59 protein-coding genes (2 of these 59 running past the window's edge) are annotated in these 55,070 nt (G+C 70.1%); 32 read left to right on the forward strand and 27 right to left on the reverse strand.

Annotation, left to right across the window (positions count from 1 at the left end):
- Positions 1-139: the 5' end (the start) of a VOC family protein gene (locus ACIRQH_RS11500; protein ID WP_404225378.1), read on the reverse strand. It extends 215 nt beyond the left edge of the window; 139 of the gene's 354 nt are visible here — the first part of the coding sequence; it begins with the start codon at positions 137-139; its stop codon lies beyond the left edge, outside the window.
- 269 nt (positions 140-408) lie between these two features.
- Between ACIRQH_RS11500 and ACIRQH_RS11505 the strand changes: the two genes are divergently transcribed.
- A complete protein-coding gene (locus ACIRQH_RS11505) occupies positions 409-1,014 on the forward strand; it encodes a dihydrofolate reductase family protein (RefSeq protein ID WP_388873298.1) in 606 nt (201 codons plus the stop codon).
- Between the two features lie 109 nt (positions 1,015-1,123).
- Here the strand turns inward: ACIRQH_RS11505 and ACIRQH_RS11510 are convergent, their stop codons facing one another.
- Complete coding sequence (locus ACIRQH_RS11510; protein ID WP_358816110.1) at positions 1,124-1,705, reverse strand: GNAT family N-acetyltransferase; 582 nt, start codon at positions 1,703-1,705, stop codon at positions 1,124-1,126.
- A 258-nt stretch (positions 1,706-1,963) separates the two neighbouring features.
- On the opposite strand from ACIRQH_RS11510, the gene ACIRQH_RS11515 reads away from it, so the two are divergent.
- On the forward strand, positions 1,964-2,503 hold the full coding sequence (locus ACIRQH_RS11515) for a TerD family protein (RefSeq protein ID WP_358816111.1): 540 nt from the start codon (positions 1,964-1,966) through the stop codon (positions 2,501-2,503).
- Between the two features lie 9 nt (positions 2,504-2,512).
- Here ACIRQH_RS11515 and ACIRQH_RS11520 read toward each other — a convergent pair whose 3' ends face one another.
- The gene (locus tag ACIRQH_RS11520) at positions 2,513-3,571 is read right to left on the reverse strand and encodes a PucR family transcriptional regulator (RefSeq protein WP_388873290.1); all 1,059 of its coding nucleotides are present in this window, start codon (positions 3,569-3,571) and stop codon (positions 2,513-2,515) included.
- Positions 3,572-3,809: 238 nt separating this feature from the next.
- On the opposite strand from ACIRQH_RS11520, the gene ACIRQH_RS11525 reads away from it, so the two are divergent.
- Positions 3,810-4,244, forward strand: coding sequence for a hypothetical protein (locus ACIRQH_RS11525; protein ID WP_404225381.1), 435 nt, complete (start codon positions 3,810-3,812; stop codon positions 4,242-4,244).
- Positions 4,241-4,366, forward strand: a complete 126-nt coding sequence (locus ACIRQH_RS11530; RefSeq protein WP_404225383.1) for a hypothetical protein — start codon at positions 4,241-4,243, stop codon at positions 4,364-4,366. Before ACIRQH_RS11525 ends, ACIRQH_RS11530 begins: the two co-directional genes overlap by 4 nt.
- A gap of 9 nt (positions 4,367-4,375) precedes the next feature.
- On the opposite strand, the gene ACIRQH_RS11535 is transcribed toward ACIRQH_RS11530, so the two are convergent.
- Both ACIRQH_RS11535 and ACIRQH_RS11540 read right to left on the reverse strand, forming a co-directional pair.
- Positions 4,376-4,774, reverse strand: a complete 399-nt coding sequence (locus ACIRQH_RS11535; protein WP_404225385.1) for a hypothetical protein — start codon at positions 4,772-4,774, stop codon at positions 4,376-4,378.
- Between the two features lie 43 nt (positions 4,775-4,817).
- Positions 4,818-5,258 (reverse strand): helix-turn-helix domain-containing protein, encoded by a 441-nt coding sequence (locus ACIRQH_RS11540; protein ID WP_404225387.1) that lies wholly within the window; start codon positions 5,256-5,258, stop codon positions 4,818-4,820.
- Between the two features lie 169 nt (positions 5,259-5,427).
- Here ACIRQH_RS11540 and ACIRQH_RS11545 point away from each other — a divergent pair, with 169 nt between their 5' ends.
- From ACIRQH_RS11545 to ACIRQH_RS11555, 3 genes are all read left to right on the forward strand, one after another.
- A complete protein-coding gene (locus tag ACIRQH_RS11545; RefSeq protein ID WP_404225389.1) occupies positions 5,428-6,192 on the forward strand; it encodes an SAM-dependent methyltransferase in 765 nt (254 codons plus the stop codon).
- A gap of 163 nt (positions 6,193-6,355) precedes the next feature.
- Entirely contained in the window at positions 6,356-6,889 is a 534-nt protein-coding gene (locus ACIRQH_RS11550; protein ID WP_404225391.1) for an AAA family ATPase, read from the forward strand.
- Between the two features lie 389 nt (positions 6,890-7,278).
- Positions 7,279-9,255, forward strand: a complete 1,977-nt coding sequence (locus tag ACIRQH_RS11555) for a glycosyl hydrolase family 28-related protein (RefSeq protein ID WP_404225717.1) — start codon at positions 7,279-7,281, stop codon at positions 9,253-9,255.
- A gap of 140 nt (positions 9,256-9,395) precedes the next feature.
- Here ACIRQH_RS11555 and ACIRQH_RS11560 read toward each other — a convergent pair whose 3' ends face one another.
- Both ACIRQH_RS11560 and ACIRQH_RS11565 read right to left on the reverse strand, forming a co-directional pair.
- Entirely contained in the window at positions 9,396-10,472 is a 1,077-nt protein-coding gene (locus tag ACIRQH_RS11560) for a LacI family DNA-binding transcriptional regulator (RefSeq protein ID WP_404225393.1), read from the reverse strand.
- A 190-nt stretch (positions 10,473-10,662) separates the two neighbouring features.
- On the reverse strand, positions 10,663-11,208 hold the full coding sequence (locus ACIRQH_RS11565; protein ID WP_404225395.1) for a hypothetical protein: 546 nt from the start codon (positions 11,206-11,208) through the stop codon (positions 10,663-10,665).
- A 254-nt stretch (positions 11,209-11,462) separates the two neighbouring features.
- Here ACIRQH_RS11565 and ACIRQH_RS11570 point away from each other — a divergent pair, with 254 nt between their 5' ends.
- Positions 11,463-11,816: a hypothetical protein gene (locus ACIRQH_RS11570; RefSeq protein ID WP_404225397.1), complete on the forward strand. Its 354-nt coding sequence runs from the start codon at positions 11,463-11,465 to the stop codon at positions 11,814-11,816.
- A gap of 26 nt (positions 11,817-11,842) precedes the next feature.
- On the opposite strand, the gene ACIRQH_RS11575 is transcribed toward ACIRQH_RS11570, so the two are convergent.
- Together ACIRQH_RS11575 and ACIRQH_RS11580 are read right to left on the reverse strand one after the other, a co-directional pair.
- Positions 11,843-12,652, reverse strand: coding sequence for a DUF6461 domain-containing protein (locus ACIRQH_RS11575; RefSeq protein WP_404225399.1), 810 nt, complete (start codon positions 12,650-12,652; stop codon positions 11,843-11,845).
- 164 nt (positions 12,653-12,816) lie between these two features.
- Positions 12,817-13,464, reverse strand: coding sequence for a TetR/AcrR family transcriptional regulator (locus ACIRQH_RS11580; protein ID WP_358816122.1), 648 nt, complete (start codon positions 13,462-13,464; stop codon positions 12,817-12,819).
- Between the two features lie 89 nt (positions 13,465-13,553).
- Between ACIRQH_RS11580 and ACIRQH_RS11585 the strand changes: the two genes are divergently transcribed.
- A complete protein-coding gene (locus tag ACIRQH_RS11585) occupies positions 13,554-14,216 on the forward strand; it encodes a class I SAM-dependent methyltransferase (RefSeq protein WP_388873257.1) in 663 nt (220 codons plus the stop codon).
- Positions 14,217-14,839: 623 nt separating this feature from the next.
- Complete coding sequence (locus ACIRQH_RS11590; protein WP_404225401.1) at positions 14,840-18,067, forward strand: GH92 family glycosyl hydrolase; 3,228 nt, start codon at positions 14,840-14,842, stop codon at positions 18,065-18,067.
- Between the two features lie 57 nt (positions 18,068-18,124).
- Here ACIRQH_RS11590 and ACIRQH_RS11595 read toward each other — a convergent pair whose 3' ends face one another.
- Positions 18,125-20,392: an FUSC family protein gene (locus tag ACIRQH_RS11595; RefSeq protein ID WP_404225403.1), complete on the reverse strand. Its 2,268-nt coding sequence runs from the start codon at positions 20,390-20,392 to the stop codon at positions 18,125-18,127.
- Between the two features lie 331 nt (positions 20,393-20,723).
- Between ACIRQH_RS11595 and ACIRQH_RS11600 the strand changes: the two genes are divergently transcribed.
- From ACIRQH_RS11600 to ACIRQH_RS11610, 3 genes are all read left to right on the forward strand, one after another.
- Positions 20,724-22,148, forward strand: coding sequence for an FG-GAP repeat protein (locus ACIRQH_RS11600; protein WP_388873248.1), 1,425 nt, complete (start codon positions 20,724-20,726; stop codon positions 22,146-22,148).
- A gap of 93 nt (positions 22,149-22,241) precedes the next feature.
- On the forward strand, positions 22,242-23,180 hold the full coding sequence (locus tag ACIRQH_RS11605) for a sigma-70 family RNA polymerase sigma factor (RefSeq protein ID WP_388873245.1): 939 nt from the start codon (positions 22,242-22,244) through the stop codon (positions 23,178-23,180).
- Between the two features lie 56 nt (positions 23,181-23,236).
- Positions 23,237-23,794: a dihydrofolate reductase family protein gene (locus ACIRQH_RS11610; RefSeq protein ID WP_404225405.1), complete on the forward strand. Its 558-nt coding sequence runs from the start codon at positions 23,237-23,239 to the stop codon at positions 23,792-23,794.
- A gap of 19 nt (positions 23,795-23,813) precedes the next feature.
- On the opposite strand, the gene ACIRQH_RS11615 is transcribed toward ACIRQH_RS11610, so the two are convergent.
- Positions 23,814-24,419, reverse strand: coding sequence for a TetR/AcrR family transcriptional regulator (locus ACIRQH_RS11615; protein ID WP_358816129.1), 606 nt, complete (start codon positions 24,417-24,419; stop codon positions 23,814-23,816).
- A gap of 69 nt (positions 24,420-24,488) precedes the next feature.
- Here ACIRQH_RS11615 and ACIRQH_RS11620 point away from each other — a divergent pair, with 69 nt between their 5' ends.
- Positions 24,489-25,016 carry a GNAT family N-acetyltransferase gene (locus ACIRQH_RS11620; RefSeq protein WP_358816130.1) on the forward strand — a complete coding sequence of 176 codons (528 nt, stop codon included), beginning with the start codon at positions 24,489-24,491 and terminating at the stop codon, positions 25,014-25,016.
- Positions 25,017-25,127: 111 nt separating this feature from the next.
- Complete coding sequence (locus ACIRQH_RS11625; RefSeq protein WP_358816131.1) at positions 25,128-25,793, forward strand: GntR family transcriptional regulator; 666 nt, start codon at positions 25,128-25,130, stop codon at positions 25,791-25,793.
- A gap of 173 nt (positions 25,794-25,966) precedes the next feature.
- Here ACIRQH_RS11625 and ACIRQH_RS11630 read toward each other — a convergent pair whose 3' ends face one another.
- The gene (locus ACIRQH_RS11630; RefSeq protein ID WP_404225408.1) at positions 25,967-28,096 is read right to left on the reverse strand and encodes a glycoside hydrolase family 6 protein; all 2,130 of its coding nucleotides are present in this window, start codon (positions 28,094-28,096) and stop codon (positions 25,967-25,969) included.
- Between the two features lie 759 nt (positions 28,097-28,855).
- Between ACIRQH_RS11630 and ACIRQH_RS11635 the strand changes: the two genes are divergently transcribed.
- The 3 genes from ACIRQH_RS11635 to ACIRQH_RS11645 all read left to right on the forward strand — a co-directional run bounded on the left by ACIRQH_RS11635 (position 28,856) and on the right by ACIRQH_RS11645 (position 32,889).
- Positions 28,856-30,685: a cellulase family glycosylhydrolase gene (locus ACIRQH_RS11635; RefSeq protein ID WP_404225410.1), complete on the forward strand. Its 1,830-nt coding sequence runs from the start codon at positions 28,856-28,858 to the stop codon at positions 30,683-30,685.
- Between the two features lie 172 nt (positions 30,686-30,857).
- Positions 30,858-32,063 carry an RICIN domain-containing protein gene (locus ACIRQH_RS11640; RefSeq protein WP_404225412.1) on the forward strand — a complete coding sequence of 402 codons (1,206 nt, stop codon included), beginning with the start codon at positions 30,858-30,860 and terminating at the stop codon, positions 32,061-32,063.
- Positions 32,064-32,124: 61 nt separating this feature from the next.
- Positions 32,125-32,889 (forward strand): SAM-dependent methyltransferase, encoded by a 765-nt coding sequence (locus ACIRQH_RS11645; protein WP_404225414.1) that lies wholly within the window; start codon positions 32,125-32,127, stop codon positions 32,887-32,889.
- A gap of 181 nt (positions 32,890-33,070) precedes the next feature.
- Here the strand turns inward: ACIRQH_RS11645 and ACIRQH_RS11650 are convergent, their stop codons facing one another.
- From ACIRQH_RS11650 to ACIRQH_RS11695, 10 genes are all read right to left on the reverse strand, one after another.
- Positions 33,071-33,688 carry a class F sortase gene (locus tag ACIRQH_RS11650; RefSeq protein ID WP_388873226.1) on the reverse strand — a complete coding sequence of 206 codons (618 nt, stop codon included), beginning with the start codon at positions 33,686-33,688 and terminating at the stop codon, positions 33,071-33,073.
- Between the two features lie 55 nt (positions 33,689-33,743).
- Positions 33,744-34,424, reverse strand: coding sequence for a hypothetical protein (locus ACIRQH_RS11655; protein ID WP_388873223.1), 681 nt, complete (start codon positions 34,422-34,424; stop codon positions 33,744-33,746).
- Between the two features lie 352 nt (positions 34,425-34,776).
- Positions 34,777-35,184, reverse strand: a complete 408-nt coding sequence (locus tag ACIRQH_RS11660; RefSeq protein WP_388873220.1) for a gas vesicle protein K — start codon at positions 35,182-35,184, stop codon at positions 34,777-34,779.
- Positions 35,174-35,419: a gas vesicle protein gene (locus ACIRQH_RS11665; RefSeq protein ID WP_358816139.1), complete on the reverse strand. Its 246-nt coding sequence runs from the start codon at positions 35,417-35,419 to the stop codon at positions 35,174-35,176. Before ACIRQH_RS11665 ends, ACIRQH_RS11660 begins: the two co-directional genes overlap by 11 nt.
- On the reverse strand, positions 35,416-36,228 hold the full coding sequence (locus tag ACIRQH_RS11670) for a GvpL/GvpF family gas vesicle protein (protein WP_388873217.1): 813 nt from the start codon (positions 36,226-36,228) through the stop codon (positions 35,416-35,418). Before ACIRQH_RS11670 ends, ACIRQH_RS11665 begins: the two co-directional genes overlap by 4 nt.
- The gene (locus ACIRQH_RS11675) at positions 36,221-36,742 is read right to left on the reverse strand and encodes a gas vesicle protein (RefSeq protein ID WP_388873214.1); all 522 of its coding nucleotides are present in this window, start codon (positions 36,740-36,742) and stop codon (positions 36,221-36,223) included. The genes ACIRQH_RS11670 and ACIRQH_RS11675 overlap by 8 nt, the downstream gene beginning before the upstream one ends.
- Before the next feature lie 69 nt (positions 36,743-36,811).
- Entirely contained in the window at positions 36,812-37,063 is a 252-nt protein-coding gene (locus ACIRQH_RS11680; protein ID WP_388873211.1) for a gas vesicle protein GvpG, read from the reverse strand.
- A 9-nt stretch (positions 37,064-37,072) separates the two neighbouring features.
- Complete coding sequence (locus ACIRQH_RS11685; protein ID WP_388873208.1) at positions 37,073-37,786, reverse strand: GvpL/GvpF family gas vesicle protein; 714 nt, start codon at positions 37,784-37,786, stop codon at positions 37,073-37,075.
- Positions 37,787-37,789: 3 nt separating this feature from the next.
- Positions 37,790-38,266: a gas vesicle structural protein GvpA gene (locus ACIRQH_RS11690; protein WP_404225719.1), complete on the reverse strand. Its 477-nt coding sequence runs from the start codon at positions 38,264-38,266 to the stop codon at positions 37,790-37,792.
- Between the two features lie 33 nt (positions 38,267-38,299).
- A complete protein-coding gene (locus ACIRQH_RS11695; RefSeq protein WP_388873206.1) occupies positions 38,300-38,641 on the reverse strand; it encodes a gas vesicle protein in 342 nt (113 codons plus the stop codon).
- A 164-nt stretch (positions 38,642-38,805) separates the two neighbouring features.
- On the opposite strand from ACIRQH_RS11695, the gene ACIRQH_RS11700 reads away from it, so the two are divergent.
- From ACIRQH_RS11700 to ACIRQH_RS11710, 3 genes are all read left to right on the forward strand, one after another.
- Complete coding sequence (locus tag ACIRQH_RS11700) at positions 38,806-39,585, forward strand: histone protein (RefSeq protein ID WP_404225418.1); 780 nt, start codon at positions 38,806-38,808, stop codon at positions 39,583-39,585.
- Positions 39,586-39,589: 4 nt separating this feature from the next.
- Positions 39,590-40,531: an SRPBCC family protein gene (locus tag ACIRQH_RS11705; RefSeq protein WP_404225420.1), complete on the forward strand. Its 942-nt coding sequence runs from the start codon at positions 39,590-39,592 to the stop codon at positions 40,529-40,531.
- A 216-nt stretch (positions 40,532-40,747) separates the two neighbouring features.
- Complete coding sequence (locus ACIRQH_RS11710; RefSeq protein ID WP_404225422.1) at positions 40,748-41,470, forward strand: hypothetical protein; 723 nt, start codon at positions 40,748-40,750, stop codon at positions 41,468-41,470.
- Between the two features lie 188 nt (positions 41,471-41,658).
- On the opposite strand, the gene ACIRQH_RS11715 is transcribed toward ACIRQH_RS11710, so the two are convergent.
- Both ACIRQH_RS11715 and ACIRQH_RS11720 read right to left on the reverse strand, forming a co-directional pair.
- Positions 41,659-42,591, reverse strand: coding sequence for a Ku protein (locus ACIRQH_RS11715; RefSeq protein ID WP_388873194.1), 933 nt, complete (start codon positions 42,589-42,591; stop codon positions 41,659-41,661).
- Between the two features lie 115 nt (positions 42,592-42,706).
- Positions 42,707-43,045, reverse strand: a complete 339-nt coding sequence (locus tag ACIRQH_RS11720) for a DUF6233 domain-containing protein (protein ID WP_404225424.1) — start codon at positions 43,043-43,045, stop codon at positions 42,707-42,709.
- Between the two features lie 129 nt (positions 43,046-43,174).
- On the opposite strand from ACIRQH_RS11720, the gene ACIRQH_RS11725 reads away from it, so the two are divergent.
- From ACIRQH_RS11725 to ACIRQH_RS11745, 5 genes are all read left to right on the forward strand, one after another.
- A complete protein-coding gene (locus tag ACIRQH_RS11725) occupies positions 43,175-44,143 on the forward strand; it encodes a hypothetical protein (protein ID WP_388932900.1) in 969 nt (322 codons plus the stop codon).
- Positions 44,144-44,305: 162 nt separating this feature from the next.
- On the forward strand, positions 44,306-44,650 hold the full coding sequence (locus ACIRQH_RS11730; RefSeq protein ID WP_388873188.1) for an STAS domain-containing protein: 345 nt from the start codon (positions 44,306-44,308) through the stop codon (positions 44,648-44,650).
- A 108-nt stretch (positions 44,651-44,758) separates the two neighbouring features.
- Positions 44,759-45,508 carry a hypothetical protein gene (locus ACIRQH_RS11735; protein ID WP_404225427.1) on the forward strand — a complete coding sequence of 250 codons (750 nt, stop codon included), beginning with the start codon at positions 44,759-44,761 and terminating at the stop codon, positions 45,506-45,508.
- Positions 45,509-45,638: 130 nt separating this feature from the next.
- Positions 45,639-46,127 (forward strand): SRPBCC family protein, encoded by a 489-nt coding sequence (locus ACIRQH_RS11740; RefSeq protein ID WP_358816152.1) that lies wholly within the window; start codon positions 45,639-45,641, stop codon positions 46,125-46,127.
- 9 nt (positions 46,128-46,136) lie between these two features.
- Entirely contained in the window at positions 46,137-47,765 is a 1,629-nt protein-coding gene (locus ACIRQH_RS11745; protein ID WP_404225430.1) for a phytoene desaturase family protein, read from the forward strand.
- A gap of 82 nt (positions 47,766-47,847) precedes the next feature.
- Here ACIRQH_RS11745 and ACIRQH_RS11750 read toward each other — a convergent pair whose 3' ends face one another.
- Positions 47,848-48,726 carry an alpha/beta fold hydrolase gene (locus tag ACIRQH_RS11750; RefSeq protein WP_404225432.1) on the reverse strand — a complete coding sequence of 293 codons (879 nt, stop codon included), beginning with the start codon at positions 48,724-48,726 and terminating at the stop codon, positions 47,848-47,850.
- Positions 48,727-49,060: 334 nt separating this feature from the next.
- Here ACIRQH_RS11750 and ACIRQH_RS11755 point away from each other — a divergent pair, with 334 nt between their 5' ends.
- Positions 49,061-49,387, forward strand: a complete 327-nt coding sequence (locus ACIRQH_RS11755) for a plasmid stabilization protein (protein WP_388873174.1) — start codon at positions 49,061-49,063, stop codon at positions 49,385-49,387.
- 68 nt (positions 49,388-49,455) lie between these two features.
- On the opposite strand, the gene ACIRQH_RS11760 is transcribed toward ACIRQH_RS11755, so the two are convergent.
- Both ACIRQH_RS11760 and ACIRQH_RS11765 read right to left on the reverse strand, forming a co-directional pair.
- The gene (locus tag ACIRQH_RS11760; RefSeq protein WP_404225433.1) at positions 49,456-49,758 is read right to left on the reverse strand and encodes an ANTAR domain-containing protein; all 303 of its coding nucleotides are present in this window, start codon (positions 49,756-49,758) and stop codon (positions 49,456-49,458) included.
- A 242-nt stretch (positions 49,759-50,000) separates the two neighbouring features.
- Positions 50,001-51,143, reverse strand: a complete 1,143-nt coding sequence (locus tag ACIRQH_RS11765) for an aromatic acid exporter family protein (protein WP_404225435.1) — start codon at positions 51,141-51,143, stop codon at positions 50,001-50,003.
- Positions 51,144-51,724: 581 nt separating this feature from the next.
- Here ACIRQH_RS11765 and ACIRQH_RS11770 point away from each other — a divergent pair.
- The 5 genes from ACIRQH_RS11770 to dps all read left to right on the forward strand — a co-directional run.
- Entirely contained in the window at positions 51,725-52,726 is a 1,002-nt protein-coding gene (locus ACIRQH_RS11770) for an acyl-CoA dehydrogenase family protein (protein WP_404225437.1), read from the forward strand.
- Entirely contained in the window at positions 52,723-53,496 is a 774-nt protein-coding gene (locus ACIRQH_RS11775) for a PIG-L deacetylase family protein (protein WP_404225439.1), read from the forward strand. Before ACIRQH_RS11770 ends, ACIRQH_RS11775 begins: the two co-directional genes overlap by 4 nt.
- On the forward strand, positions 53,493-54,107 hold the full coding sequence (locus tag ACIRQH_RS11780; protein ID WP_404225441.1) for a class I SAM-dependent methyltransferase: 615 nt from the start codon (positions 53,493-53,495) through the stop codon (positions 54,105-54,107). Before ACIRQH_RS11775 ends, ACIRQH_RS11780 begins: the two co-directional genes overlap by 4 nt.
- Entirely contained in the window at positions 54,104-54,877 is a 774-nt protein-coding gene (locus tag ACIRQH_RS11785) for a glycosyltransferase (protein ID WP_404225443.1), read from the forward strand. The genes ACIRQH_RS11780 and ACIRQH_RS11785 overlap by 4 nt, the downstream gene beginning before the upstream one ends.
- 140 nt (positions 54,878-55,017) lie before the next feature.
- On the forward strand, positions 55,018-55,070 hold the 5' end (the start) of the coding sequence (gene dps, locus ACIRQH_RS11790; RefSeq protein WP_388873153.1) for a DNA starvation/stationary phase protection protein Dps. 508 nt of this gene lie beyond the right edge of the window; 53 of the gene's 561 nt are visible here — the first part of the coding sequence; its start codon is at positions 55,018-55,020; its stop codon lies off the right edge, out of view.

Below are 55,070 nucleotides of genomic sequence, written 5' to 3' on the forward strand. Positions count from 1 at the left end.
ACACCGTCGGCCCGGCCTCCTGCTGCCACAGGCCGTTCTCCTTGGTGTTGAGTCCCAGACAGTCGCGGTACCAGGCGCTCAGAGACGCCGGGTCGGCGGCGCGCATGAAGTACCCACCGATTCCAAGCACATGTTCCATGACGCAATCCTGCCAGGACACGGCGATCGGGCGGGCCGGCACCACGCGTCGAACGCCGCTCGCCTGTCGTGTCGCGGGAGGGACGCGGCCCCACAGGGGTGAATACTCCAGCCGCGCCGACCACCTGGCGGCCTTCCGGAGAGTGGCCGGGGCGATCGCTATGTTGGCGGGGCTCGGCCCTCCCGGCCGGCAGCAGCCGACGACATCCCCCTTCACCACCCGGCACCAGCGTGATCCCCCACGATCCCCAGCAACAGCGCAGGAGCAGCATGAGCAAGGTCTTCAGCGCCCACGCCGTCTCGGTCGACGGCTACATCAGTGGCCGCATTCCCGAAGGTCAGGAGGAGTTCGGCAGCGGACTCGGTGACGCGTCGATGCTCTTCGACTGGTACTTCGGCGGTGACACGTCGAGCGAGTCCTTCGACGGGTTCCGTCTCAGCGAACCCAGCGCCCGGTTCTTCGACGCCGTCGCGGGACGCGTGGGGGCGACGGTCGCTGGGCGCACCACCTACGAGCACTCCCGTCATTTCGGCGGCGGCGGACCGCACCCGACAGCGCCGCTCTTCGTCCTCAGCCACCGCCCGGCGCCCGAGATCACCGGGTCACAGACGCTCGTGACCACCGGCGTCGAGGACGCGGTGGCGGCGGCACGCGAGGCCGCGCAGGGCAAAGACGTCGCCCTCATGGGAGGCGGCGTGCTGTCGTCCGCGCTGGAGGCGGGCCTCGTGGACGAGGTGATCCTCCACCAGGTGCCGGTCCTCCTGGGAGGCGGTCGCCCCTTCTTCCACGAGCTCCCGAGCCATGTGGACCTGCGTCTCCTGCAGACGATCCCGGCACCCGGCGTGACGCACCTCCACTACGAGGTGATCCGGTAGTCCTCGTCACCCGCGCCGTGAAGGGGCCGCACGGATGCGGGTCGGGGCGGCCGACGGAGCCACTGCCGTAGAGGCCCCGGCCCCCGGCGGAGTCCGCGCTCCATCGGGTTCACCGGAGGGGTTCGCGCCGGTCTCGATCGCCCTTCCACTCGTGGGCGAGTGTCGCGTAGACGTACTCGCCGGCCCAGCGCTCGCCGTCGAGGTCGTTCTCGACGAAGTGCGCTTCGCGGCGCATACCGAGCCGCTCGCACACCCGCACCGAACCGCTGTTGAGCACGTCGAGGCGCGCGAAGAGCCGGTGAACCTTCAGCTCCGTGAAGGCGAGTGAGGCAGCCGCCCGTGCGGCCTCGGTGGCGTAACCCCGGCCGCCGTACGCGGGATGGAAGACCCAGCCGATCTCTGCCTGGCGGGCCCGCGCGCTCGCCAGTTTGAGAACGATCTCGCCGACGACCGTCGTCCCGCCCGTCTCGCACACGGCCACCACCAGGTCGTCGCCGTCCTCGGCCCACGCCGTCCCGGCCGCGCGCCGCGTGAGACTCCGGGCGCACTGGTCGCGGGTGAGCGGCGCGCGGAAGAGGTAGCGGGCGACGCCGGGCAGGCTCTGATACGCGTGCAGGGCGTCGAGGTCGTCCGGCGTGAACCGGCGCAGAGTGAGCCGTTCGGTCACAACGGGCAGTGAGAGCCGGAACATCGGCCTGGTCTCCTCGTCCTCGGCAGCCCCGCCAGCGTAAAGGACCCTTCGTCGAGCGATGCCGGCCACCCGGCGGCGGGCACGACCGGCTCCGGAGCAACGGGACGGGGCGGCGGGACCGTCCGGTGAGGGGCGGCCGGGGACCCGTCCCGGCGTCCTGAAAGCCGCCTACCGATCGACCTGCACGAACAGCCGTGCGCGGAGGGATACTTGACGGCGTGGATACGCGTTCCATACAGGTTCGGTTCAGGGGAGGCGATGTCCGTGAGCGGTGTCGGCAATGGGCTCGCGAAGGTCCAGGTGAAGCTCCGCTGGGATCCCAGTCCCTGGGGGGAGCCGCCCCGTCACCTCGACATCATGGCGGCGACCTATTCCGCCGGGCAGCCGCACGGGCGGCCGGTGTACGTCGTCCACACCGAGAGCCGGTCGCCGGACGGCACCATCAACATGAGCCGCCACAGTGAGACCGGCCAGGGGCTCGGCTTCGTCGAGGTGATGGTCCTGGAACTCGACCGGCTGGCGTCGTCGTACGCGCGCGTCGTGGTGGGTGTGGCCATCCACCAGGACCAGGGCGCCCTGACGTTCGGCGACATCAAGAACGCGGGGGTGCTGGTCGCCGAGGACTACAGGGAACTGATGACGGACGACCTCGCCCGGGTCGCGGCATCGAACGCCACGACCATCGCGGAGTTCACCAGGGACGGCTCCGGGCCCTGGTCGCTTCAGGAGACGGTCCGTGGTTTCGACGGCTCGCCGACGGCGTTCGCCGCGGAGATGGGCAACGTCTGGCAGACATGAACCGGACGGTCAGAGGGCCTCTGCCGGCCAGTCCAGCAGGCGCGCCCCGATCACGGCCGTCTGGAGCATGTAGCGATCGGCGGGGTCGGCCGGGTTGGCGCCGGTGAGCTTGTGGATGCGCTCCAGGCGGTACGTCAGGGCGCGCACGCTCAGGGTCAGGCGGCGGGCCGCCTCGGCGGCGACGCAGCCGCAGTCGAAGTACGCGGTAAGGGTGTCGAGGAGAGGCCGGGCGCCGCCGCGTGCCGTGGTGAGGGGGGCGAGGGCGTCCAGCACGAGGTCGGCCATGGCCTGGCGGTCCCGGGTCAGGACGGGGTAGACGAGTAGGTCGGCGGCCCGCAGCACCGGTTCGTCGAGGCCCAGACGCTCCCCCAGTTCCAGGGCGTTGAGCGCTTCCTCGTAGGAATGGACGACGCCACCGGGGCCCGGCTGAGGCCGGCCGATTCCGATCCGCCCGCCGTCGATGGCGGCGTACGCCAGTTTCGCGAAGTAGGCGAGCACGTCGTCCTGATGGCCGGGGGCGACGCACACCAGCCGCCCGTCCTTGGTGGTGGTGAGGATGTCGCGGGCGCCGAACCGGCCCATGAGCGCGTGCTCGACCTTCCGGGGTGCGGGATCGCCCTCCTCGTAGGCCGAGGGGCCCTCCGCGACGGCGACGGCGTGGTCGTGGGACAGCCGCAGGCCGAACCGTTCGGAGCGCTCGGCGAGGCGGCCCAGGTCGCTGCGTCCGTAGAGCAGGTCGTCGATGAACTCGCGGCGGGCCGCCTCTTCCTGGCGAACGGCCTGGCGCTGAGCGCGCTCGAAGCCCTCGGCGAAGGCGTCTATCACCTGCTGCACGGCGAAGAGTGCCATGTCGGCGGAACCGGCGGAGTGCGGCCAGGCGGAACGTGCCGCCGTGAGGTGTTCGCTGACGAGGCTGCGCAGCCTGTGGCCGGCCTCGGCGGCCTGCTCGCCCAGGGCGCGCCGGGACTCGATCTCCTCCCGGGTCAGGCGGCGGCCCGTGGACGAGATGTCGGCCAGGATCTCCGTATAGCCGTGCAGATAGTGCACGGGATTGTCCCGGCCGGTCACGTCGCCCCCGAATTCTTGACGCGCCGGTGACGAGTTCTTAGCGGCTCACCGGCATGGAGACCCTAGTGAACACTGCCGGGATTCGGCAATGCGCGTCCGTGGGCGGGGCGGGCACCATGACGTCCGGGGAGCACTGCGAAGGGTTCTGGTGCCGGACACCGGCAGGTGGTGTCCGGCACGGAACCCGGAGGGGAGCGGTGCGCCCCCCGGTCACGGCCGGCGAGGGAGGGGGGCGGAGATGCGGATGTTCGTCGAGGCGGCCACGGGTCTGCCCGGCGTTCTGTTCACCGCCGCCCTCGTCGTGGCCGCGTGCTTCTGGCTGTCGGCCGCGTTCGGGGTCGTCGCCGTGAACAGCTTCGACACGGACGTCGACCTCGACGCGTGGGGCATGGGCGGAGTGCCGGTGGCGGTCGCCGTGTCCCTGCTGGCGGCGCTCGCCTGGCTCCTCGACACCGGCCTCGCTCTTCTCATCATCCTCGCGGCGACTCCGGGAGCCACCGCGGGTGTTCTGCGCCTGGTGGCATCCGTGGGTGCGCCGCTCGTCGCCTGGTGGCTGACTTGCCTGTCCGTACGACCCCTGCGCGCGGCCGCCGGCAGTCCCGCGGCCGACCCCCGCCACGTTCTCGCCCCTCCTGGCCCGCAGCGCGCGGCCGGGCGACAGGAGCCGTCATGACGTACTTCATCGCACCGCTCGCCACCGCTCTCTTCTTCGTCGCGATCAGCACGGCCGTCCTGGTCCGCCGGGACCGGAGACAGATGGCCCATCAGTGGTCGCTCCCGCGCGGGAGCGAGTGACGAGTGGTCTCAGCCGGACAGGTACCGACTCAGTACGTCGGCCTCGCGTCGGAGCCGAAGGGCCGCGTCGCGCTGACCGTAGGTGTCGTATCGATCGGCTTCGCCGGCGCGGTCGTCGATCTGTGACTGCAGGAGGTTGCGAACGTCGTCGACGGACAGGACGCGGCGTTCCGCTTCCGTTGAACCGACCCCGTTCCGGGCGCCGGCGACGTGTTCGCTCACCGCGTGAGATGCGGACCGCGTGGGTGCCTCCACGGCCTCGGCGTTGTCGATGACCCCGATGGCGGTGCGCAACGCGGTGACCGCCTCGGTCCGGCGCGCCTTCATCGCGGCGACGAGATCGGCACGCAGCAGCGACCGGAGCGCCTTGGCGTCTTCGGGGGCGGGCTTGTCCGGGTTTCCGGTCATTCCTGGTCTCCGTCCGTCGAGGACTGCTGGATCGAGAGGACGTTCACAGTTCCGATTCCGTGAACGATCCGATGAGGCCGACCAGCGTGGCCGTGTCGTCGGCGCTGCCGATGGCGACGAACTTCGCGGAGTTCCGCTGCTCGTCGTAGAGGGTCTCCAGGTGCAGGCGTGCCCCGCGCCCCGGACGGGTCGCCGCCGCGCTCGTCACGAGCGTGCTCAGCCGGGACATCGCCACCCTGTCGATCCCGTCGACCTGCACGACGGCTGTCACCTCGACGCGCGGTGGCCCGCTCACCGTGGCGGCCGGCGGCGCCGGCGTGCGGCCCTCGGTGAGGGAGTCCACGTCCGCTGCGGCGATCCGGTACTGCTTGCCGATCCGCACGGCGGGCAAGCGGCCGTCCCGCACGTAACCGCGAACCGTGCGGACGTGGAGGCCGAGCATCTCGGCGACCTCTTCCGTCGAGTACAACGCTGAATCCGTCATGACTCCGCAAACGTCCTCAACAATCCGTATCTTGCCTCAAGAGGTGAGCCTATACGGAAGTATAGGGTTGTCGCGGCGATGTGCCGGTTGCCTACCGTGATCCCCCGCGGACCTTGGGCCAGGGGGAAACGGGTTGTGCCTGTCTCGGTGACCGGCTTGGTTCGTGCTCGTGACCGACCTGAGTGCTCTCGTACGTCCGGACCGGTATCCGCGCTCGTCCCGCTACGACCCCGCCTGGCTGCTCGACCTCGACATGGGGCCCAACCCGTTGTGGCTGCTGGAGGACCTGGCCGGGACACTCGATCTGCGCCCCGGGATGCGGATTCTCGACCTCGGCTCGGGCAAGGGGGCCACGTCGGTGTTCCTGGCCCGCGAGTTCGGCGCCGAGGTGGCCGCGGCCGACTGGTGGATCGCCTCCGAGGACGCGGCAGCCGTCTTCGCCGCCGCGGGGGTCGGTGACCGGGTGACGGCCGTGCGGGCCGAAGCGCACGCGCTGCCGTTCGAGGAGGAGAGCTTCGACGCCATCGTGAGCGTGGACGCGTTCGAGTACTTCGGTACGGCGGACAGCTATCTGCCCTACCTGTCGCGGTTCCTCCGGCGCGGCGGCCAACTGGGCATGGCCACCCCGGCCATGACGCGCGAGGTCCGTGAACTCGGGGCCGTCCCGCCCCACATCAAGAAGGTGGTCGGCTGGGAGGCGATCGCCTGGCACACGGCGGAGTGGTGGCGTTTCCAGTGGGAGATCACCGGGTTGGTGGAGGTCACTTCGGCGCGTTTGCAGGCAGACGCCTGGGAGGACTGGCTGCTGTGGGCCCGGGCCGGCGCGGCGCGTGGTCCCGATGGCGCGAGCGCGAACGCGCCCGTCATCGAGATGCTCACCGCGGACGCCGGAGAGTTCCTCTCCTTCGCGCTGATCACCGCGCGGAAGCACTGACGGAGTCCGCGCCCGCCGCCGGTTGGTCATTTCGGCCGGGATCGGACAGGCCGCCTCCGAGGCCCGTGCTCGGTCACTCGGGTGGCCGGCCTGAGGCCGTCGCGTCACGGGCATGCTGACCTGGAACTGCCGTGCCGATGCGGGGGATTGGTGGTCAGTGGTGATGGTGGGCAGCGTGGAGTCCCGGCTGGTGCTCCTGCGGGGGAACAGTGCCTCGGGAAAGTCGTCCGTGGCCGCCGGCCTTCGTGACCGCTTCGGCCGGGGGCTGGCTCTCGTAGGACAGGACAACCTGCGGCGCCTCGTGCTGCGCGAACGGGACCGGCCGGGTGCGGCGAACATCGGTCTGATCGATCTGACGGCCCGGTACGCACTGGACGCCGGGTACCACGTGGTCGTGGAGGGCATCCTCCACGCCGACCACTACGGGGACATGCTCGCCGGACTGTGCGCCGATCATCGCGGGAAGACCCACGCCTACTACTTGGACGTGCCGTTCGCCGAGACGCTCACCCGGCACGCCACGAAGCCGATCGCCGACGATGTCGACGAGGCGCAGTTGCGCGACTGGTACCGGCCGCGCGACCTTCTGCCCGGTGCCGTGGAAACGGTCGTCGGTGCGGACAGCACCCTCCACGGAACGGTCGACCGCGTGATGCTCGACACCGGTCTGGCCCACTTGCCGGCCATTGACCGCTGACAGCGCAGGAGCGACGCTCCGCTGTGCCGTGGACCGCAAGAAATCGATGAAAGAACGCAGAATACGAACTGGATGATGGAAAGACGCGTCCGGCGTCTTGTCGGGCTGCCCCGCTACGTCCTACTGTCACCGCACCGGCACGGCCTCTGCCTCCTGCCGCCCGCCCAGTGGCGTGCGGGCCAACTCCCCTCGTAGACACCGCTCGTCCGCTCCTGTTCGACCGTGCTCGGCCCTCGTTCCTCGCCCCTCGTCCGTCCTCGTTCGTCCGTCCCGAAAGAAGCGAGAATCTGATGTCGCGGTACAGCACAGACGGGGCTGCGGAGCGGGTCCGCAGCCGCGCGCGAAGACCGGTCGGAGCCGCCGCGGCAGTGACCGCGGCAGCCGTCGGAATGGTCCTCGGCCTCGGCTCCCCGGCACCGGCGGCCGGCGGACAGGGCAGCGGCGCGGGCACTCCGGTGGTGACGCGGGCCGGCCTCGATCCCGCCCTCGTCGCGGGACGCGGCGCCGCCGTGGACTTCGCCGAACAGGAGGCGGAGAACGCGTCGACGAACGGCACGATCATCGGCCCCGACCGCGCCGCCTACACCCTGCCCTCCGAGGCCTCCGGGCGTACCGCGGTGCGCCTGAAGCCGGGCGAGCACGTCGAGTTCACCCTGCCGCGCGACGCCAACGCGCTCACCGTGCGCTACAGCCTCCCCGACGCGCCCCGAGGCGGCGGCATCACCGCGCCTCTCGACGTCGCCGTCGACGGCAGACACCGCTCGACGATGACGCTCACCTCGCAGTACTCCTGGCTCTACAACCAGTACCCGTTCAGCAACGACCCCCAGGCCGACCTGCTGCACCCGGACTGGTGGATCACGGAGTGCGGATGCGTACCCGCCGCCACCACCCCGACTCCGGTCATCGACAAGCCGTTCAGGCCCAGCCACTTCTACGACGAGCAGCGGCTCCTGCTCGGCAAGCGCTACGAGGCGGGCGACACCGTCCGTCTCACCGCGCCCAAGGGCAGCGCAGCGGCCTGGACCGTGATCGACCTGCTCGACACGCAGCTCGTCGCGGCGCCGCACATCGAGCTGCGCGCGGCGAACGTCCTCGCGTTCGGTGCCGACCCCACCGGCCGGCGTGACGCGGGCGACGCGTTCGACCGGGCCATCGCGTACGCCAAGAAGCACCACCTCAAGGTGTACCTGCCGCCGGGCACGTACCAGGTGAACCGGCACATCGTCGTGGACGACGTGACGATCGTCGGTGCGGGAAACTGGTACACCATCGTCAAGGGACACCAGGTCACCCTCGGCACCCCGGCCCCGGACGGCTCGGTCCACACCGGCGTCGGCTTCTACGGCAAGGACGCGGCGGACGGCGGCAGTCACGACGTCCACCTGTCCGGCTTCGCCGTCGAGGGCGACGTCCGTGAACGCATCGACACCGACCAGGTCAACGCCGTGGGCGGTGCGCTCAGCGACTCGACGATCGACGGCCTCTATCTGCACCACACCAAGGTCGGCATGTGGTTCGACGGTCCGATGACACGCCTGCGCATCACGCGCAACGTGATCGCCGACCAGATCGCCGACGGCCTCAACTTCCACACCGGCGTCACCGATTCCACCGTCTCGGACAGCTTCGTCCGCAACACCGGTGACGACGGTCTGGCCATGTGGTCGGAGAAGACCGGCAACGCGCGCAACGTCTTCTCCCACAACACCGTGCAGACCCCCGTCCTCGCCAACGGCATCGCTCTCTACGGCGGTACCGACAACAAGATCACCGGCAACCTCATCGCCGACCCCATCAGGGAGGGCAGCGCCATCCAGGTCGGCTCCCGCTTCGGCGCGGAACCGTTCGCCGGGCACCTGTGGATCACGGACAACACCACCGTCCGCTCAGGGCCGTTCGAACTCAACTGGAAGATCGGTCTCGGCGCCATCTGGTTCTACGCCCTGGAGCGGGACATCGACGCCGACATCCAGGTCACCGGCGACCACTTCCTCGACAGCACCTACAACGCGGTGATGCTGGTCTCCGACTTCCCGGTGAAGGACAAGTACGCCATCCGCGGCGTCCACTTCAAGGACATTCGCGTGGACGGCACCGGCACGTCGGTGCTCAGCGCCCGCTCCGCCGGTTCGGCGTCCTTCGAGAACGTGGACGCCCGCAACGTCGGTGCGGTCGGCATCAACAACTGCGGATCGTTCAACTTCCCGGCCACAGGATCCGAGTTCGCGGTGCAGGACCTCGGCGGCAACGACGGTGGCGGCACGACGGGCGCCTGGATGGCGTCCTGGGAACTCCCGAACACCATCACCTGCGACGACCGGCCTCCGGTAGTCGCACCGCCGGCCCCGACACCGTGGCCGTAGGTGTCCGTCACTGATGCGCAAGGGTGCGCACAGTCGCCGTCAGCAGGCGTCGACTGTGCGTACCCGTGCGCCCGCTGTTCCGCACGAGTGGAAGGCGCGGTCAGTCAGGGCCTTGGCTCAGTCCGAGCGGCCGGGGGCGGTCACTCTTCAGGAGCGGATCTCCGCCGGGCCGTACTCGCGCGCACGATGAGCTCAGGCGCCACCGTCAGGTGCGTCGACTCGCTCGTCCTGCCCTCGATGTGGTCCAGAAGCAGCCCGATGCTGCTGCGGCCGAGCGACGCGAAGTCCTGACGGATCGTGGTGAGCGGGGGAGGGAAGAACTCCGCCTCGGGGATGTCGTCGAAGCCCGCGACGGCCACGTCCTCCGGTGTACGAAGACCCGCCTCCCGGAACGCGCGCAGTACGCCGAGAGCCATCTGGTCGTTCGCGACGAACACCGCCGTCGGGCCCCCTCTCTGCCCCGGCGAGGCCAGGACCCGGCCCGCGAGCTGCTGGCCGGCCCGATAGCCCGAGAGCGGACTCCAGTCGCCACGCAGCGGCGGCGGCACCTCGGCACCGGCTTCGCGCAGCGCGCTCTCCCACCCCTCGGTACGGGCCTCGCTCTCCAGCCAGTCATGCGGCCCCGCGACATGCCACACAGTCGAATGGTCCGACGCGAGAAGATGCTCCGTAAGCATGCGGGCACCGAGAAGCTGGTCCAGCGACACCCCCGGCAGGTCCAGCGTGTGGCCGCCCTCGACGGTGACCACGGGACAGGGTGCCGCCAGCGACGCAAGCGCCCGCACCGCGGCCCGTTGCGGTGTGACGGCGACGATCCCCTCGACGCCCCACTCCGCAAGGTGGTGCATGGCCTCGGCGAGGGCTCCCTGCGTCGCGGTCCGAAGGGTGACCGCGGAGGTGAGGTAGCCGCGGTCCCGCGCCGCTTCCTGGACTCCGGCGAGCGTGCTGGCCGGACCGTAGAGAGTGGTGTTCACCGCCATGACGCCCAACGTGTGGGTCCGGCGGGTCGCGAGAGCCCGCGCGGCAGAGTTCCGCCGATACCCGAGCTGTTTTATGACCTGTGTCACCGCCGCACGCGTCTTGGCGCTGACGTTCGGATGGTCACTGAGCACGCGTGAAACCGTCTGGTGGGACACGCCGGCGACGCGTGCGACGTCCGTCATCGTGGGCGCTCGCGAGACGTCGGGGAGCTGGGTCAACGCTCTTCCTCTTCTCATCGACCGACGCTCCCAAGGTATCGAACCACTCGCTCGCACCACAGGTGGCGGACCGGCCGGAGGGAGGTCGAAGGGCGTGCTCGTCGGCGGTCCTTCCGTCCTGCGGCCGATAGGCGAGGACATCCGCCCGCTCCGCCACGGGACTTGAGTCCCTTGCGTGCCGGTGTTCGCGGTCGGGGGAGTCCTACGGTCAGACCATGGTGTGAACGACGGACGCCTCGCGGCCTGTCACCGGGGCCGGCTGGGCTCGGACAGTCATCCGGCTCCGTACGAAGATCGTGGCCAGCCTGGTGACCACCTCGGTGAGCGCCATCAGGACGAACGCGGCGACCCAGGCATGGTCGCTGGTGATGTGGTGGGCGACGCTGAAGCGGGCGACATCGTCGCTGCCGCCGCCGTGTTCGACCCACAGTTGGAAGCCCATCCGGGCCCCCATGCCGACCACCCACAGGATCGCCGAGACCGCACCGGCCTTGATCAACAGGTGTCCGCCCGCGGAGCGTATGCGTGTGTAGACGCCACCGGCGACACCGAGCGCGGCGCCTGCGCCCATCAGCGTGCCGATCAGCACCAGGTTGTTGCCAGCCGTGGGGATGGAGTCGAGGTACGTATGCGCCACGAACGCCACGATGCCCAGCGGGATGAGGAAGGACTTGAGATCGAGACGGCCCTCCCGCAGCTGCCGGAACACAACGAGAATCAGGGCGATGTCGGTGAACCAATCGGATGTCGTCATGCCCCCAAGCCTGCTGTGACAGGCCCTTCGATGCCTGGACCCGAGGGTGGAATCCCGGGTGGAGATCTCCTGCTCATCGACGTCCACCCTGCGGGGGAGACCCGCACCGACCCGAGTGCGTCACGTGGTCGGGGCGGCGGTGCTCGATTGCGGGGGGCCAGAAACTCCCTCGCTCCGCCGGGAGGCCGCACGTAGTGTCGTGGGCTCCCGGCCGGCCCGATCGCGCAGGCCACCGAACGTACGAGGACGATTCCGTGACCGGTCAGCGAGCGACAACAACCCTGTGGCGTCCGACCGGCCCCACGGAACTGGAGCTGGTGCGCGCCCTCGACTGGCGGGCGTGGCCACCCAGGCTCCCGGAGCAGCCGATCTTCTACCCCGTCCTCAACGAGGACTACGCCATCAAGATCGCGCGTGACTGGAACGTGAAGTACGACGGTGCCGGCTACGTGACCCGGTTCGAGGTCGCGTCGGAGTTCGTGCAGCGGTATCCCGTCCAACAAGCGGGCGGACAGACGATCCTTGAGCTGTGGGTACCGGCCGAGGAGCTTGACGAGTTCAACAGCCACATCGTCGGCGCGATCCACGTGGTCCACGAGTTCCGCTGATTCGGCAGGAGTCCTTGCTCCGTGGGTCAGGAAGGGGACGACGAGGGTCCTCGGACGACCACCGGAGCCTCGGCCTCGACGCGAGAACGTGCCATCGCCGTCTCGACGTCGGCACGGCTGACTTCCTTGTACAGACGGTCTCCGTTGGCGTCGGTGATGTCGATGACGATGCCGGTCCACTCCTCGGCGGGCTCCTCCGGAACGTGCCCGACCTGGTATTCGGCGTTGCGGAGCTGGTCCTCCGTCACGCGCACGCCGGTCATCCGCTCGGCCAGGGCGAAGACTCCGGCCTTGGTGTCGATGGGTGTGCCGGTGCCGGTCTCGTCCTCGCCCTCGTCGAGATCGAAACCCAGCTCCCGAAGCACGGAGTTGAGGTCGTCGGGGGTGCTTCCCTCTCTGGAGGAGGCCCATTCGAAGGTGGTGCGAAGGTCTCCGTCCTCGTACCAGTGGAAGAGGTGGATGGGCTTGCCTCCGTTGCTGGAGTGCACCACGGCTCGGCCGGCGGTCGACAGCGGTACGAGAGAACGCGACCAACTCCCGGCGCCGCCGTCGAACTGCAGGAGCAGCGTCCAGTCGCCGCCTTCGCCCGGCACGCTGAAGGCACCCGCAATGACGGCCTCGCCCGAGTAGTCCGTCTCCTCGAACAGGTCCTGCTGGAGTTCGATCAGTTCGTCGGCCCCCGTGCAGGTGCCCTGAGGATCGGCCCCCATCAAGGCCAGAACAGCACCCGGAGTGACGCCGCGCACGAGGGTCAGTGTGTAGCCGACGTCCAGCGCGTAGCCGAAGACGGAGGAGGAGCGGATCCAGGCGTAGTCGCGAGCGGTCGCTGAGTTCATGCGCCAAGTCTCCCTGTCCGCACTGACACTGAGGGCAAGTCGTGTCCTCGTGGGCCTCCCGCACCGCTGGGCGCGGAAAGCAGCCATGGCCGGTGCCGGTGCCGACGTCTCTGCACTCGGCGCCGCCCGGGGTGCGACCGTCGTCAGGGCGACCGGCGGATCCCTCAAGGGGCAGGAGGCGCGCCCTTGTCGGGCGAGAACCCGTCCGGCAGCAGTGACCGCAGAGCCAGCTCCGTCAGCTCGGCCTCCATGGCCTCACGGTCCGGGACGACGGCCGCGCGGAAGGAGCGGCCCGCCAGCAGCGAGACGAGCCACCAGGCCGCTGTCTGCGGGTCGATGTCGTCCCGGATGTCGCCGGCGGACTGTCCACGGCTCAGCAGTCCGGCGAGCATGTCGGCGACGTGCTGGTGTACCTGCCGCAGCGCGTCGCCGAGCTCGGGATCGTGCGCCAGCGCGGTGGCGTCCGCGAACAGGAACCCGTGGGCGCCGGGCTGGTGGTACCGGTCCATGTGCGCCGGATCGAGGAAAGCCGTCAGTACCTCCGACACGGGCCGGCCGTCGTCGGTCGCCCCGTGCAGAAGCGCGGCGACAGCGCCGGTCGCGTGGTCGAGCGTCGCCCGGTAGAGCGCGGACTTGGAGCCGAAGTTCTGGAAGACCACGGGCTCGGTGACTCCGACCCGCTTGGCGATGTCGGAGACCTTTCCCCGCTGGTAGCCGGTCTCGGAGAAGACCTCGGTGGCCGCGGCGAGGATCGACGCGCGGCGCTCGGCGGCGGGCAGACGCGTGCGCGTGCGGGAACGGGGCTCGGTCACGACGCCATCCTACGACCCCTTGCGGCCTTTCTTAGTCAGGACTAAGTTAGAGTCCGTACTTAGTCGTGACTAAGTTATTGAGGAGGGTCATGAACCTCGGAAGCCTCATGCAGGGCAAACCCCGCACGGACACGCCCGGCGTGACCATCGCAACGCCCCGCGCCTACGAATTCTTCGTCGACGTCTGTTTCGCCGGCCGACGCCATAGCCTCTTCACCCGACTCGCCGAACTCAGCGGGGCTCAGGCAGGTGACCGTGTCCTGGACGTGGGCTGCGGCACCGGCTACCTGACCCGGCGCATGGCCGGCCAGGTCGGCCCGGAAGGCGCGGTGACCGGCGTGGACGCGTCGCCGCCCGTACTGGACTACGCGCGCCGCAAGAAGCAGCCCCGGGGCCATGCCCCGACCGCCTACCAGGAGGGGATCGCCGAAGCCCTCGCGCTGCCGGACGCCTCGTTCGACACCGTCGTCACCAGCCTGATGCTGCACCACCTGCCCGAGGAAGTCCGTCCCGCGGCGCTGCGCGAGATGTACCGCGTCCTACGGCCGGGAGGCAGGCTCTTGGTCGTCGAGTTCCGGCCACCGAAGAGTCGGACGGCCCGTCACATGGTGCACGGCGGCGCGGGCCATGCCATGGCGCACAACCGTGTCGATCTGCTGGACGTCCACATCGCAGAGGCCGGCTTCGAGACGAACGGCCGCGGTGACCTGCGGCCTTGGCTGTACTACGTGCAGGCGACCCGAACGCGGTAGGGCGGCCCGCTCCGTGGCCGGAACCCGGAACCCGGAACCCGGAAGACGGCCCGGCCGGATGCGAACCGCACGCCGCTCGCGCAACACGCGCCCACCCGATCCGTCACGCCTGCGAGCGGGGAGGCGGATCGGGTGGGCCGTCCGGGAAGGGGCCAGGTGGAGGGTGCGGTCGAACGGTGCTCACGAGCCCGCGCTTGCTGTCACCCCTTCTGCGCCCGCCCGGCCGCCTGAGAATGCTCCCGCCCGCGTGTCGTTCCGGGCCTGGTCGGGTGCCGGAACGGGTGAACTGCCGGCGGGGCCGAGCTCGATGGGCGGTGCCCGATCCCTGGGACCGGCTCCAGCGGCATCTGCGGGCCGGGCAGGATCCGGCCGTAGTGGTCAACCACGGCAACCTCCCTGTCATCACGGCCCCTTCGTCGGCGGCCGGCGAAGTGCAGGGGCCTCGACCCTCCTGACCTCGTCCTTCGCGGTCCGGAAGCCCGCTCCGCACCGATGAGTTCGAGCCACCCGGCCCGCGGGCCCGGAACGGGAAGTCCAACGCTCGGGCGCGGCAAGCCTCTTGACCTTGGCGCGAGCATGACCGACGGTGTGGTGGCCGGGACGCCATTGCACAGGAGTCGCACGTGACACGGTTCAGAACGCAGGTCGCAGTCGTAGCCGCCACCGTGGCGGCGCTCGTCGGGGGATCGGGAGGAGTCGCCTCCGCCACTCTGACAACGTTGTCCAAGCCGGGAAGCGCTGAACTCGTCGAGGATCCGACGGAGTTCGTGGACCCGCTCGTCGGAACGGGCAACGGCGGGGGGTCGGTCGGTGAGATCAACAACTTCCCCGGTCCGTCCGCCCCGTTCGGCATGATGCAGTTCTCGCCCGACACGGAGGGCTCGTACGCCGGGTACCAGTACCACAGCAGCAAGATCAAGGGCTTCAGCCTCAACCACGCCTCCGTCGGCTGTACCGCCTTCGGTGACGTGCCGCTGCTGCCGGTCGCCGGGGACGTCGGCACGGCACCGTGGGACCGCACCGAGCCGTTCACGCACACCGACGAGCAGGCGGAGGCCGGCTACTACGCCGTGACCACCGGCGACGAATCGAAGGTGCGCACCGAACTCACCGCCACCACCCGTACGGGCCTGGCGGCGTTCACCTTCCCCGCCGATGCGGGCAAGAAGGCGCAGGTTCTCGTCAAGGGCGGCGGCAGCCTCGCGGGCGACAAGAAGGCCGATCTGGAGATCTCCGGGGACCGCCAGGTCACCGGGTCCGCGACCACGGGCAACTTCTGCGGCAAGGGCAACCAGTACACCGTGCACTACGCGATCACCTTCGATCGCCCGTTCGTCGCGCACGGCACCTGGGACGGCAAAGCGGTGTCCGCGGGCGGCGACGCCGTGGACGCCCCCAGGGCAGGCGCCTATCTGACTTTCGACACGGGCGAAGAGCGCACGGTGCGCGCGAAAGTGTCCATGTCGTACGTCTCGGTGGCCGGAGCCGAGGCCAACATGGCCGCGGAGATGCCCGGTTGGAACCTGGACGACGTACGCGAGCGGACCCGGGACCAGTGGAAGCAGGCGCTGCGGAAGATCCGTATCGGCGGGGGCGAGACCGGTGAGAGGAAGATGTTCTACACCTTCCTCTACCACTCGCTGATGCACCCGAACACCTTCAACGACGCCGACGGCCGCTACATCGGCTTCGACGACGAGGTCCGCACCCTGCCCAAGGGCCGCACGCAGTACGCCAACTTCTCCGACTGGGACACCTACCGTTCCCTCGCGCCCCTGCAGGCGATGCTGTTCCCCCGGCAGGCCAGTGACATGGCGCAGTCGCTCGTCAACGACGCGGAACAGGGCGGCTGGTGGCCGCGCTGGCCCCTCGCCAACGACTACACCGGCCAGATGACCGGCGACAACTCCGTCCCGTTGATCGCCAACCTGTACGCCTACGGGGCTCGCGACTTCGACCTCAAGACGGCGCTGAAGTACCTGGTCAAGGGCGCTACTTCGGTGGACCGCACGCCGGGCGCCTACCAGGAGCGGCCGGGCGTCGAGGACTACATGGAGCGGGGGTACGCGAACAACAGCACCGTGCGCGGAGACCACGCGCGCGTGGGCGCCTCCGTCACTCTCGAGTGGGCGATCGACGACTTCGCCATCGCGCGGTTGGCACAGGCCGCCGGTGACCGCGACACCGCGCGCACCTTCACCCGCCGCGGCCAGAACTGGCAGAACATCCTCAACCCCGCGACCGGCTACCTCTCCCCGCGCGGCGAGGACGGTCTCTTCCCGGACGGCCCCGGCTACCAGCCGCCTCCGCAGGGCAAGTTCGGCCAGGACGGCTTCGACGAGGGCAACGCGGCCCAGTACAACTGGCTCGTTCCGCAGGACACCGCCGGTCTGATCCAGGCCATGGGTGGCCGCGAGGCCACGGCGAAACGGCTCGACACCTTCTTCGCCAAGCTCAACGCCGGGCCCAACGAGCCGTACATGTGGGCGGGCAACGAGGTCGACTTCGGTGTGCCCTGGGTGTACAACCACCTCGGGCAGCCGTGGAAGACGCAGGAGAAGGTCCGCTCGATCGCGACCGGCCTGTTCAGCCCCACCCCTGACGGTGAGCCCGGCAACGATGACCTGGGAGCCCAGTCCTCCTGGTACGTGTGGGCCGCCATGGGGCTCTACCCCGCCACACCGGGCACCGCCGACCTGTCGGTGCACAGCCCGCTCTTCCCGCGCGTGGTCGTTGATCTCCCGGGCGGCGGCCGGGACCTGGACCTCCGCGCTCCGCGAGCGGCGGCCGGCACACCCTACGTCCACGGGCTGCGACTCGACGGCCGGGACTACGAGCGTACGTACCTGCCCAAGTCGGCGGTGACGAAGGGCGGCCTGCTGGACTTCGACCTGTCCGGCACGCCGGACAGGACCTGGGCCACCTCCGCGCAGGCGGCGCCGCCGTCGTACCGCGAAGGGGAGCAGGACTTCCTGGCGTACGCCGCACAGAACCAGATGATCGTGTCCCCGGGCGGCGACGGCACGAAGCTCACGGTGCATGGACAGCGGCTGGCCGGACGTGACCGAACGCTGACGGTCACCGCGGACGCCCCGGCGGGGCTGACGGTGTCCGGCGGCAGGATGAACCTCGCGAAGGGCACCGGTTCCGGTACCTCCGAGCTGACCGTGAAGGCGGCGGCCGGGACGGACCCCGGTTACTACGAGGTGCCGTTCACCGTCCGGGGCCGCGGCGGTGACACGGTGCGCCGCACGGTGATCGTCCTCGTCGCCGAGGAGGGCGGCGTCACCGCCGCCCTGAGCGGCGCGTACGGGGTCGTCGGTGTGTCGAGCGACGACACGCCGGCCGGCGCCGACCTCGACGGCGCGGGCAACAGCTACTCGCGCCAGGCGCTGGCCGCGGCCGGACTCAAGGGCGGTGCGACGGTCGACGTCTCCGGGACGAGTTTCGTCTGGCCCGGCCCGCCCCAGGGCCGCCCCGACAGCATCACCGCGAACGGCCAGCGCCTCGACCTCGCCGCCGGCACCGAGGACGCCGGGCGACTGACCTTCGTCGGCTCGGCCACGAACGGTGATCACAAGGCGAGCGCCACGATCACCTTCACCGACGGCACCACCGCCGAGGCGGATCTCTCCTTCGGCGACTGGACCCGGCCGGGCGGCGGCACCGATCCGGTCTACGGCAACACCGTCGTGGCGAGGACGGAGTACCGCAACAGCGCGGGCGGCAAGGGCGACGCGGCGTTCGTCTTCGCCACGAAGCCGTACGAGGTGCCGGAAGGCAAGCAGATCAGGTCCGTCACCCTCCCCAAGGAAGGGGAGCTGCACATCTTCTCGGTGGGGCTCGGCTGATGTCCCGTGGGCCGGAGGCGATCGACTGCCTCCGGCCCACGAAGACCGAGGGATCGTCTAGGACGGCCGGAACAGCCTGATGCGGGCGTTGTGCTCCCGCTGCAGCCTGGCCACGGCGCGGGCGGGACTCAGTACGCCCTGCTGCAGTCGTCGGGCGGCCTCGATGTGGTCGGCGGTCCAGACGACCCTGATGGCGGTCGAGGAACGCCGGCTCTGCTCGTCGCTGAGGTCTCGCTCGACCGCGCCGATGAGCCGTTCGTCGGCGTCGGTGTCCTTGAGCCTGGCCTCCGGTACCTCGCCGACGCCTGTCAGGGCCTTCGCCGTCGTCTCGAACCAGGTCACCAGCACGTCCCCCGCGCGATCGATCTCCACGCGTGCCGCGGTGCGGTCGGCAGGAGAGGGCGTCTCCCTCTCCCACAGGTCGAGTACCGCGTCGGCGGTCAGCCTGAGCACGGCCACGGCGGTCACCAGGGTCGTGACGTCGGTCAGCGAGAGATGCTTCGTGCCCCGTTCCGCGAGGAAGCTTCGGAAGGCGTCGTCCAGTCGTCGTGCGGCGCCCGCGGCGCGATACCGCTCCGCGTCGGGAACGGGAGCGGTCCGCACGAGCCCGTCGCAGCGCGTCACGCCGTAGTCGATCGCACTGCGCAGATACCGGGAACTCTCGGAGAACCCCTCCGCCAGCGCGTGACCGAGGACGGACGCGGCGCCGCGGGGCCAGAACAACAACCCCACGACGACACTGACGGCACAGCCGATCGCGACGTCCTCGATCCGCACGATTCCCACGGTCCAGCCCGTCGGTTGCAGGAGGTTGAACAGGATGAGGATCGAGACGGTGAATCCGGCCTGCCCCGCCGCGAAGGAGATGGTGGCCGGCGCGAAGCCCATGAACAGTACGGCGATGGGGAGCAGGATCCAGAGGAACGTGGTGTTGGACCCGATCAGGTAGATGAGCCCGCCGCCGATGATGATGCCGACGGTGGTGCCGGCGATCGCTCGCAGGGAGTTCTGCCCGGTCAGTACGGCACTGGAGCGCAGAACGGCCAGAGTGCCGAAGGCGACCCAGAAGCTGTGCTGCACCCCCGACAACTCCGCGACGAGTACGGCGAGAGCGAGGGAGATCGCTCCCCGGACACTGTTGTGCAGCCACACCGAGTGCCGCTCGGCATGTGCCCCGGCGCGTTCCTGCGCCGACGCCAGCGGCGAGGCGGCACCTTCGGGGCGTCGTCCGGTGATCTTCTGCCACAGTGTGCGGCGGCGTGCCGCCAGGACGAGGTCGACGTTCCCCGCGATCGCGGACACGGCGAAGCTCATCTCCTGGGCGCGGAAGCTCGGCTCCAGCGAACTCACGAACCCGGTCGCCGTCCGTTCGCTCCGGCCGTCGGCGGGGCTCCGCTCGGCATCCTGCCCGGTGGTGGTCATCGGCCGGAACGCGGTGACGGTGTTCTCCATCGTCGACCGGGCCTGGACGAGTCGTTCCTGCAGCGGAGCCAGCTCTCCGGGGTCGGTGTCGTCCGTCGCTGCCAGCAGTTCCGCGCTCGCCCGCAGCAGATCCGATGCGGCCGTCTTCACTCCGCAGACGATCGCGTCCGTGGGACCCACCTTCTCGCCCACGGGCGCGCGGTCCAGGATCGTGGCGAGGAGCAGCACCTCGTCGACGAGCCGGATCAGAACCCGCGTGGACGTGGAGAGGCCCGTGGGCCGGTACGGAGTGGCGAAGAACGTGTCCCGCAGCGACGTCACCGCGTCCTTCGCCTCGTCCACGACCGAACCGAGGGCCATGCGGTCCGTCGTGGCGAAGCCGCGCAGCACGCAGTCCGCCTCGGCCCTGAGCTGTGCGGCGAGCGCGCCGCACGCGCTCGCGGTGGCGGTCCGCAGGGGCTCGCGCACCGGAGACGGCCACAGGAAGCGGATGGCCAGGAGCGAGGCCACGCCGGCCAGTCCCCATCCCATGAGCCGGTCGGGGATGGCGTGGACCGACCCGGGCAGCGTGGTGGCCAGGATGAAGCTGACGAGCAGGGAGGTGGAGGCACCCGCCAACGCCGAACTCACCACTCCGGAGAACAGCACGAGGAAGGCCACGACAGCCGTTGCCACGGTGGAGAGCCACACCTCGCGGGACACCAGCGTGCCGAGCGAGATCAGCACCGCTCCCGTCACGATCAACGCCGCCTGCTCCGTGAGGCGGTCGCGCATGGACCCCCCGAACTCCACGAAGAGCAGCAGCCCGATCGATCCGAAGGCGGCGAAGAGGGGGACGACGGGGCTGTCCGTGACCGCCCGCGTGAGGGCGAAGAGGCCCGGGGCGACGATCGCGGCTCTCACAGACCTCCGGAGCGCGGCGTAACCCGCGTCGCGCCGCAACAGGGACCGCACGGTGTTCACAGCAGATGCCTCCCCGGGCACGTTCGGCTTGTAAGACGTCACTCTGACAGCTCGTTCGATGAACACACGTCAGGCTTCGGTGTCAGGGGAGTCGCGTGACCCACCGGGTCCGGCACCGGCCCACCGTCCTTCCGACGCCCGGTCAACGGGGGCGCTCGTCCGGCACGTTCACCCTGTCGTCGCGTGCGTACAACCCTTTGGCCATCCGTGAAGTCGTAGATCACCGAAGCCCGAAGCGGCGATTGCAGTTCCACACACAGGGAGCGTCACCTTGCGCGCACGTACTCTCGCCGTCTCGACGGCCGTCGCTCTCGCCGTCGCGGGGCTCGGCGCCCCGGCCGCCGTCGGGACCCCGGCCGTGCTCACCTACGACTTCAACGGGGACGGCTACCGCGATCTGGCCATCGGCACCCCCAAGGCGAGCGGGGGCACGGTCACGGTGGTCTTCGGCTCGGCCTCCGGAGTCAGCCCCGCGCGCTCGGTGAACGTCACGCAGAACACGCCCGGTGTTCCGGGTGTGTCGGAGAGCGTGGACAGGTTCGGCGAGAACGTCACCAGTGGCGACGTCAACAGCGACGGCTACGCCGACCTGATCGTCGGCGCACCCGGCGAGGAGGTCACCGGCAAGCCGCGCGGCTCGGTCACCATCATCTGGGGCGGGGCGAAGCCCTTCACATCGGGCGGTATGTCACTCACCGCCCCGACCGGCGAGGCATCCGGGTTCGGTGAGGGCGCGGCCTTCGCCGACCTGGACGGCGACGGCGGGGACAACCTCGTCGTCGTGGGCGACGACACCTTCTGGTGGTACGGCGAGGGGAAGCCCACCCAGGACGGCGCACTGGCCCCGGAGGTCGACTTCCTGCCGCCCGGGGTGCGACTGGACGGTGTCGTCGCCGGCCGTTTCTCCGCCACCGACGGCAACGACTTCGTGGTGCACGGCAGGATCCAGGACGCGAGCGGCATCACCTCCACCCCGTACGTCGGCCTCCTGCGCGGCGGGCCCGGGGACATCGGCTACTCGTACTCGGCCCTGGCCGCGGGCACCGACCCCGGAGGCACCGTGTCCTCGGCGGCCGTGGCGGGCGGAGACATCAACGGCGACGGTTACGACGACCTGGTCACCGGCAACACGGCCGTCGGCAAGGGCGGTTCGTTCACCGTCAGGTACGGAAGCCCGACCGGCCTCCCTGTCACGGGCACGACCTACACCCAGGCCAGCGCGGGCGTGCCGGGCACCGACGAGGCGTACGACAACTTCGGGGCGGCCGTGGCGGTGGGGGACGCGACCGGCGACGGCCGCGCCGACGTCGCGGTCGGCGCCCCGGACGAGACGGTGGACGGCGTCCGCTACGTCGGCAACATCGTTCTTCTGAAGGGCAGTTGGAACGGCCTCAGTACGAGCGGGGCACAGTCCTTCCACCAGGCCACACCGGGTGTGCCGGGCGCCGCGGAGGCGGGGGACCACTTCGGCTCCTCGGTGCGGCTGCGCGACATCAACCGCAACGGAAAGGCCGACCTCGCGATCGGCGCGTACGGGGAGGACGTCCTGCCCGGCGGATACGACGACGGGGCGGCCTGGGTGCTGCGCGGCACGACCGCGGGCCTGACGAGCACCTCCGCGACGGCCTTCAGCGCCAAGGACTTCGGCTACCCCGTCGTCGACGGGCGCAGGTTCGCGGACACCTTCGGCCGCTGACCGGCCCACCGGTCCCGGATGCGGGCAGGCGGGCAAGAGGACGCTGGGGTGTGCGATGCCGAACCCGCCGTTCGCCTCGGCCATGATGGCCCGATGGACTTCGAGCCGTACCGAGGTGAGCTGGTGGCGTACTGCTACCGGATGACGGGCTCGTTCCACGATGCCGAGGATCTGGTGCAGGACACGATGCTGCGCGCGTGGAAGGCGCGCGACCGGTACGACCCCACGCGCGCGTCCGTACGGACCTGGCTGTACCGGATCGCGACCAACGTGTGCCTGACCGCGCTGGAGGGGCGTGCCAGACGCCCGCTCCCGTCCGGGCTGGGCAGGCCGAGTGACGATCCCGGGGCGCCGCTGACGCCCGACTTCGACATGCCCTGGCTGCAGCCGTTCCCCGACGCGCGGTTCGACATCGCGGTGCGAGCCGACATGCGGCTCGCGCTGGTCGCGGCGATGCAGATCCTGTCACCGCGGCAGCGGGCCGTGATCGTGCTCCGCGAGGTACTGCAGTTCAGTGCCGCCGAGGTGGCCGAGCAACTGGGGACCACGGCCGCGTCCGTCAACAGTGCCCTGCAGCGGGCCCGTGCCGCGCTCGCGGACGTGGGCGACGCGGGGGAGGTCACCGAGCCGGAGGATCCCGAGGTGAACACGGTGATCCAGCGGTACATGCGGGCGTTCGAGGCGGCCGACGTACCGGCGCTGGTGCGGCTCCTGACCGACGAGGTCGTCCTGGAGATGCCGCCGGTGCCGCTCTGGTACCAGGGCAGCCGCGACTACGGGCTGTTCATGCGGCGGGTCTTCGACATGCGGGGGACGGGCTGGGGGATGAGGCGGCTCACCGCCAACGGCCGGCCGGCACTTGCCGCGTACGCGCCGGACCCCGGGGGCGGGCACCGGCTGCACACGCTCCAGGTCCTCGCCGTCACCGACGGCCGGGTCGCACGCAACACGGTGTTCGCCGACCCGCGGGTCTTCGAGGCCTTCGGTCTGCCGGGGCGGATTTCCTCCGACGAGTTCCGCCGGGAGCGATGAGTCGAGCCGATGTCCTCGGTACGTACGGGTGAGCATCGATCGAAGGGACACCCATCGTGAGCGTCATCGTCATTGAGTTCATCACCCTGGACGGGATCGTGTCCGACCCGGACGGGTCCGCCGGCACGCCGACCGGCGGCTGGGCCTTCCGGCACGGCCCCGAGACGGTCGCCGGGGACAAGTTCCGGCTCGGGAGCGTGCTGGACGAGGGAGTCATGCTGCTGGGGCGCAGGACCTGGCACCTGTTCTCGCGGCTCTGGCCGGAACGCGACGACCCGTTCTCCGCGCGGATGAACGCCGTACCGAAACGGGTCGCCTCCCGCACCCTGACCGACGTGTCGGCCTGGGCCAACTCGGAGGTCGTCGAGGGGGACCTCGTCGACGCGGTCAAACACGAGCGGCGGGACGTGATCGTCACCGGCAGCCTGAGCGTCGTCCGCACGCTCATGGCCGAGGACCTGGTCGACGAGTACCGGCTCCTTACCTTCCCCACGGTGCTCGGCACCGGAGAACGGCTCTTCCCCGCGAACGAGCTGCCTGTGTACCTGGACTGTCTGTCGGCCGACCGGGCGGGCGCCGCCGTCCTCACGCGCTATGGGAGGACGGCACCCTGAACGGGCGGGCGGGATCGGCCTATCCAGGCTCGGCGTCGTTCGCGCGTGAGGGGCGCAGCAGCTCCAGCTGCTTCCGGACAGCGGCGCTGACGCGGGGCTCGTCGTCGGTGGCGAGGAGGTCGAGCAGCGCGCCCCGGAGTGTCGCGAGGGCCAGGGTGCGGCGGGTGGCACCGTCGTCGCTGTCGCGTTCCGCGGGCGGTTGGCAGCCTGCGAGTACGTCGAGCCAGTCGTTCACGGTGGTGCGGGCGAAGCCGGCCCAGGCGCCCCCGGGCTCGACGAGGGAACGGGCGTAGGCCTCGGCCCAGAGCCGCAGCAGCGCACGGTGTTCGTCGGCGGCCAACCACGTCCACACCTGGTCGGCCGCCGGCACCAGGCCGACGGGCTTGTCGGCCTGGCTGAGGCGGTCCAGCAGCGCCAGCTCATCGGCACGCGCCCGCTCCAGGAGCGCCCGTACGAGACCGTCCTTGCTGCCGAACAGGAACATCAGCACCCGGGTGCTGGAGCCGATGGCCTCGGCGAGCGGGCGCAGCGACAGACCGGCCAGGCCGTGGGTGAGCGCGTACCCGTAGGCGGCCTCCAGCAGTTCGACCTGGCGCGCGGAAGGGGTTGCTGTTCTGGTGGACACGGACCTAGCCTAAAGCTACTGACACACTCGTGTCAGTAGCATGAGGTCTTGAGCAATAGGGGTTGACCGATGTCGGAGCAGCGAGCCGAACGGCATGTCGTGGTCCGCCGCGCCGACCGGCCCGGCGACCTCGGATGGGCGGTGATGGCTCATGGGGAGGTCTACGACCAGGAGTTCGGCTGGAACACCGATTTCGAGGTCCTCGTGGCCAAGATCGTCGCCGAGTTCGCGGCCAAGCACGACCCGGACAGGGAAGCAGCCTGGATCGCCGAGGTCGACGGCCGGCGTGCGGGCTGCGTCTTTCTCGTCGACGGTGACCGGCCCGGTGTCGCCAAGCTGCGTATCCTGCTCGTCACTCCGGACGCGCGGGGCCTCGGCCTCGGCCCCCGTCTCGTCGGGGAGTGCCTCGACTTCGCTCGCGAGGCCGGGTACCGCCGGGTGACGCTGTGGACCAACGACGTCCTCGTGCCGGCGCGCAGGATCTACGAACGCTTCGGCTTCACCCTCACCGACCAGGAACCCCATCACAGCTTCGGTCACGACCTCGTGGGCCAGACCTGGACCCTCGCCCTCGACGATCGCCCGGTGACGGGCTGAGTCGTCCGTCCTTCTCGTCCGCTCATCTCGGGAGCCGGTCTTGGCGAGGCCCTTTCCCCCGCCTGGCGAGGTGCCTAGATTGGGGAGCGAGATGGATCAGTGGAGGCCGAGATGTTGTTCGAGGGGCTGCCTCATGGATCACTGCCCAGGCTGGCGCGCCCGGAGCCGCAGCGCGACCGGGTGTACGAGGCACTGCTGGAGCTGATCAGCTCGCAGGCGCTGCCCCCTGGCCGACATCTGGTGGAGGACGAACTCGCGCGCCACTTGGGTGTCTCCCGGCAGCCCGTGCGCGAGGCACTGCAGCGACTCAACACCGAGGGCTGGGTCGACCTGCGGCCCGCCAAGGGGGCGTTCGTCCACACGCCGACCGACGACGAGACCGACCAACTGTTCGGCGTCCGCGCACTGTTGGAGACCGAGGCCGCCCGGTTGGCGGCGGTCGGCTCGTCCGCCGCCGGCTTGGACCGACTGGACGACCTGTGTGCCACGGGCGAAGCAGCCGTCGTGGCCGACGACGTGGAAGCCGCGGTCGACGCGAACGCCACGTTCCACGCCTGTGTGCGGGAGCTGGCGGGCAACGCGGTACTGGACGAGCTGGCCGTTCACGTCGATCGCAGGGTTCGCCGCTACTACGCCCCCGTCGTCCACCAGGCCTGGGCGGAACATCGCGAGCTGATCGCCGCCATCGCACTCGGCGACGGCGATCGCGCCGAGCGGGTGATGCGCGCCCATACGGTCGACGCCAGGACGCGCTTCCCCCCGCGGAGGACCGGATGACGGTCCGCTGACGAGAGCCGGGCGGCCGACGGAGCGACAGGGCGCCCCGCTCATCCTGTCGGTGGTGGACGGCCGCCGCCGCCCACCGCGTGCCGGACCACCCGTACGCGGGTGAACGGACGGCGTGGGGACCGGAACGTCGCCGCCCCGGCCCCCTCTTCACTCCGCCCGGTCTACGGCTCGGTGCCCCAGACGAGCGTGCCCGCCACGTACACGGTCACCTTCGCCGCGTCCGCGTAGGAACTGTTGGCGCCGCGGCTGTAGTCGTTCGACTCGTCGAAGTTCGACCAGTCCGACTTCGCCAGGCGCAACTGGAGATCACCGCTGTCCGCACCGGCGGCCAGCGAACCGGAGGTGAAGCCCACCTCCAGGTAGTGGTCGGCGCCCGTGCGGCTCGGGGAGACGGTACCCACCGAACTCTTCACCGTGGAGCAGCCGAGTTGCGCCCAGTCACAGAACGTCTGGTAGCCGGCGGAGGAGGACTCCCCGGTGAACCAGTAGCGGATGGTCACCTTGGACAGATCGACGGCACCGGAACCGCTGTTGACGAGCTTGAGACCGGGCCTGATCCCGTTGTCGCCGGTGGACGAGTCGTTGTTCTTGTACTGCGCCTTGAGGCCCGAGGTGCCTCCTCCTCCGCCCGATGCCTTGGTGGTCGCGGACACCGCTGTGGACGAGGCCGAGACGTTACCGGCCGCGTCCTTGGCCTTGACGGTGTACGCGTAGGTGGTGGAGGCGGAGAGCCCACTGTCGGTGTAGGACGTGGTGGTGGCGCTGCCGACCTTGGTGCCGTCGCGGTAGACGTCGTATCCCGTCACCGCGGTGTTGTCCGTGGACGCGCTCCAGCTCAGGCCGGCGCTGTTGCTCGTCGTGGAGCTGACCGTGAGACCGCCGGGAACGGTCGGGGCCTGCGTGTCGCCGCCACCGCCGCCCCCGCTCACCGGCGGGTTGGCGTTGGCGAGCAGCTGGCGGAACTGGGCGGAGAACCAGTGCCCGGCGAGCGGGGAGTTGGACAGGGCTCCGGTGAGGTTGTTCCCGTTCCGCCCGTTCCCGGTGTACGTGGGGTCGCACATCCGGTCGAAGCCCTTGCCCTCGTCGTTGTCGACGGCCTGGCTCGCCCCGTCGGACTCGCCCGGAGGCTTGGCCCACACATAGGCGTCGATCCCGCTGTCGGGTGCGGTCGCCGGGCGCTCGCCGAGGCCTGCCCCGCTCTGGTTGCACCAGTTGCCGGCGTGGATGCGCCGGTCGATGCGACCGCCGTCCACATAGGCGTCGACACTCGTCGTCGGGCCGGGACCGGTCGGACGGGCCGAACCGCCCCAACCGTTGCGCGAGGTGTCGATGAGCATGCCGATACCGGAGTCGAAGCCCTGCGCGACGAGCGCGGTGCGCAGCCCCTGCGCGTACGAGCTCTCGTCGTCGTACTGGTTCCAGTCGATCCACTTGGACTGGCGCACCGTCTGACCGCCAACCGTGTCCGTCACCTTGACGTACGGCTCTTTGGTGGCGGAGTAGTTGGCGGTGTTGACGATGAAGCCCGTCACGTCGCTCACGGTCGCGCCGTTGGTGGTGGCGGCCTTCTTGAACTCCTGGGCCGACGGCGTGAGGTTGCTGTCCCAGCCGAGCCAGCCGTGGTGGCCGGCGTCGATGTAGTTGTAGGCGTTGGGCAGGGCGGCGAGCTTGTGCAGGGCGTAGCCGACACCCTTCTCGTAGTTGCCGTTCGCCTTCATGGTGGCGCACTGGGGCGTGGAGCCGGCGGTGCCTCCCGCGTTCGTCACGAGGTTGGGCAGCGAGTCGGGCTCGATCAGGTTGACGATCCGAAGGCTCGCGTAGGCCGGGTCGGCGAGGATCGCGGCGATCGGGTCGATGTAGTCGCTCTGATAGGTGGCCAGGTCGTCTGGGCCGAGTTCGCCGTTGGAGGCGAGGGCCGCGCAGTCCCGGCCCGGCAGGTCGTAGATGACCAGTTGGACGAGGTTGGCGCCCTGGGCCTTCGCCGCGTCGAGGTGCGCCTTCAGACCGCGGGCGTCGGCGGTGCCCTGGATCGCGGCCATCCGGTCCAGCCAGACGAAGGTCGGCTGGTCGGAGATGGCCGAACCGCCCGGCTCGGCAGCGGCCTTGGCCGACCAGTCGGGGTTCACGTACGCCTTCGCGCCGGCATAGGGGTTGTCGAGTTTGGCGGCTGCGGTCGCGGTGGTGGGGAGGGCGGTGATGGAGAGGGCTCCGAGGAGGGCGCCGACGGCCAGAGCGGCGGTCCGCTTCGGTCCGTTTCGGCGCACGGTGGAGTCGGGTCTACGGGAAGGCATCGGTCATCTCCTGGGGGGAGCGGGCAAGTACGGTCGGTGTGCGGGGACGGCGGCGACCGTCGGGTGTGCCGCGTCCCGGGCACACCGGACGGAAGACCGCCGGACAGGCGTTGCGTGCGGGCATGACGAAGGTGCGACCGTGTGCGTCGCGCAGAGTGGCACCGACAGGTTGTCGAACCGGGGCGCGCCGCGGCGTCGACCGGGCGGGGGCCCGGCGTTTTCGTCGTGGCGTGCGGACGGTGCCCGGTCGCTGAGGTGACGGCGGGGACAGGGGCACCGAACGTGGGAGCGCTCCCAAGGTGCGGCGCTCGAACCATGGATGTCAACACCCTTGCCGCGAGTGGGTTCTTGACGGTCCGTCGGGTCATCACTTCGGTGTCGATGGCCGGGTGGGGGTGCTGCGAGCGTGCGCGGCAGGTCGCGGTATGTGCGGCGAGGCGGGAGGTCTTCCAGGCGCTCGGTGGAGAACGCGGTAGGTGGGTGTCATGCCCCCGATGGCGCGAGGGGCGCGGGTTTGGCCGAAACGGGCGCGACCCGTGGCCGACAACTCCGCGAACGGACGGGATCGCTGCGTGAAGTATTGACGCGGACACGCTTAGTGGCTTCCATGTGCGCAGTCCGGCTTCGATGAGCCGGCCGTCGGGAGCGGGACACTCCTGCCGGTCTGCGGGAGCCGCCATGCCGGATGCCCACCCGCCTGCCCGTCCGGAGACGTGCGCCCAAGAATGGGAGCGCTCCCACCCGGAAAGGACCCCCACCATGCGTCACCCACCCCGCTACCGTGTCAGACGCGCCCTGGTCGCGTTCCTCAGCGCGACCCTCACCGCTCTCGTCCCGGTCACGGCGGCAGGACCCGCGCAGGCCGCCGCCGCCCCCTCGCCCTCGCTCTCGCCGAGTGCGGCAGCCGCCTCCGGCGCCGGCTACTGGCACACCGACGGTCGCCGGATCCTCGACGCGCAGAACCAGCCGGTGCGGATGGCCGGCGTCAACTGGTTCGGGTTCGAGACGGCCAACTATGTTGCGCACGGCCTCTGGTCGCGCGACTACAAGTCGATGATCGACCAGATGAAGTCCCTGGGATACAACACCATCCGGCTGCCCTACAGCGACGACATCTTCAAGGGCACCCAGCCCAACGGCATCACCTACGCCAACGGCCTGAACACCGACCTGCAGGGCCTCAACTCGCTCCAGGTGATGGACAAGATCGTCGACTACGCGGGGTCGATCGGCCTGAAGGTCGTGCTCGACCGTCATCGGCCCGACTCCTCGGCCCAGTCGGCGCTCTGGTACACCTCCGCCGTTCCCGAGACGACCTGGATCTCCGACCTCAAGGCCCTGGCGGCGCGCTACCAGGGCAACACGGCGGTGATCGGCATCGATCTGCACAACGAGCCGCACGACCCCGCCTGTTGGGGATGCGGAGACACGAGCGTCGACTGGCGGCTCGCCGCCGAACGGGCCGGCAACGCGGTCCTGTCCGCCAACCCCAGCCTGCTGATCTTCGTCGAGGGCGTGCAGACGGTGAACGGCCAGAGCAACTGGTGGGGCGGCAACCTCGCCGGGGTCGCCACCGCACCGGTGCGGCTGAGCGTCGCCGACCGCCTCGTCTACTCGGCTCACGACTACGCCACCAGCGTCGCGCAGCAACCGTGGTTCAGCGACCCGTCGTTCCCGGCGAACATGCCGGCCATCTGGGACAAGAACTGGGGCTACATCTTCAAACAGAACATCGCCCCCGTCTGGCTCGGCGAGTTCGGCACCACCCTCCAGTCGGCGGTGGACCAGAAGTGGCTCGCGGCTCTCGTCGACTACCTGCGCCCCACGAACACGTACGGCGCCGACAGCTTCAACTGGACCTTCTGGTCGTGGAACCCGGACTCCGGCGACACCGGTGGCATCCTCAAGGACGACTGGCAGACCGTGGACACGGTCAAGGACGGCTACCTCGCCACCGTCAAGGCCCCGGGCTTCACCGGAGGCGGGGGAGGGGGAGGCGGAGACACGACCGCGCCCTCGACACCGACTTCACTGGCCGTCACCGGTACCACCTCGTCGAGTGTGTCGCTGTCGTGGAAGGCGTCCACGGACGACACCGGGGTGGCGGGCTACGACGTCTACCGGGGCACGGGCAGGGTCGGTCAGGTCACCGGCACGTCCTTCACCGACACGGGCCTCACCGCCGGGACCCGCTACGACTACACGGTGCGGGCCCGCGACGCGGCCGGCAACACCTCCCCGGCGTCCGCGCCGGTGGCCGCGACGACCACGGGTACCGGGGGCGGCTCCGCCGGCTGCAAGGCCACCTACAAGGTCAGCAGTGACTGGGGCAGCGGGTTCAACGGCGACATCACGGTCACCAACACGGGTACCTCGGCGACCAAGTCCTGGCAGGTCACATGGGACTGGCCGGGCAACCAGACCGTCTCCGGAATGTGGAACGCCTCCTACAGCCAGGTCGGCAGGACGGTGACCGCGAGCAACGCCGACCACAACGGCGCCATCGCGGCGGGCGCTTCGACCGGCTTCGGTTTCGGTGCCGCGCCGGGCGGCGCCGGTACGCCCGTCCTGAACTGCCGGGCCGGTTAGAGACGTTGTCCGATCCGCCTCGTTCCGGCCTGCGCATCGCACGCTGCACATGGCACGTCGTGCTGTTGCGGTGCGCCGGGAACGGCCTGGCGACCCATGTCGTTCCCGGCGCACCGCGACCGAAGCGGGACGAGTTGCTCCTCACCCCCCACGCCTCTTCAAGGAGTCCCCGATGATCCCTCTCCGCTCAGGTGCGCGTGCCGCACTGGGTGCGCTCGCGGCGCTGATACTCGCCGCAGCGCTGTCCCTGGTGGCCGGCGGAACGGCGAGCGCCGACACGGTGTTGTGCGACAAGTTCGGCAGTACGCCGATCGCCGGCGGCAAGTACGTCGTGCAGAACAACGAGTGGGGTGACGACACCCCACAGTGCCTCACCGTCACCGGCACCGGCTTCAACATCAGCACGGCGAGCCACAACGTCCCGACGAACGGCGCCCCCGCCGCGTACCCGTCGATCTACGCGGGCTGCCACTACGGCAACTGCAGCACGGGCAGCGGTCTCCCGGTTCAGGTCAGCGCCTTCAAGGACCCGCGCAGCACCGTCTCCTACCGCACCACCGGCGGTTCCTGGGACGCGGCGTACGACATCTGGCTCGACTCCTCGCCCAACCCGGCCGGGCAGAACAACGGCGCCGAGATCATGATCTGGGGCGCCCACTCCGGTCCGCCGCAGCCCGCCGGTTCGAGGATCGGCACCGCGACGGTCGGAGGCGCCGGATACGACGTCTGGGAGGGGCGGCTGTCCAACGGTGGCATCTCCTGGAACGTGGTCTCCTACGTGCGCCGGCAGGGCACCAACCCACTGGACGTGCACATCGCGGACTTCACCGGTGACGCGGCCGGCCGCGGATACGTCGACAAGGCGTGGTACCTCACGAGCGTCCAGTTCGGCTTCGAACCCTGGGTGGGCGGCCAGGGTCTGGCGGTGGACGCCTTCTCCTTCGCCACCGACGGGGGAGGCGGCACCACACCGCCTCCGGCGGGCAACACCATCGTGGGCCAGGGCGGCGGCCGCTGCCTGGACGTGAAGAACGGAGCGGCCGCGGACGGCACCGTCGTTCAACTCTGGGACTGCAACGGCGCCGCAGCGCAGAAGTGGGCCCGCCAGGGCGAAGCGCTGGTGAACCCGGGGACCGGCAAGTGCCTCGACGTCTCCGGCGGACGCACCGCCAACGGCACGGTCGTCCAGTTGTGGTCCTGCAACGGGCTGGGCGCGCAGAAGTGGCAGACCAACGCCGACGGCACCTTCGTCAACACCAACTCCGGGAAGTGCCTGGACGCCGTGGAGCGTGGCACAGCGGCGGGGACCCGCATCCAGATCTGGGACTGCTACGGCGGTGGCGGCACCCAGCCGAACCAGGTGTGGAGCATCCGCTGAGGCGACGGCCCCGGGAAACTCGATGTCGCCGGCCGCCGTGCCGAGGCTAGCGTTGCGCTCCATGAATGATCAGGATCTTCCGCCGCGGCTCACCCGCCTCACCTTCCAGGGTCCGCTTTCCGAGGCCCGAGCCGCACGGATCGTCGACAGACTCGCCCCGGCGGAACCCATCACCGTCCTCGACGTCGGGTGCGGGTGGGGCGAGTTGATGCTCCGCACCCTGGAGGCGGTGACGGGGGCGACCGGTCTCGGCGTCGACGTCAACGCCCAGGATCTGGCACGGGGACGCGCGAACGCCGGAGCTCGTGGACTGGCCGACCGCGTGACGTTCGTGGAGGAGTCCGCCGACGGCACGGAACGCGGTCCGGCCGACCTCGTGCTGTGTCTCGGAGCCAGTCACGCGCTCAGTGGCGCGGAGCCGCCCGCGCACACCGCCGCCGCACTGCGGGCGCTGCGCGGACTGGTCAGCCCCGAAGGACGGGTCCTTCTCGGCGAGACCTTCTGGCAGCGGACCCCGACCCGGACCGAACTCGACGCGATGTGGCCGGGGGCCCGCGCCGAGGAGTTTCACGACCTGGCCGGACTCGTCGACCTCGCCGTCGCCTCCGGCTTTCGCGCTGCCTGGATCGAGACGGCGAACGCTGACGAATGGGACGACTTCGAGTCCGGTTACCAAGCAGACGTGGAGGAGTGGCTCGCCGTCCACAGCGAACACCCCCTGGCCGACGAGACGCGTGACCGTGTGGACCGGCACCGGACGAGTTGGCTGAAGGGGTATCGGGGTGTACTCGGCCTCGCCTACCTCACGTTGGTCCCTGTCGACTGACGGTTCGCGCGGCCGCGCCGTGTCGCACCGGACGGTGTTCGAAGCCAGCAAAGACCCGTACGCGCGGGGGCGTTGGGCGGACGGGGCGGAAGGGGCGGCCAGGCGGCGGTGCCGTCGCGGACATGCCGAGCGGCCGGTTCCTCGATGCGAGGTGCCGGCCGCTTCCGCACGGTGCTCGTGTTCAGGCCGCCCGTTTCTTGAGCGAGGTCAGGTGGGCGAAGACGACGACATTGGCCGCGTAGCCGTGCTTCTTGTCGAAGCGACCGCCACAGGTCATGAGCCGGAGTTCGGGACGCCGGGTGTTTCCGTACACCTTGTCGTTCGGGAACTTGTCCTTCGCGTACTTGCCGACCTCGTCGACGGTGAAGACGGCGGTCACGTTGTCGGCCCGGGTGACCTTCACCGTGTCCCCGCGGTGCAGCGCGTTGAGGTTGAGGAAGATGGCCGGTCCGGTCACCGTGTCGCGATGACCGACGATCAGCGAGGTTCCCGCCTCGCCGGGGGACGGGCCGTTGCGGAACCAGCCCACCTCCTTCGGCTTGGTCAGAGGCGGGGCGCCGAGTTGCCCCTTCTTGTCGAGGCCGAGGTCGACGACCGGGGCCTCGATGAAGATGGAGGGAATGGTGATCTTCACGGGCCGGGAGCGCACCTGGGGTGGGGGCGCGGCCTGGGCGGACGGCGGGGGCCCGCCGCCCGCGGCGTCACTGCCACGGGCGGCGGTGACCGCGGACTCGTCGGGCGAGCCGGAGCACGCCCAGACGATTCCGGCCACCAGCGAGAAGGTCACCGTCAGCGTCATCGACAGACGGCACGCGCGACTCGGTCCACGCCGTCGTCGCCGCCGGTTGGGGACGTTACGCCTCGTTGCGGGCACGGCGGCGCGCGGTTCGGCGGACCATGACCAGCGCCGCGATGCCGACACCGCTGGCGGCCAGTGCGGCGGTGGTGCCGAAGTTCGAGTCGCTCTCGGAGCTCAGGTTCTCCTTGCCCTCCGGGACGCCGCCGCCGCCCGCGGGCACGCCGCCGACCGGCTTGGAGTACTCCTCCTTCGAGTACTCCTTGGAGGACTCCTTGGCGGGGCTGCCGCCCGGGCCGATCTCGGCGGGACCGCGGCCGTGGTGGGCCTGGCTCTGGCAGTCGACCGAGAACCGCTTCTCCTTCGGGCCCGCCGGCGTGGTCCAGACCAGCTGGTACGTGCCCTCCGGGAGCAGGTACTTGGCGCTGCGCGCCGAGCCGTTGACCAGCGGCAGCGTGCTCTGGAGCGTGTCCCCGCGGGGCGTGGTCGGGGGCTGGGCGGTGATCGTCCAGGCGACCGCGGGGAAGGACTCGAAGTTGCTGGCGGAGAGGAGGAACTCACAGACCTCGACGCCGTCGCCGCCCCGTGCGTGCCACCCGATCGAGCGGACGTCGATGTCGCCGCTGTCGCCGGGAGCGGCGTACGAGGCGCCTGCTCCGGCGAGAGTGGCGACGGCCGCGACGGCCATCGCGGCACCTCCACGGATGCTGCGGGCGCGGAGGGAAGAGCTGGTGACCATGCGAGGCTCCTTCAAGCCGGAATGATTGTCGTACTTATCGACCGAGCACGTAATGAATGCCATGAATCGGCCAAAGATCCTTTGAGACACCGTCAAAACCGCGAAAAATAACTCAAACAGCCCATGACTCCGCGTAGCTGACTGCCTCTCACGTGGGATGTTGCCCCTCCGTCGCCCCGTCCGCAGCGGCGCGCGGGGCCTTGCGGCATGGGCGCGCACCTGTCGTTCGGCGGGACCGAGCGATTCCTGGTCGCGGTGCGAAGGACACGCGGGAGCGAGCACGCGGGCCGGGAGCCGGCCGGGCGTGTCGGCGTTGCGCCTGTCAGGAGGCTGCCGTTCGACGCCCCGACTGTCAGTCGGGCGGAGGCAGCAGAGTGCCCAGGGGGCCGAGATCGAGGTTGAGGTCGTCCATGGTGAGGCCGTGACGCGCGCAGAGGTCCGCCATCCTGTCGTGCAGGACCATCAACGTCGCGCCGAGGCGCTCCTCGTCCTCCTCGGCGAGGTCTCCCTGGTCGACGCGGTGCAGTGCCTGGCGTTCCATGAGCTGGCGCAGCAGTTCGACCAAGGTCAGGACGAGCCGTACGAGGTCTTGCTCGACGGTGTCGGGATCGGCGTTGATGCGGCCTCGGGGCCTCGACGCAGGCCCGTCGTGCGGCGGTTGATCCGCCGGCTCGGCAGGAAGGAGCCGGAAGACCCGAGCTGTCGCTTCCGCCGCCGCCTCCAGCTCTTCCGTCACGTCACCGTCGTCGTCATCGGCCATCGTCGCCTCGCGGTGCAGGAGTTGTCGGGGCCCACGGCGAGGGGTTCTCCGGGCTGATCGACACGATGAGCGCGCGCAGTGATATCCGGACGAGGTCGATGTCCGCGATGGACAGCACCACGTCACCGGTGATCACGACGCCTCCGCTGAGGAGCCTGTCCAACAGGTCGATGAGCGCCACCTGACGGTCAGGCAGCGGTTCGACGGCGGACGGACCGCCGGGAGGCCCGGTCACGGTGCCACGCCGCGCGCTGCCGCGTCCGCGGGGTCCTCCGGCATGGCGAACGAGTACGGCGCCCACGGCCCGGTGACTTCCACGCGTATGCCGGGGAGTCCCTGTGCTGTGCGGGCAGCCTCGACGCGGAACGCCTCACCACGGTCCCGGGGGATGAGGAACGAGTCGTTGAGTACGTTCTCCCCGCTGCTGTCGGCCAGGGCCCCGGTCTGGGTCCTGTGGCCCACCCGCTCGGAAGCGTAGGCGTGTGCCACGTCCCTCAGCCGATCGGCCGCCTGCTGCGCCGTGTCGTAGACCGCTTCCCGGTCGCTCCGTTGACGCCTCCGGGTATTGAGGTAGGCACGCCCAGGGGTGAGGTCTGTCGCCGGAGCAGGGTCCGGTGTCGCCGGCGCGGTCGCCTCGACGTAGATCTTCACCCCCCATTCGACCTGATCAGCCAGGTAGGCGAGACGCTCGGCGAACAGCCGTCCCTCGGCGTCCAGCACGTCGCGAGCCCTCGTGTCGTCGAGATAGACGGTTGCCAGGCGCAGCGGCAGGACTGCGGTGTGGGAGGCGACGGCCTCGACCACGGAGTGGTGCGCTCGGGCCACGGTTTCGAGCCAGTCGAGGTCTTCGAGATGCCGTCTGAGGCCGCTCTCCTCGAAGTCCGCCGCCGGAACGGAACTCACGGCGAGAACGACCCCGTCGTCAACGTCCGAGGACACGATTCGGACTGAAGCGCCCGCGACCCCCGTGAGTCCGGCAAGCGCCGGCGTCAGCTCGGGAGCCGCGCGGGCCACGGCGTATGCGTAGGTGACCGGCTCAGGCATGGCGTGGCGCCCTTCGACGCTTACGCGGCGGAGCCACCTCGGCTTCCGCTTCCGCTTCTTCCTCTTCCTCTTCCTCTTCGGCTTCAGCTTCGGCTTCCGCCTCCTCTTCGAACTCGGCATCCTCGAACTCCGCTTCCTCGGCCTCCGCCTCCTCCTCGGCATCCAGTTCCGGTATCAGCCTGCCGCTTCGAAACGCCGCCAGTTCAGCGCGCAGTTGACGGTTCTGCTCGACCAGCGATGGTTCGTTGCGAGCCTTGGACGACAACGACGGATCGTGCTCCCACCAGTCGATGCCCATCTCCTTGGCCTTGTCGACCGACGCGACCAGCAGACGCAGCTTGATGGTGAGCAGTTCGATGTCGAGGAGGTTGATCTGTATGTCGCCCGCGATCACTATGCCTTTGTCGAGGACACGTTCGAGGATGTCCGCGAGGTTCGCGGACGAGCCCTGTGCGTATTGAGGTGCCGCTCTGGACGGGGTCGCGCCCAGGCGACCGGGGAGAGGTTCACTCATGGCCGGGGCCCTCGTCTTCCCTCGAATCAGGTCGGGTTCGCGTATGCGGTGGTTTTCGGTGAGAGGCGATCAGGCCCGGCCCCCGCGAGCGTGTGCGCTGATCTCCTCCAGTTTGTCGAGCAGCTCGTCCTCGGCGCGGTCGAAGGTCTCCTCGTCGATCTCACCCGCGTTGAGCTGCCGTTCCAACTCGGCGAGTTGGGCGCGCACCGGGGCGGGGTCGTAGTACTCGTTCTCCGCTGTTTCGAGGACTTGCTCCACCACCCAGGCGACACCGCGGACCGGAGCCAGCGGAAGGGTGACGATTTGTGTGAAGAGGCCCATGCTCACTCCCTAGGTGAAGCTGTACGGCGGAAGCGGACCGTGGAGCCGGAAGTCGAAGCCCTCGCCCATCTGATGGGCGAGGCTCAACTCGGTGGCGAGGAAGAGTTCGTCCTGCTCGCTCGACACGAGAAACGAGACGCTGAGGAAGTCCTCGCCGCTCGGATCGCCGGGGTCGATCTGCCGGGCGAACGGGCGGAGCGCTTCGATCACGCCCGACGCCAGAGCTTCCTGGCGGGCCCGCACTTCCTGCGCGACCAACTCGCCCAGCCGGAGCGCTGCTTCGGGGTCGGCTCTGCCGTTCCGGATGTCATCGTTGAGCTGCCTGGCTTCCGGCGACTCCGAAAGGATCTGCCGGAGCACCATGTCCTCGGCCTGGGAAGCCTTGAGGTTGTACTCGACGCACCCGTCCAGTTCACCGAGCCGCTCCGTGTACTCATCCGCGCGCTCCTCCAGCGCGAGGCGCACCGCGTCGTCGTCCGGCGCGGTGTAGCCGAAGCGGAGGGGGAGGACTGCACCGTCCTCCATCAGGCGCTGCTGAACGTCCTGATGGGCGCCGATGTCCCGTCTCTTGGGGCGCAGTTCCTCGGAGACGTCGCTCACCACGGCGCACAGTGGACCGGCGGTCACCGTGCGCAGAGGGGCCGGTGAGGCACCCACGCCGCGGAGGTCGTCGAGCCGCAGAGGATGGTCCTTGAACGTGATGGAGTACGTGTACACGGCCATGAGTCAGTCCTCCTCGCGAGAAGAGCTTCGTTCCCGCCGGGAGGTGCGTCGTGCCGGGCGCCGCCGCCGCTCGACCGTCTCCTCCGCCTCGTCCTCTTCCGGGGCGTCGCTCTGGTCATCCTCTCGGGCGGTCACCCCTTTGATGGTGTCCGTGACCGCTTCGGCCGCGCCGGTCAGGGCTCCCTTGGATTTCCCCCGCGCCCCCGATTCCACGGAATCGCCGACGATGTCGGTCAGTTTGGAGGGAGCCTTTTCGCCGGCCTCGAGGTCCAGCCTGTTGCACGCCTCGGCGAAGCGCAGATAGGTGTCGACGCTGGCCACCACGATGCGCGCGTCAATCTTCAGGATTTCGATTCCTACCAGGGACACCCGCACGAAGACGTCGATGACTAGTCCGCGGTCGAGAATCAGTTCCAGAACGTCGTAGAGGCTGCCAGATCCACCACCACGGGCGACGCCGCCTTCGCTCTGTGGCATCACACTCACGATGCCTCCTTTCACCGGCGGTGAGATTCAGCGCCGGTCTATCTGTCCACGCGTATAGCGGTGTGTCCGCTCATAGGACACGAGGTCACCGTCCGCATTGAGCGATACCCGGTAGGTGGCCATCACGCTGGTTGTCTCAGGAATGCGTTCCAATTCGAGTACCTCTACATCCGCTTCCCAACCGTCGTCCGTCGGCTTGATGGCGGAAACGGACTCCGGCGGTGTGCCGATGAGAGAACCCAGTTGTTCCGCTGCCGAACGCATGACCTGTGCTGCTCCACCCGCTCCGGAGCCACGATCGCGCGCGGTGCGCCGCTGGGCGCTGCCGCCACCGCCGGATCGGCGTTTGGAGGGCTCTGCCGCGGCCATGATGTCTCCCTTTGTCCGTGTCACATGTCGTGTACCCCTTATGGGTGACATCTCACCGTATGGGGGTACACGGAGCTTCAGGTACGGATGGGCTTCCTCCGAGACCGCCCGTCGGGTGTGCGTCTCCGGGGGCGCGGAGTGCGTGGCCCGAAGGGATGACGTTCATGGATGACACGACCAAGGTTGCTCTCGCCGCCGCTGTCGCCGGTGGCTACGTTCTCGGGCGTACGAAGAAGGGACGCCTCGCGTTCGCGGCAGCGACCTTCCTCGCCGGTCGCCGGTTCGGCCTCGAACCGCAGCAACTGCTGACCGAGGGGCTGCGACGGCTCTCCGATGTTCCGGGTGTCGCCGAACTCAACGAGCAGGTGCGCGGAGAACTGCTGGGGGCCGGCCGTCAGGCCCTGGCCACCGCAGCGGATCGCCGCCTCATGGACCTGGCGGGGTCCCTGCACGAACGGACTCTGCGGGTGGGCAAGCCCGGAGCAGTGGACGGCGATGGAGAGGAGGGCGAGGAGGAGGAGTACGAGGAGCCGGACGAGGAAGAGGCCGAGGACGCGTACGACGAGGAGGAGCCTGAAGAGGAGGAGGAAGAGCCCGAGGACGAGGAGCCCGAAGGGGAAGCCGAACAGGACGAGGAGGAGGAGGAAGAAGAAGGGGAAGAGGAGCCGGAGGAAGAGGCCCCGCGGAAGACGCGCCGTGATGCCGGTCGCGCGGCAGGTGGGCGTTCGCAGAGCGGGCCTGACCGGCGCACGGCCAAAAAGAGTCCCGCGTCCAGGCCGCCGGCGAAGAAGACGGCGAAGTCCGCCACATCGGCAAAGGGCTCCGCCCCCGCCAAGAAGGCCGCAGCGAAGAAGACCGCAGCCAAGAAGACGACCGCCAAGAAGGCCCCGGCGAAGAAGACGGCGAGCAGGGCGGCCAAGAGTGCTTCTGGGCGACGGAGGTAGTGCCATGGCCACCAAGGAGCGCGAGAGTGCCACGGAAACTTCAGGTCTGAATGCCCTGCGTGACGAGATAGTCGATTTCCTCGGAGCCCAACTGGGGAATCTGGCGGACAAAGCAGGTGACAAGGTGGCAGACGTCACCGATCACCTTTCCGACGTCAGTGAGAACGGCGGCTCCCTTCTGGGGACGGGATCTCGCATTCTGCAAGGGGAATCGCCACTGAAGGCGTTCGTGAGCGAAAAGGCCAAGAGTGCCAAGGACAGCATCATGGGCAAGGTCAAGGATGCGGCCGGGGGCGGAGGCAAAAGCAAGTCGGGCAGCACCAAGGTCACGAACATCATCGAGGTGCTGGACGTCGGAGTGCCGCTTCGGACGGCGTACGACCACTGGTCCGAATACGAGAAGTTCAGCAGCTTCACCAAGGGTGTGCGCAGCGCCTCCCGTGACGACGACGGCAGCAGCGACTGGAAGGTGAAAGTAGGCCCTTCCACGCGCGGTTGGAAAGCGACGGTTCAGGAGCAGGTGCCCGACGAGCGAATCCTGTGGACCTCCGAAGGGGCGAAAGGCAGCACCCGAGGTTGCGTCACCTTTCACGAGATCACACCCGAACTGACGCGCATCGTGCTCGTCGTCGAGTACTACCCATCGGGCTTCTTCGAGAAGACGGGCAACATCTGGCGGGCCCAAGGCCGCCGTATGCGGCTGGACTTCAAGAACTTCCAGCGTTACGTCACGCTGACCGACGAGGAAGCCGAGGGGTGGCGCGGCGAGATCCGCGACGGCGAGGTGGTCCGCACCCACGAAGAGGCCATGGAGGAAGAGGAAGCCGATTCCGAGTACGACGAGGAAGACGCGGAGGAGGGGGAAGAGGCGGACGCCGAGGATGCCGCGGATGACGGTGGCGAAGCGGAGGACGAGGAGGACGAGGAGGAGGACGACGAGGAATGACGAGGGAATTCTGAGCGAGCGGCCCGACCGTGCCACCGCGGCGCTCGGAACTGTGGCGCGTGCCACCTTGCCTCCGTACAACCAAATAGTTGATCTCTGATCGTTACGCCAAGAGCACCTAACGCGCTGGCAAAGTCCGCTGGTTGTGGGCTTGGATGCGTCACGGTGCGACCGTTCTGGTGGTCGCGCCCCAGGAACTCGTGGGGTGGAACGAACGTGAAGTCAGCTTTGGGACGCGTCCTGGTCGGCGCCGGTGCAACGGTGGCGCTCGCGGCGACGGCCGCATGCGGGGGGCAGGACAGTGACGGCGGCGACAAGGGCGCCGCGTCGAAGAAGTCGGCGGCCAAGGCCTCGCCGGCCGCCCAGGGAGGCCTGAAGCCGCTCACCGAGGCGCAGTTGACGACGGCCGCGATCACCAAGGCCGACGTGAGGGGCTACCGCGTCGGCAACACCCCGGATGACGAGATCCCCGAAGTGAGCGTGCCGGCGAAGCCCGCGACCTGTCAGGCCATTGCCGACATGTTCCTGCTCGGCACGGAGCCCGACGCCGCGGCGCGGGTCTCCCGTTCGCTGACGAGTCTGAAGCAGACCGACGCGACGGTGCTGCGGATGGGGCTGCTCGCGCACGAGGAAGCGGACGCCAAGAACGTGGTGGCCGACCTGCGTACGCAGAGCGAGAAGTGCACGTCCTTCGAGCACACGGACTTCAAGTACACCGCCGTCAAGGTCCTCAAGGCTCCCGAGCTCGGAGACGAGGCAGTGGCCTACTCGATGACCGATGACATCGACGGTGAGAAGATCCCGGTGTCCTACACCGTCGTGCGAGAAGGCTCGACGCTGGTCGTCTTCTACGCGATGAACGCCCTGGGTGGGCAAGCGCCCGAGGTGCCGGCCAAGGTCATGGAAGCGCAGATCGCCAAGCTCGATAAGGCGGTGTAGCGGGCCGGATCGTGTGATGGGCGGAGGACTTGAGGCTGAGCCACGGCCCTCTGCCCGGAGGGTCGAGGTCGTACCCGTGCCGCGTGCCGCGCAGGCCGCAAAGAGATCGGCCGGTGCCGCGAGGACACCTTCGTCGAGACGCCGACCGACGGGTGGCAGCCGCGCCCGACACGGTGACGTGTCTGCCCCTAGGCGCTTCGCGACTTCCGCGCCGACGTGGTTTTCTTTGCCGCCGTCTTCTTCGCGGCCTTCTTGGCGGGCTGCTTCTTGGCCGTCTTCTTGGCGGTCTTGGCGGCGTTCTTCTTCTTGGGCAGATCGTGGACGGTCGCGTCCTCGCCACGCGATTCCCGGGCCTTGGCCACGGACTCCTTGAGTGCGGCCATCAGATCGACGACCTTGCCGGCCGGTTTGGTCTCCTCCGGCGCCTCGGGGGGCTCGACGCCCTCGCGCTTGGCTTTGATCACCTCGGCGACGGCGTCGTTGTACCGGTCGACGAACTCGGGCCCGTCCAGGTCGTCCCGCGTCATGCGGTCGATGAGCTGTTCGGCTCCGGCGATCTCGTCCTCGGTGAGTTCCACCGCCTCGGGGGCCAGGGAGGACGAGTCACGCACCTCGTCGGGCCAGCGCATGGAGTGCAGGACGATCACGTTGTCGCGGACCCGCAACAGCCCCAGGCGTTCGCGCCCCGACCAGGCGTACTTCGCGACGGCGACCTTGGAGGACCGTTCCAGGGCCTGGCGGAGCAGCTTGTAGGGCTTCGCGGCGACCTGCCCGGCCGGCTGGAGGTAGTAGCCGTCACCGATCTGGATCGGGTCGATCGAGTCGAGCGGGACGAACGCCTCGATCTCGATGGCCTTCGCCGTGGGCAGCGGCATCTCCCGCAGTTCCTCGTCGAGTACGGGGATGATCGTGTCCTTGCCCCACTGGTAGCCCTTGCCGATCTCGGACTGGGCCACCTCGCGGTCCTCGATCTCGCAGACCTTCCGCACCCGCACCCGGGACATGTCCTCCAGATGGACCTGGTGGAAGCGGATGGAATGGTCCTCGGTCGCGCTGACCACCTGGATCGGCACGGTGACGAGGCCGAACGAGATGGCGCCGGACCACACGGTTCGGGGCATGCTGGACCTCCGTGTCGGGCCCCGAGGATTCTCAGACTAGAAGCACTCCGCGCCCGGGGCATGGCGAGCCCCTGCCACCGGCCACGAAGACGCGGCGCCGCGTGACGCGGGCCGGTCAGTCGAGGATCCGCAGACGGGTGTCGGGCTTGCAGTGGGCGCAGGCACGCACGCCCGAGGCGAGGAGCCGACGTGCTTCGTCACGCGGGACGGCGCGCCGCCGTTTGCCCGCGGCGTAGCAGTCGCCCGCGTGGACCTCGATCGGCGGGCGTCCGTTGCCGATGCCGAGTTCGACGATCCAGTCCGGCTCCGCGGGCCGGTTGGTACGGCCCCGCTCCTGTTCGGCCTCCCGTTTCTGGAGCGCGGCGATCTTGGCGTCGATGCGCTGCAGCCACATGGCGTGCCACACCCGAAGGGTGAGCAGTCGCGCCAGGTCAGGCGGCAGGTCATCGAACATAGATCCGATTCTAGTTCCGCGGCTGCCCGGGTTCGCCACCTCGCGTGTTCGAATAATAGTTCGATAGCCTGTGTGGAGGAGGTGGGTGCCGTGACGCCAGAGGTCGAGGTGCGAAGCGAGGCGAGCGTGATGCATGTGCGCTGCCCGGACCGGTTGCCGGAGGACGGTTATCGGCAGGTGCTCGAACAGATGGCGGAGCTGTCACCGGTCGTCCAGGCGCTGCCTCCGACAGCCGCCCTGGCCGAGCTCAAGGGCGCGCTGCGCTATCACGGCGTGGACGCCGTCCGGCTCGGGGAGATGCTGCGCGTACGGACGATCTCCCGACTGGGTGTCGACGTGCGCGTCGGGATCGGGCCGTCCATCACCGTCGCGGCCACCGCTTCCGGGCAGGTTCCCGGTCCGGGTGGTGTCCTGGCCGTGGGCCCGGACCGGGTCGCCGACTGGCTCGGACCGCTGCCCGTCGAAGCCCTCCACGGCATCGGGCCCCGCCAGGCCCAGGCGTTGCGCGACTACGGCATCCACAGCGTCGGCCTGCTGGCCACCGTCCCGGCCGCCACCGTGCAGCGACTTCTCGGCGGCCGGGCCGGACGGCAGGCCACTGACCGTGCCCGGGGTGTCGACCCCCGCCCCGTCGTCCCGCGGGCGCTGCCCGCCACCGCGAGCGTCCACCGTTCCTTCCCGCGGCACACCCTGGACGGCGCCGCCGTCCGCGCGGCCCTCCTCGACCTCGTCGTCACCCTCGCTGTCCAACTGCGCGGCAGTGGCCAGGCCGCTCGCGGGCTGACCCTGGCGCTGCGCTTCGCGGGAGGCACCGCCTGGGAGAAGACCCGACGGCTCCCGGAGGCCTCTGCCCACGACGACGACCTCCGCACGATGGCGTACCGGCTCATCGACGCGGCAGGGCTCCAGCGCGGTCGGATCACCGCGATCACGCTCAAGGCCGATGACCTCGTCGCCGCCGATCAGGTGGCCGAGCAGATCAGCCTCGACGCGGTGCGTGAGACCCGCCTCGTGGCCGAAGAGGTCAGCGACCGCATCCGTGCCAAGTTCGGGCCCGACGCGATCCGCCCGGCCACCACCCTCCTGCGCGTCTCCTGAGCCGGAAGGGCCCTTCGGCGGAGCCGGACCGGCGCCGGCTCCGCCACCCGCGCCGATGCGTGAAGCCCCTCGGCACCCTCGGCCCTCCCCGTCTCCGCAGAAACCGCAGACGGGGAGAAAAGACGTGAGCATCGACCGTCACCAAGTGGGCACTCGGCGTACATGGGCCAGGAAGACGATGTCGACCCGCGGATGGAGATGTCCATCGGAGGGGCGAGCGGCAGGACGATCGTGAGGGTGGCGGGTGAGGTCGACTACCTGACCTCGCCCCGCCTCGCGGACGGGCTGGAGGCGGTGCTGGCGGGCGGCGCCGGCTGGGTGGAGGTCGAGTTCACCGAGGTCTCGTTCTGCGACTGTGCCGCACTGGGGGTCCTCATACAGGCGCGGCAGAAGGCGCAGGCGGCCGGCGCGCGGCTTCGACTGCGCGGGTCCTTCCAGCCCAGCGTCAGTCGCCTGCTGGCGGTGATGGAGCTGACGTCCGTGCTGACGGCGACGAACAGCCGTTGACGACGTCCTCCGCCGGCCGGAGGGAGGAGCGGGCGGTCGGGGGGCTCGGCCGTAGGAGTCGTACGGGGATCGAGGGCGCGATCGCGCGCCCCCGGGGGAGGGGAAACGATGGGCGGGAGCAAGGTGTCGGCGATGGCCGCGGTCGTCGGGGGCTCGGTGCTGATGCTGGCCGGTTGCGGGGGCGGCTCCGGGGACGAGGGCCGGCCCTTCGCCGGCAAGAGCGCCGACCGGATCGCCGCTGAGGCCGTGAAGGCGACCGGGCAGGCTGCCTCGATGCATGTGAGCGGCACGGTGCGGCAGACCGCGGGGGAAACGCTGGACGTGGATCTGTCGGTCGACCGGCAGAACAACTGCGAGGGCACGGTCACGACGGCCGGTACGACGGTCGAGGTGCGCCACGTCGACGCCACGCTCTATCTGCGGGGCGACGAGGGGTACTGGAAGAGCGCCCTCAAGGGCCAGCCCCGGAGCGACACGCTCGTCCCGAAGCTGAAGGACAAGTGGGTGAAGGTACCGTCCGACGGCGCGGCGACCGAGGGCCTGTGCGACAAACAGGGGCTCGTGGCGTCGATGGACGAGGACAAGTCCGAGCGCAAGGGGCTGAAGAGGTCGTCCACGACGACCGTCGACGGCAAGAAGGCCATCCGGCTGACGAAGCGGGCGGCCGACGGCGAGACGCTGACGCTGTTCGTGGCGACGGAGGGCAAGCCGTACATCCTGCGCACCACCACCAGCGGTGGGAAGAGCCCCGACACCGCCACCTTCAGCGATTACGGCAAGACCGTGGACCCGCGGAAGCCGGCCGCCGGTGAGACCGTCGACCTCAAGGACCTCGCCTCCTCCGGGCAGACCGGCTGACGGAAGCGCATCGGGACTCGGCGGCAGTCGACGGAGCGCCTGGAAGTGCCGCGCATGATGTCGTCACAGAGGGGCACTCACCCGATATGTGCTACTCGTCACGATGTCGTCGCTATGTGAGGAGTCCGTCGTGGCCATTCGGTACCAGGTGATCGAGCGGCCTCCCGAGGCCGTCTGGGCGGTCCTGGAAGACCCGCGGCTCTATGCCGAGTGGGTCGTCGGAACCTCGGAGTCACGACCGACGGACGGACGGTGGCCGCAGGTGGGCGCGCGACTGGCGTACGTCCTCGGGCGCGGCCGGTTCACGTACGAGGGACGGACGGTCGTGCGGCGGGTGGAGCCGCTCCGATGGCTGGAACTCGAAGCCGACAGCGGACGTCTCGGCACCGCGCGTATCGCGATCGAGGTGCGCACCTGGGGCCCGCACTCGCTGGTCCTCGTGGATGAGCATCCCCTGCGCGGGATCGGTGGTGCCTTGCACACCGCTCCGCTCGAGGTCGTCATCCAGCTGCGTCACCGCAGGATGCTCGCCCGCCTCGCGCAGGTCGTCGAGCGTCGGACACCTCCTGCGGCCTCCCCCGATGTGCCCGCGCCCGAGGGCCTTGTCCGCCGGGCATGAGGAGTTGCCATGTTGGACGCCGTGGTGGTCGGAGCCGGACCCAACGGCCTGGTGGCCGCGAACCTCCTGGCCGACGCGGGATGGAGCGTCGAGGTACTCGAAGCGCAGAGCCGGCCCGGGGGCGCCGTCCGCAGCGACCGCGGAGTGCATCCCGACTACGTGAGCGACCTGTTCAGCGCGTTCTACCCCCTGGCCGCCGCATCCCCGGTCATCCGGAGCATGGACCTGCACGCGGAGGGACTGCGCTGGGCCCATGCCCCGTCCGCGCTCGCTCATCCGCTCCCCGACGGACGCTGTGCCGTCCTTGAACGCTCGACCGAGGCGACGGCGAAGGGCCTGGACGCCTTCGCGGATGGGGACGGCGCCGCGTGGACGCGCATGTGCGGCACGTGGGACCGGATCAGCACCCAGCTTCTGGACGCCCTGTTCACTCCGTTTCCCCCGCTCAAGGCAGGAGCCGGCCTGGCGAGGCGGCTGCGTGGTCCGGCAGGCCTTCCCCTGGTCCGGTCTCTCGTGCTGCCCGCCCGGCGACTGGGCGAGGAGGAGTTCCGCGGCGAGGCCGGTCGTCTGCTGCTGGCCGGGAACGCGCTGCACGCCGACCTGGCGCCGGAGGCGGCCGGAAGCGGCGGCTTCGGGTGGCTGATGTGCATGCTCGGACAGCAGTACGGCTTCCCGGTCCCCGTCGGTGGAGCGGAGAGCCTGTCGGCCGCGCTCGTACGCCGACTCGAACGGCGCGGCGGCATCGTGCGCTGCGGCCAACCGGTACGCGAGGTCGTCGTGCGGAACGGCCGGGCCGTGGGGGTACGCACCGCGAGCGGCGAGGCGATCCCGGTCCGTCGCTGCGTACTCGCGGACGTCTCGGCACCCGCCCTGTACGGCGGCCTGGTCGACGAACGGCACCTGCCGGGCCGCCTCCTCGACAGCATGCGGCGCTTCCAGTGGGACTTCTCCACGTTCAAGATCGACTGGGCGCTGAGCGGGCCGATTCCTTGGAGCGCCGGTGCCGCGGCCGGCGCGGGCACTGTGCACCTGTCCGACGGTGTCGACGAGATGACGCGGTTCGCGGCCCAACTCGCCGCGGGCCATGTGCCCGACCGCCCCTTCACCCTGCTCGGACAGATGACGACGGCCGACGTCTCGCGCTCCCCGCTGGGAACGGAAAGCGCCTGGGCGTACACGCATGTCCCGCAGACCGTCGTCGGCGACGCGGGCGACGACGGTGTCACCGGAGCCTGGGACGAGCGTGAACAGGAGGCCATGGCAGACCGGGTGGAACGCCATGTGGAGCGCTACGCACCGGGATTCCGTTCCCTCGTCCGCGCCCGCAGAGTCCTGGCGCCTCCCACCCTCCAGGCCATGGACGCCAACCTGCACGGCGGTGCGATCAACGGAGGCACGGCCAACCTCCACCAGCAGCTCGTCTTCCGGCCGGTGCCGGGCACCGGCCGCCCCGAGACACCTGTGCGAGGGCTCTACCTCGCTTCGGCGTCGGCGCACCCGGGCGGGGGAGTCCACGGAGCCTGCGGAGCGAACGCGGCCCGCGCGGCGCTCCGCAGCACCGCTGCCACGAGGCGGGTACTGACCTCCGCGCAACGGCTGCTCTCCGGCCGGCTCCGCATCGAACGGCCCCCGCACTGACGGATCTGCCGAGTCCGGGCCGATCGCGGCCCGGCCCGAGCGGCTGCCCGTCGCCGGGGGCCGGGCTTCGAGGCTGCGCGCCCTACTCGGGATCGCGCGGGTCCTCCCGAAGGAAGTCGATCAGCGCGGAGGCCAGTGCCTCGGGCGCCTGCTCGGCGACGTGATGTCCGGCGTCGATGCCGTGGCCGCGGACATCGTCGGCCCACCGGCGCCAGATCGTGCGGGGATCCCCGTACAGGTCCTCCAGGTCGTCGCGAAGCGACCACAGCACCAGCGTCGGACAGGTCAGGCGCGCGCCGGCGTCCCGGTCGGCCTCCTCGTGCCGCCGGTCGACGGTGACACCGGCGCGATAGTCCTCGAGCATCGCCCGTACGACGTGGGGATCGCGGGTGGCCTGCCGCCACTCGTCGTAGTTCTCCTGTCCCATCACCTCGGGGTCGCCCCGGTACCAGCTGTCCGGGTCCGCCGTGATGACCCGCTCGGGGATGTCCGGCTGCGCGAAGAAGAACCAGTGCCACCACTGCGTGGCGAACTCGGCGGTGATCCGCGACAGATGTTCGGACAGCGGCAGGCAGTCCGCGAAGACCACCCGGGACACGACATCGGGGTGGTCGAGCACGAGACGCAGCGCCACACTCCCGCCGCGGTCGTGCCCGACCAGCGCGAACCGGCGGTGTCCGAGCCGGCGCATCACGGCCACCACGTCCGAGGCGACCGCACGCTTGGAGTAGCCGAGGTGGTCCTCCGTGAAGTTCGGTCCTCTGGAACGCCCGTAGCCCCGCAGGTCGGGGCACACCACGGTGTGGCCCGCCCGCACGAGCAGCGGAGCGACCTTGTGCCACGTCGCCGAGGTACGGGGATGGCCATGCAGGAGCACCACCGGCGGTCCGCTCCCGCCGAAACGGACGAAGGCGGACCCCTCGCCGACGTCGATCCGCGCCGTTTCGAATCCCTCGAACATCCCGGCCTCCTGAGGATCGGGCGGCGCACGCGGCGTGCCGTCGACCAGGCACCGGAGTTCCGCGGACGTCCGCACCGACATCGGTCGTGGGTCCCCCCTTCGCGAACGTTCATGCCCATGCCGCAGCGCACGTCCCGCATGGGACCGGGTCCCGCAACACACGGCCGGGCCGAAGCTCTTGGGTCGCGTCCGGAGGGGTCTTGCGTTGGAGTGGAGACGGCGGTTCCCGCGCGTGCGTCCCGCCCGAAGGGGAACCCCTCGTACCACCGGGCCGTACAGCCCGACCCAGTTCGGAAGAGTCCCGACCCAGTTCGGAAGAGTAAGGAGAGACGTCATGCCGGCAGGTTCCAGTCCCAAGCGTGAGCGCCAGTACGAGCACGTCAAGGAGAGCGCTGAGAAGCGAGGTGAGTCCACCGGCCGTGCGAAGGAGATCGCCGCCCGGACGGTCAACAAGGAGCGTGCGAGGGCGGGCGAGTCCGAGACGGCGAGCAAGACGTCCACACGCGACAAGAAGTCCGCGTCCCAGCGCGGCGGCGAACGCTCGCACAGTGGCGCGCAGGGGCCCACGAGGGACCAGCTCTACGAAGAGGCCAAGAAGAAGGGCGTCGAAGGGCGCTCCTCGATGAACAAGCAGCAGTTGCGCAAGGCGCTGGGGCGCTGATCGCCCTCCCTCGGGCCCGCACGGCGGTGCGGGCTCCGCGGGCGAACGGGCGCACCCGGCCGAACAGCTCAGACGCCGACCTGCGGTGACTCGGTGTGTCCCGCGAGCTGCCGGTCGAGTTCCGTACGGAGGTCGGCGCACAGCCGTCCGGTACGGGTCCACTCGATGAGCAGCTGCGCGACGTGACGCAGCTTGATCCCCGTGTGCCGCGCCAGTTCATGGAGAACCTGCTCCGCCTGTTCCGGCGCCAGCTGCCCGAGAGCCACGACGACTCCGATGGCATGGTCCACCACGGCGCCGGAGCGCGTCGTTTCGTGAAGGTGGTCGTTGTCGCTCCGCAGATTCCCCAGCTCTGTCACGCGGTCGTCCACGCGGTCCTCCAAGAACCCGGAGTGGCTTGTCTCGACTGACGAGGGGACGCGGTGTTCGTCGCCGCGTTCGCGTGGCGTCACGGCCCAGCGACCTGCTCGTCTCGACATGTTTGCCCCGAATTCGTCGGAACATCACCTGCTGGAACTCCTCGGCGTTCCGGAGTGTCGCTTCCCGCCGGAGCGCCGCGGGCGGCGATGGCATCACCGCGATGTCAGAGTGACCGGGGCGACAGGATGTGTCCTCAGCTCCGTACCTTGGGTGTACCGGACGCGCCGCTGAGCAGGCGCAGCAACTGCTGTCCCGAGGCGCTCAGCGCGCCGACCGTCACCGCCGTCTCCGGGTCCTCGTCGGCCAACCCGGACTTGAGGCACACCAGCGCCTGTTCGGCCCGGTCCCGGGCGGCGTCCCGTTGTGCCAGGTCCGCCTCGTCGCTGTGCAGCCCCCACCGGGTGCGGTCCCACTCGCAGACGTCGGCGACCGCGCCGAGGAGCCGGGCCAGCGGCGTCAGCCGGGCGAGCGGTGGCCGGGCGAGCCCGCGCTCCTCGCCTGCCGCCGCGGCGAGGTTGTCCACGATGGCGGAGGTCCGGTCCAGGAACCGCTCCCAGTAGGCGTCGTGGTCGATCGACGGAGGTTCGCGGAAGCCGCGGCGCATGCGCCGGCCCGGGTTGAAACGCTTGCTCTCCCGGTTCCAGATCCGTGCGTTGCGCAGTCCCTCCAGCGACGCGGAGATATGGGCCACGCGGCCTCGCCACCGGGCCGCGTCCTCCTCCGTATACCCGGCCGCCAGATCGTCCGCCATCATCCTGAGCAGGGACGAGTTCTCCCGGGCCATCGAGGACAGTGCCTCCTCCACGCCGCGCAGATGCACCGGAGGGAGGAGCAGCGCGTTGACGGAGATGCCGATGACGGCACCCACCGCCGTCTCCGCGAGACGATGCGCCATGTCCTCTCCGGAGAGCGTCCCGTACGCGAGGGCGAAGATCACCGTGGTGGGGGCGTAGACGCCCTGGTCGCCGAAGCGGTTGTGGATGCCGAGCAGCGCCGCCGGTGGCAGAGCGAGGGCCATGGCCGCCATGACGTTGCCGGTGATCGCCGCGGCGGCCGCCGCGAGGACGGTGCCCGCGGTGATCAGCGCCAGCTGCTGGACGCCGGTGCGCACCGAGCGGTACACCGTGCCCTGGACCAGAGCCACGGCTGTCCAGGGCGCCATCAGAGCCATCGGCGCCTCCCACCAGGCGCCGACCACCGCCCACGCGGCGACGGCAGCCCCCGCCGCCTTGAGCGCTTGCACACACGCGTCGCGCTCCCGGCCCGCCGAGGTGAACGCCCGGCGCAGGGAGGCGGCGGTCGCCGCCGCCTCCCAGCCGAATCTGCGTATCCGCATGGGTGGTCTCCTGCCAGGGTCTCCGGACCGGATCCGTCGCCCGAGCATCGATCGGGCGTGGCCGGCCGCCGTCGGCCGACGGCGAAGGGGTGAGGAAGTACGTCGGCTCGGGGCTCGCGTGTGGTGCCCCCGACGGAGCCGGCGTCAGGAGGCGCGTTCCGCGCCCCAGCCGCCGGACGACCCGCCCCGCGCCGCTCGGTACGGCAATGCAGGTGCCACCATTCCGCCGGGTTATGCCGACCGATCGCCGTCGCACAAGGAGCGGGGCCCGCGAAGTGGCGGCTGTCCGTGAGCTGCCGGATGCTGGCTGTACACGGCGTCCGCCACGCTCGGAGCAACGAGATCGACTGCCGGCCCCGGCCGGGCAGTCGCCACGAAGGGCTGGAGAACGCACTCCCACCGCCCGAGCCGCCCTTGCGCGCGAAGGGATGCGGGCCGGTCGCGGGGCGGCACGTCCGGACCCCGGGGCCCGAGCGGTGCCAGGCCGCCCGCCGGACCAGGCGTGTTGCGTGTTTTGAGCACGTGCCTGCGGATACTCAAACGCCTCCCGACACCCTCGACGATGTACGCAGGAGGTCCGCGTGACCGTCACGCCTCCCCAGATCCCCGATCGCCTCCGCACACCGGAACAGCGCACGGCGAACCTGTTCGCCGACTTCGTCGAGCGCGAGGCCCCGAGCGTGCCCCTGCCGGGCCGGTCGACGGCACGTCGTTTCGCCGTACTGATGGCGCTGGGCCGTCGGGACCTCTCGCTCGCCCGGCTCGCGGAGGGCCACCTGGACGCCGCCGCGATCCTGCACGAACTCGGTCACCCGCTGCCCGCCGCGGGCCAGAGATGGGGGGTCTGGGCCGCGCGCCCGCCCGGTCCCGGCACCCACGCGACCCGCACCGAACGGGGGTGGACGCTCAGCGGCGTCAAGCCCTACTGCTCCGGTGCCCACGCCTGCACCCACACCCTGGTGACAGCGGACGCCGAGGACGGCTACCGCCTGTTCGCCGTCGCCCTGGACCACCCCGGCGTGCAGCCGGTGGAAGGGACCTGGCCGGCGATCGGCATGGCCGGCAGCGACAGCCTGGAGGTGTCCTTCACCGCCGTGCCCGCGCGAGCCGTCGGAGCGGTGGAGGGCTATCTCGAGCGGCCCGGATTCCAGCACGGAGGCATCGGGGTCGCGGCCTGCTGGCTGGGCGGTGCCCATGCCGTCGCCGCCCCCCTGTACGAGCGAGGCGCGGCCGGCAGGCTCAACGCGCACGCGGCCGCCCATCTCGGCGCGGTCGACGTCCTGCTGCACACGGCCGACACGATGCTGCGCCATGCCGGCGAGGACATCGACGACGACACCCTCGACGTTCGGAACGAGGCAGGCGTGCGGAGCATGCGGGTGCGGGCCCTCGTCGAGAAGGTGTGCACCGAGGTGCTGGACCACGTGGGGCGCGCCACGGGTGCCGGCCCGTTGTGCCACGACGAACGGCACGCCCGCGCGGTGGCGGACCTGACGGTCTACGTACGTCAGCACCACGCCGAGGCGAACCTGGCCGAACTCGGCCGTCTGGTGACGACGGACTCGGCGGAGGCGACGCGATGAGCTCGCTCGAGACCGCGGGTGCCCAGAGGCTGGCCGCCGCCGCTGCCATCGACGCGCGGGGCACCGACGAGGCGGAGTGGCTCGCGGCACAGTTGCCGGACCACCTGCCCCATCTGGAGCTTCCGGAGGGTCCCGTCCTCGTCGTGGCGGCCCATCCGGACGACGAGGTGCTGGGATTCGGCGGCGCGATGGCCGCTCTCCTCGATGCCGGTGCGACGGTCCACACCGTGTGCCTGACCGACGGGGAAGCGTCGCACGGCCCCGCGTCGCCGTCGGAGCGGGCGCAGTTGGCCGCCCGCCGTCGCGACGAACTGGCCGCGGCGCTGGGCGAGCTGGGTGATCTGCCCGACCCTGTGCACGCAGGCCTCCCGGACACGGGTCTCGACGAGCACGAGACCCGGGCGCGGGCCGTGATCGGCGAGGCGCTGGACGCCGTGGGGGCCGCCGTGTGCGTGGCGCCCTGGGTGGGCGACCTGCACAGCGACCACGAGGCCGCCGGTCGAGCCGCCCGGGCCGCGGGCCGCGAGCGCTCCAAGCCGGTGTGGTCCTACCCCGTGTGGATGTGGCACTGGGCGCGTCCGTACGACACGCGGGTGCCGTGGGAGCGCGCCGCGGTTCTCCCCCTCGCGGAGGCGGCAGTCGATCGCAAGAAGGCGGCCCTGGCACGCTTCACCAGCCAACTCGAAGACCGTGGCTCCGGCGTCGGTCCGGTGTTGTCGGCGCAGGAGATCGCCCATCACACCCGCACTTTCGAGACGGTGATCCGGTGAACACCCCGGCGAGCTACTTCGACGACCAGTACGCCGGTGCCACCGACCCATGGCATCTCGGCGAGCGGTGGTACGACCGCCGCAAGTACGACCTGACCGTGGCCGCCCTGCCCCGCCCGCGCTACCCACGCGCCTTCGAGCCGGGCTGCTCGGTGGGTGTGCTGAGCGAACTCCTGGCCGGCCGGTGCGAGGAGTTGCTGTCCACCGACCGCGTCGCCTCGGCCGTCGACGCCACCGCCCGACGCACCTCCGGCCTGGAGCACGTCACCGTGCGGCGGATGACCGTGCCCGACCAGTGGCCCGAGGGCTCGTTCGACCTGATCGTGCTGTCGGAACTCCTCTACTACTTCGACACCGAGACGCGTGCGCGGCTGGTCCGGCGGAGTGTGGAGAGCCTGAGCGACGGCGGCCATCTGGTCACCGCGCACTGGAACCACCCGGTGGCCGAACACACCTGTACGGGCCTTGAGATCGCCGACCGGCTCGACTCCCTGACGGGCCTGAGCCACCTCGCCCGCTACGACGACCCCGACTTCACCCTCACCGTCCACGAGCATCGGCCCGGTCCCGGCCCGGTGCTCTCACCGGCTCGCGCGGAAGGTCTGGCGTGACGCCCGCCGCCATCGCCGTCGTGGTCCCGGCACACGACGAGGAACGGCGCATCCAGGCCTGTCTGCGCAGTGTGCGCGCGGCCGCCGCCTTCGTCGCGCCGGTGCCCGTCGTGATCGTGGTGGCGGCGGACGCCTGCACCGACGCCACGGCGACTCTGGCCGCCCGTGAGGGAGCGAGCGTCGTCCCCGCCTGGCGCCGCAACGTCGGGGCGGCGAGGGCGGCGGGCGTCGACCACGCCCTCACGCTGCTGGCAGATGCCGGCCCGGACGTGTGGCTGGCCATGACGGACGCCGACAGCACCGTGCCGACGCCGTGGCTCGCCCACCAGCTCGCCTCGGCGCGCCGGGGCCACGACGCCGTGCTGGGCACCATCCGCCTGGTCTCCACCATGGTCGGCGCCCTTCATGTGGCCCGCCACGACGCCGACTATTTCCGTACCCGCCGTCTCGGGGGGACGGAGCCGAGGTGGGAGCACCCGCACGTCCACGGGGCGAACCTGGGTGTGTCCGCCTCCGCCTATCTGCGGGTGGGCGGCTTCGCCCCGCTGCCCACCGGCGAGGATCACGACCTCGCAGCACGGCTGTCCTCGGCGGGCCACCGCATCGCCCGCACCGACCGGCACCCCGTGCACACCGCGGCCCGACTGCGCGGGCGAGCTCCGGGCGGCCTGGCAGAGCTCTTGACGGCCCTGCGTGACCCGTCAGCGGGTGGGGGAGACCCCGCCCGGCAGCGCGCCACCGTCGGACTCGACTCCGCGAGAACGTCCTGACGCCGGTCTGCGGGAGGTGTGCGGTCGTAAACAGTCGCCGCTGTCGTGGGTCCGTGGTTCGGATGTGACTCGGGTGGATTGGGTCCTCCCGACCCGGGTACCCAGAGTGGGCAAACCGCATGAGAACAGGAGATACACCTATGGCACGCGAGGTCACCCCCCGCTACACCGTCCCCGGCCTCTCGGTGGAGGA

Source organism: Streptomyces sp. NPDC102279 (genome assembly GCF_044766365.1).
In the GTDB taxonomy this organism is placed as follows: domain Bacteria; phylum Actinomycetota; class Actinomycetes; order Streptomycetales; family Streptomycetaceae; genus Streptomyces.

Coding starts and splice junctions, on each gene's coding strand:
- ACIRQH_RS11645 (WP_404225414.1), top strand. CDS start 32,125: ATGAATGATCAGGATCTTCCGCCGCGGCTCACCCGCCTCACCTTCCAG.
- ACIRQH_RS11700 (WP_404225418.1), top strand. CDS start 38,806: ATGGATGACACGACCAAGGTTGCTCTCGCCGCCGCTGTCGCCGGTGGC.
- ACIRQH_RS11535 (WP_404225385.1), bottom strand. CDS start 4,774: ATGACCGGAAACCCGGACAAGCCCGCCCCCGAAGACGCCAAGGCGCTC.
- ACIRQH_RS11555 (WP_404225717.1), top strand. CDS start 7,279: ATGGTCCTCGGCCTCGGCTCCCCGGCACCGGCGGCCGGCGGACAGGGC.
- ACIRQH_RS11565 (WP_404225395.1), bottom strand. CDS start 11,208: ATGACGACATCCGATTGGTTCACCGACATCGCCCTGATTCTCGTTGTG.
- ACIRQH_RS11625 (WP_358816131.1), top strand. CDS start 25,128: ATGTTGTTCGAGGGGCTGCCTCATGGATCACTGCCCAGGCTGGCGCGC.
- ACIRQH_RS11725 (WP_388932900.1), top strand. CDS start 43,175: ATGCATGTGCGCTGCCCGGACCGGTTGCCGGAGGACGGTTATCGGCAG.
- ACIRQH_RS11620 (WP_358816130.1), top strand. CDS start 24,489: ATGTCGGAGCAGCGAGCCGAACGGCATGTCGTGGTCCGCCGCGCCGAC.
- ACIRQH_RS11640 (WP_404225412.1), top strand. CDS start 30,858: ATGATCCCTCTCCGCTCAGGTGCGCGTGCCGCACTGGGTGCGCTCGCG.
- ACIRQH_RS11680 (WP_388873211.1), bottom strand. CDS start 37,063: ATGGGCCTCTTCACACAAATCGTCACCCTTCCGCTGGCTCCGGTCCGC.
- ACIRQH_RS11655 (WP_388873223.1), bottom strand. CDS start 34,424: ATGGTCACCAGCTCTTCCCTCCGCGCCCGCAGCATCCGTGGAGGTGCC.
- ACIRQH_RS11540 (WP_404225387.1), bottom strand. CDS start 5,258: ATGACGGATTCAGCGTTGTACTCGACGGAAGAGGTCGCCGAGATGCTC.
- ACIRQH_RS11670 (WP_388873217.1), bottom strand. CDS start 36,228: ATGCCTGAGCCGGTCACCTACGCATACGCCGTGGCCCGCGCGGCTCCC.
- ACIRQH_RS11630 (WP_404225408.1), bottom strand. CDS start 28,096: ATGCCTTCCCGTAGACCCGACTCCACCGTGCGCCGAAACGGACCGAAG.
- ACIRQH_RS11735 (WP_404225427.1), top strand. CDS start 44,759: ATGGGCGGGAGCAAGGTGTCGGCGATGGCCGCGGTCGTCGGGGGCTCG.
- ACIRQH_RS11550 (WP_404225391.1), top strand. CDS start 6,356: ATGGTGGGCAGCGTGGAGTCCCGGCTGGTGCTCCTGCGGGGGAACAGT.
- ACIRQH_RS11755 (WP_388873174.1), top strand. CDS start 49,061: ATGCCGGCAGGTTCCAGTCCCAAGCGTGAGCGCCAGTACGAGCACGTC.
- ACIRQH_RS11750 (WP_404225432.1), bottom strand. CDS start 48,726: ATGTTCGAGGGATTCGAAACGGCGCGGATCGACGTCGGCGAGGGGTCC.
- ACIRQH_RS11635 (WP_404225410.1), top strand. CDS start 28,856: ATGCGTCACCCACCCCGCTACCGTGTCAGACGCGCCCTGGTCGCGTTC.
- ACIRQH_RS11585 (WP_388873257.1), top strand. CDS start 13,554: ATGAACCTCGGAAGCCTCATGCAGGGCAAACCCCGCACGGACACGCCC.
- ACIRQH_RS11730 (WP_388873188.1), top strand. CDS start 44,306: ATGGGCCAGGAAGACGATGTCGACCCGCGGATGGAGATGTCCATCGGA.
- ACIRQH_RS11685 (WP_388873208.1), bottom strand. CDS start 37,786: ATGGCCGTGTACACGTACTCCATCACGTTCAAGGACCATCCTCTGCGG.
- ACIRQH_RS11530 (WP_404225383.1), top strand. CDS start 4,241: ATGACGTACTTCATCGCACCGCTCGCCACCGCTCTCTTCTTCGTCGCG.
- ACIRQH_RS11660 (WP_388873220.1), bottom strand. CDS start 35,184: ATGGCCGATGACGACGACGGTGACGTGACGGAAGAGCTGGAGGCGGCG.
- ACIRQH_RS11510 (WP_358816110.1), bottom strand. CDS start 1,705: ATGTTCCGGCTCTCACTGCCCGTTGTGACCGAACGGCTCACTCTGCGC.
- ACIRQH_RS11605 (WP_388873245.1), top strand. CDS start 22,242: ATGGACTTCGAGCCGTACCGAGGTGAGCTGGTGGCGTACTGCTACCGG.
- ACIRQH_RS11745 (WP_404225430.1), top strand. CDS start 46,137: ATGTTGGACGCCGTGGTGGTCGGAGCCGGACCCAACGGCCTGGTGGCC.
- ACIRQH_RS11525 (WP_404225381.1), top strand. CDS start 3,810: ATGCGGATGTTCGTCGAGGCGGCCACGGGTCTGCCCGGCGTTCTGTTC.
- ACIRQH_RS11515 (WP_358816111.1), top strand. CDS start 1,964: ATGTCCGTGAGCGGTGTCGGCAATGGGCTCGCGAAGGTCCAGGTGAAG.
- ACIRQH_RS11695 (WP_388873206.1), bottom strand. CDS start 38,641: ATGGCCGCGGCAGAGCCCTCCAAACGCCGATCCGGCGGTGGCGGCAGC.
- ACIRQH_RS11720 (WP_404225424.1), bottom strand. CDS start 43,045: ATGTTCGATGACCTGCCGCCTGACCTGGCGCGACTGCTCACCCTTCGG.
- ACIRQH_RS11575 (WP_404225399.1), bottom strand. CDS start 12,652: ATGAACTCAGCGACCGCTCGCGACTACGCCTGGATCCGCTCCTCCTCC.
- ACIRQH_RS11650 (WP_388873226.1), bottom strand. CDS start 33,688: ATGACGCTGACGGTGACCTTCTCGCTGGTGGCCGGAATCGTCTGGGCG.
- ACIRQH_RS11505 (WP_388873298.1), top strand. CDS start 409: ATGAGCAAGGTCTTCAGCGCCCACGCCGTCTCGGTCGACGGCTACATC.
- ACIRQH_RS11675 (WP_388873214.1), bottom strand. CDS start 36,742: ATGAGTGAACCTCTCCCCGGTCGCCTGGGCGCGACCCCGTCCAGAGCG.
- ACIRQH_RS11560 (WP_404225393.1), bottom strand. CDS start 10,472: ATGAGAAGAGGAAGAGCGTTGACCCAGCTCCCCGACGTCTCGCGAGCG.
- ACIRQH_RS11715 (WP_388873194.1), bottom strand. CDS start 42,591: ATGCCCCGAACCGTGTGGTCCGGCGCCATCTCGTTCGGCCTCGTCACC.
- ACIRQH_RS11705 (WP_404225420.1), top strand. CDS start 39,590: ATGGCCACCAAGGAGCGCGAGAGTGCCACGGAAACTTCAGGTCTGAAT.
- ACIRQH_RS11765 (WP_404225435.1), bottom strand. CDS start 51,143: ATGCGGATACGCAGATTCGGCTGGGAGGCGGCGGCGACCGCCGCCTCC.
- ACIRQH_RS11775 (WP_404225439.1), top strand. CDS start 52,723: ATGAGCTCGCTCGAGACCGCGGGTGCCCAGAGGCTGGCCGCCGCCGCT.